Annotated in this window: 53 protein-coding genes (2 of these 53 cut by a window edge); 32 read left to right on the top strand and 21 right to left on the bottom strand. The window is 72.1% G+C overall.

The features are described from left to right. A protein-coding gene (locus tag ACWEGE_RS35295; RefSeq protein WP_449664809.1) for a GNAT family N-acetyltransferase crosses the window boundary here: on the bottom strand, nucleotides 1-401 show its 5' portion. It extends 298 nt beyond the left edge of the window; the window shows 401 of its 699 coding nt (coding positions 1-401); its start codon is at nucleotides 399-401; its stop codon lies off the left edge, out of view. Between the two features lie 248 nt (nucleotides 402-649). Between ACWEGE_RS35295 and ACWEGE_RS35290 the strand changes: the two genes are divergently transcribed. The 3 genes from ACWEGE_RS35290 to ACWEGE_RS35280 are packed head-to-tail and all read left to right on the top strand — an operon-like array spanning nucleotide 650 to nucleotide 2942. Next, a complete protein-coding gene (locus ACWEGE_RS35290) occupies nucleotides 650-1276 on the top strand; it encodes a glyoxalase (RefSeq protein WP_449664808.1) in 627 nt (208 codons plus the stop codon). A 45-nt stretch (nucleotides 1277-1321) separates the two neighbouring features. Next, nucleotides 1322-2113, top strand: coding sequence for an Fpg/Nei family DNA glycosylase (locus ACWEGE_RS35285; RefSeq protein WP_449664807.1), 792 nt, complete (start codon nucleotides 1322-1324; stop codon nucleotides 2111-2113). A gap of 34 nt (nucleotides 2114-2147) precedes the next feature. Continuing rightward, complete coding sequence (locus ACWEGE_RS35280) at nucleotides 2148-2942, top strand: PIG-L family deacetylase (RefSeq protein ID WP_449664806.1); 795 nt, start codon at nucleotides 2148-2150, stop codon at nucleotides 2940-2942. 580 nt (nucleotides 2943-3522) lie between these two features. Here ACWEGE_RS35280 and ACWEGE_RS35275 read toward each other — a convergent pair. Continuing rightward, the gene (locus ACWEGE_RS35275) at nucleotides 3523-3921 is read right to left on the bottom strand and encodes a RidA family protein (RefSeq protein ID WP_449664805.1); all 399 of its coding nucleotides are present in this window, start codon (nucleotides 3919-3921) and stop codon (nucleotides 3523-3525) included. A 46-nt stretch (nucleotides 3922-3967) separates the two neighbouring features. Here ACWEGE_RS35275 and mtnA point away from each other — a divergent pair, with 46 nt between their 5' ends. Beyond that, nucleotides 3968-4951 (top strand): S-methyl-5-thioribose-1-phosphate isomerase, encoded by a 984-nt coding sequence (gene mtnA, locus ACWEGE_RS35270; RefSeq protein WP_449664804.1) that lies wholly within the window; start codon nucleotides 3968-3970, stop codon nucleotides 4949-4951. On the opposite strand, the gene ACWEGE_RS35265 is transcribed toward mtnA, so the two are convergent. Then, nucleotides 4908-5132, bottom strand: a complete 225-nt coding sequence (locus ACWEGE_RS35265) for a ferredoxin (RefSeq protein ID WP_449664803.1) — start codon at nucleotides 5130-5132, stop codon at nucleotides 4908-4910. The two genes, mtnA and ACWEGE_RS35265, sit on opposite strands and share 44 nt — an antisense overlap. Further along, on the bottom strand, nucleotides 5126-6316 hold the full coding sequence (locus ACWEGE_RS35260) for a cytochrome P450 (RefSeq protein ID WP_449664802.1): 1191 nt from the start codon (nucleotides 6314-6316) through the stop codon (nucleotides 5126-5128). The genes ACWEGE_RS35265 and ACWEGE_RS35260 overlap by 7 nt, the downstream gene beginning before the upstream one ends. A 116-nt stretch (nucleotides 6317-6432) precedes the next feature. Here ACWEGE_RS35260 and ACWEGE_RS35255 point away from each other — a divergent pair, with 116 nt between their 5' ends. The 4 genes from ACWEGE_RS35255 to ACWEGE_RS35240 are packed head-to-tail and all read left to right on the top strand — an operon-like array spanning nucleotide 6433 to nucleotide 8952. Then, nucleotides 6433-6942 carry a PadR family transcriptional regulator gene (locus tag ACWEGE_RS35255; protein ID WP_449664801.1) on the top strand — a complete coding sequence of 170 codons (510 nt, stop codon included), beginning with the start codon at nucleotides 6433-6435 and terminating at the stop codon, nucleotides 6940-6942. After that, complete coding sequence (locus tag ACWEGE_RS35250) at nucleotides 6939-8144, top strand: cytochrome P450 (protein WP_449664800.1); 1206 nt, start codon at nucleotides 6939-6941, stop codon at nucleotides 8142-8144. The genes ACWEGE_RS35255 and ACWEGE_RS35250 overlap by 4 nt, the downstream gene beginning before the upstream one ends. 4 nt (nucleotides 8145-8148) lie before the next feature. Further along, entirely contained in the window at nucleotides 8149-8346 is a 198-nt protein-coding gene (locus ACWEGE_RS35245) for a ferredoxin (RefSeq protein ID WP_449664799.1), read from the top strand. A 42-nt stretch (nucleotides 8347-8388) separates the two neighbouring features. Continuing rightward, nucleotides 8389-8952: a TetR family transcriptional regulator gene (locus ACWEGE_RS35240; protein ID WP_449664798.1), complete on the top strand. Its 564-nt coding sequence runs from the start codon at nucleotides 8389-8391 to the stop codon at nucleotides 8950-8952. On the opposite strand, the gene ACWEGE_RS35235 is transcribed toward ACWEGE_RS35240, so the two are convergent. Continuing rightward, nucleotides 8953-11688 carry an FAD-binding and (Fe-S)-binding domain-containing protein gene (locus ACWEGE_RS35235; protein ID WP_449664797.1) on the bottom strand — a complete coding sequence of 912 codons (2736 nt, stop codon included), beginning with the start codon at nucleotides 11686-11688 and terminating at the stop codon, nucleotides 8953-8955. Nucleotides 11689-11745: 57 nt separating this feature from the next. Between ACWEGE_RS35235 and ACWEGE_RS35230 the strand changes: the two genes are divergently transcribed. From ACWEGE_RS35230 to ACWEGE_RS35215, 4 genes are all read left to right on the top strand, one after another. Then, on the top strand, nucleotides 11746-12555 hold the full coding sequence (locus ACWEGE_RS35230; protein ID WP_449664796.1) for a PHP domain-containing protein: 810 nt from the start codon (nucleotides 11746-11748) through the stop codon (nucleotides 12553-12555). Between the two features lie 108 nt (nucleotides 12556-12663). Next, complete coding sequence (locus tag ACWEGE_RS35225; RefSeq protein ID WP_449664795.1) at nucleotides 12664-12789, top strand: hypothetical protein; 126 nt, start codon at nucleotides 12664-12666, stop codon at nucleotides 12787-12789. Nucleotides 12790-12941: 152 nt separating this feature from the next. Beyond that, the gene (locus ACWEGE_RS35220) at nucleotides 12942-13199 is read left to right on the top strand and encodes a hypothetical protein (protein ID WP_449664794.1); all 258 of its coding nucleotides are present in this window, start codon (nucleotides 12942-12944) and stop codon (nucleotides 13197-13199) included. A 40-nt stretch (nucleotides 13200-13239) separates the two neighbouring features. Beyond that, nucleotides 13240-13839, top strand: a complete 600-nt coding sequence (locus ACWEGE_RS35215; protein WP_449664793.1) for a GNAT family N-acetyltransferase — start codon at nucleotides 13240-13242, stop codon at nucleotides 13837-13839. Here the strand turns inward: ACWEGE_RS35215 and ACWEGE_RS35210 are convergent. Both ACWEGE_RS35210 and ACWEGE_RS35205 read right to left on the bottom strand, forming a co-directional pair. Then, complete coding sequence (locus ACWEGE_RS35210; protein WP_449664792.1) at nucleotides 13830-16532, bottom strand: GH92 family glycosyl hydrolase; 2703 nt, start codon at nucleotides 16530-16532, stop codon at nucleotides 13830-13832. The two genes, ACWEGE_RS35215 and ACWEGE_RS35210, sit on opposite strands and share 10 nt — an antisense overlap. Nucleotides 16533-16746: 214 nt before the next feature. After that, complete coding sequence (locus tag ACWEGE_RS35205) at nucleotides 16747-17379, bottom strand: YigZ family protein (RefSeq protein WP_449664791.1); 633 nt, start codon at nucleotides 17377-17379, stop codon at nucleotides 16747-16749. Between the two features lie 547 nt (nucleotides 17380-17926). Here ACWEGE_RS35205 and gltB point away from each other — a divergent pair. Both gltB and ACWEGE_RS35195 read left to right on the top strand, forming a co-directional pair. Continuing rightward, the gene (gene gltB / locus ACWEGE_RS35200) at nucleotides 17927-22498 is read left to right on the top strand and encodes a glutamate synthase large subunit (RefSeq protein WP_449664790.1); all 4572 of its coding nucleotides are present in this window, start codon (nucleotides 17927-17929) and stop codon (nucleotides 22496-22498) included. Then, on the top strand, nucleotides 22491-23939 hold the full coding sequence (locus ACWEGE_RS35195) for a glutamate synthase subunit beta (RefSeq protein ID WP_449664789.1): 1449 nt from the start codon (nucleotides 22491-22493) through the stop codon (nucleotides 23937-23939). The genes gltB and ACWEGE_RS35195 overlap by 8 nt, the downstream gene beginning before the upstream one ends. A gap of 57 nt (nucleotides 23940-23996) precedes the next feature. On the opposite strand, the gene ACWEGE_RS35190 is transcribed toward ACWEGE_RS35195, so the two are convergent. Beyond that, nucleotides 23997-24869, bottom strand: coding sequence for an SDR family oxidoreductase (locus ACWEGE_RS35190; RefSeq protein ID WP_449664788.1), 873 nt, complete (start codon nucleotides 24867-24869; stop codon nucleotides 23997-23999). 82 nt (nucleotides 24870-24951) lie between these two features. Between ACWEGE_RS35190 and ACWEGE_RS35185 the strand changes: the two genes are divergently transcribed. After that, nucleotides 24952-25524 (top strand): TetR/AcrR family transcriptional regulator, encoded by a 573-nt coding sequence (locus ACWEGE_RS35185; RefSeq protein ID WP_449664787.1) that lies wholly within the window; start codon nucleotides 24952-24954, stop codon nucleotides 25522-25524. A gap of 199 nt (nucleotides 25525-25723) precedes the next feature. Next, entirely contained in the window at nucleotides 25724-27121 is a 1398-nt protein-coding gene (locus tag ACWEGE_RS35180; protein WP_449664786.1) for a Dyp-type peroxidase, read from the top strand. A 49-nt stretch (nucleotides 27122-27170) separates the two neighbouring features. Here the strand turns inward: ACWEGE_RS35180 and ACWEGE_RS35175 are convergent, their stop codons facing one another. Then, nucleotides 27171-28067: an ROK family protein gene (locus ACWEGE_RS35175; RefSeq protein ID WP_449664819.1), complete on the bottom strand. Its 897-nt coding sequence runs from the start codon at nucleotides 28065-28067 to the stop codon at nucleotides 27171-27173. A 192-nt stretch (nucleotides 28068-28259) separates the two neighbouring features. Between ACWEGE_RS35175 and ACWEGE_RS35170 the strand changes: the two genes are divergently transcribed. Both ACWEGE_RS35170 and ACWEGE_RS35165 read left to right on the top strand, forming a co-directional pair. Further along, complete coding sequence (locus tag ACWEGE_RS35170; protein WP_091316769.1) at nucleotides 28260-28469, top strand: CbtB domain-containing protein; 210 nt, start codon at nucleotides 28260-28262, stop codon at nucleotides 28467-28469. Between the two features lie 19 nt (nucleotides 28470-28488). Continuing rightward, entirely contained in the window at nucleotides 28489-29241 is a 753-nt protein-coding gene (locus ACWEGE_RS35165) for a CbtA family protein (RefSeq protein ID WP_449664785.1), read from the top strand. A gap of 156 nt (nucleotides 29242-29397) precedes the next feature. Here ACWEGE_RS35165 and ACWEGE_RS35160 read toward each other — a convergent pair whose 3' ends face one another. After that, complete coding sequence (locus tag ACWEGE_RS35160) at nucleotides 29398-30879, bottom strand: cobyric acid synthase (protein ID WP_449664784.1); 1482 nt, start codon at nucleotides 30877-30879, stop codon at nucleotides 29398-29400. Nucleotides 30880-31584: 705 nt separating this feature from the next. Continuing rightward, nucleotides 31585-32544 carry a cobalamin biosynthesis protein gene (locus tag ACWEGE_RS35155; protein ID WP_449664818.1) on the bottom strand — a complete coding sequence of 320 codons (960 nt, stop codon included), beginning with the start codon at nucleotides 32542-32544 and terminating at the stop codon, nucleotides 31585-31587. A 35-nt stretch (nucleotides 32545-32579) separates the two neighbouring features. On the opposite strand from ACWEGE_RS35155, the gene ACWEGE_RS35150 reads away from it, so the two are divergent. From ACWEGE_RS35150 to ACWEGE_RS35135, 4 genes are all read left to right on the top strand, one after another. Next, the gene (locus ACWEGE_RS35150) at nucleotides 32580-33221 is read left to right on the top strand and encodes a bifunctional adenosylcobinamide kinase/adenosylcobinamide-phosphate guanylyltransferase (RefSeq protein WP_449664783.1); all 642 of its coding nucleotides are present in this window, start codon (nucleotides 32580-32582) and stop codon (nucleotides 33219-33221) included. A 13-nt stretch (nucleotides 33222-33234) separates the two neighbouring features. After that, complete coding sequence (gene cobT / locus ACWEGE_RS35145) at nucleotides 33235-34248, top strand: nicotinate-nucleotide--dimethylbenzimidazole phosphoribosyltransferase (protein ID WP_449664782.1); 1014 nt, start codon at nucleotides 33235-33237, stop codon at nucleotides 34246-34248. A gap of 355 nt (nucleotides 34249-34603) precedes the next feature. Further along, nucleotides 34604-35320, top strand: coding sequence for an adenosylcobinamide-GDP ribazoletransferase (locus ACWEGE_RS35140; protein WP_449664817.1), 717 nt, complete (start codon nucleotides 34604-34606; stop codon nucleotides 35318-35320). 350 nt (nucleotides 35321-35670) lie between these two features. Then, nucleotides 35671-36423: a helix-turn-helix transcriptional regulator gene (locus tag ACWEGE_RS35135; protein ID WP_449664781.1), complete on the top strand. Its 753-nt coding sequence runs from the start codon at nucleotides 35671-35673 to the stop codon at nucleotides 36421-36423. On the opposite strand, the gene ACWEGE_RS35130 is transcribed toward ACWEGE_RS35135, so the two are convergent. The 5 genes from ACWEGE_RS35130 to ACWEGE_RS35110 form a co-directional block, all read right to left on the bottom strand. Further along, a complete protein-coding gene (locus ACWEGE_RS35130) occupies nucleotides 36407-36763 on the bottom strand; it encodes a VOC family protein (protein ID WP_449664780.1) in 357 nt (118 codons plus the stop codon). The genes ACWEGE_RS35135 and ACWEGE_RS35130 overlap by 17 nt on opposite strands. A gap of 82 nt (nucleotides 36764-36845) precedes the next feature. Next, the gene (cobC, locus tag ACWEGE_RS35125) at nucleotides 36846-37862 is read right to left on the bottom strand and encodes an Rv2231c family pyridoxal phosphate-dependent protein CobC (protein WP_449664779.1); all 1017 of its coding nucleotides are present in this window, start codon (nucleotides 37860-37862) and stop codon (nucleotides 36846-36848) included. Beyond that, nucleotides 37855-39186, bottom strand: a complete 1332-nt coding sequence (locus tag ACWEGE_RS35120) for a cobyrinate a,c-diamide synthase (protein WP_449664778.1) — start codon at nucleotides 39184-39186, stop codon at nucleotides 37855-37857. The genes cobC and ACWEGE_RS35120 overlap by 8 nt, the downstream gene beginning before the upstream one ends. Further along, the gene (gene cobO / locus ACWEGE_RS35115) at nucleotides 39180-39794 is read right to left on the bottom strand and encodes a cob(I)yrinic acid a,c-diamide adenosyltransferase (protein ID WP_449664777.1); all 615 of its coding nucleotides are present in this window, start codon (nucleotides 39792-39794) and stop codon (nucleotides 39180-39182) included. The genes ACWEGE_RS35120 and cobO overlap by 7 nt, the downstream gene beginning before the upstream one ends. Continuing rightward, on the bottom strand, nucleotides 39794-41740 hold the full coding sequence (locus tag ACWEGE_RS35110) for a putative cobaltochelatase (RefSeq protein ID WP_449664776.1): 1947 nt from the start codon (nucleotides 41738-41740) through the stop codon (nucleotides 39794-39796). The genes cobO and ACWEGE_RS35110 overlap by 1 nt, the downstream gene beginning before the upstream one ends. Nucleotides 41741-41808: 68 nt before the next feature. Between ACWEGE_RS35110 and cbiE the strand changes: the two genes are divergently transcribed. From cbiE to ACWEGE_RS35075, 7 genes are read left to right on the top strand one after another with little or no spacing between them, the layout of a single operon-like run. Beyond that, entirely contained in the window at nucleotides 41809-42984 is a 1176-nt protein-coding gene (gene cbiE / locus ACWEGE_RS35105; RefSeq protein WP_449664775.1) for a precorrin-6y C5,15-methyltransferase (decarboxylating) subunit CbiE, read from the top strand. After that, the gene (locus ACWEGE_RS35100; protein ID WP_449664774.1) at nucleotides 42981-43178 is read left to right on the top strand and encodes a hypothetical protein; all 198 of its coding nucleotides are present in this window, start codon (nucleotides 42981-42983) and stop codon (nucleotides 43176-43178) included. The genes cbiE and ACWEGE_RS35100 overlap by 4 nt, the downstream gene beginning before the upstream one ends. After that, a complete protein-coding gene (gene cobM, locus ACWEGE_RS35095; protein ID WP_449664773.1) occupies nucleotides 43175-43936 on the top strand; it encodes a precorrin-4 C(11)-methyltransferase in 762 nt (253 codons plus the stop codon). The genes ACWEGE_RS35100 and cobM overlap by 4 nt, the downstream gene beginning before the upstream one ends. Beyond that, nucleotides 43933-44949 carry a Gfo/Idh/MocA family protein gene (locus ACWEGE_RS35090; protein WP_449664772.1) on the top strand — a complete coding sequence of 339 codons (1017 nt, stop codon included), beginning with the start codon at nucleotides 43933-43935 and terminating at the stop codon, nucleotides 44947-44949. The genes cobM and ACWEGE_RS35090 overlap by 4 nt, the downstream gene beginning before the upstream one ends. Next, nucleotides 44946-45665: a cobalt-precorrin-6A reductase gene (locus tag ACWEGE_RS35085; protein ID WP_449664816.1), complete on the top strand. Its 720-nt coding sequence runs from the start codon at nucleotides 44946-44948 to the stop codon at nucleotides 45663-45665. Before ACWEGE_RS35090 ends, ACWEGE_RS35085 begins: the two co-directional genes overlap by 4 nt. After that, nucleotides 45662-46321, top strand: a complete 660-nt coding sequence (bluB, locus tag ACWEGE_RS35080; protein WP_449664771.1) for a 5,6-dimethylbenzimidazole synthase — start codon at nucleotides 45662-45664, stop codon at nucleotides 46319-46321. The genes ACWEGE_RS35085 and bluB overlap by 4 nt, the downstream gene beginning before the upstream one ends. Before the next feature lie 18 nt (nucleotides 46322-46339). After that, nucleotides 46340-49432, top strand: coding sequence for an arabinosyltransferase domain-containing protein (locus tag ACWEGE_RS35075; protein WP_449664770.1), 3093 nt, complete (start codon nucleotides 46340-46342; stop codon nucleotides 49430-49432). Between the two features lie 372 nt (nucleotides 49433-49804). Here the strand turns inward: ACWEGE_RS35075 and ACWEGE_RS35070 are convergent, their stop codons facing one another. Genes ACWEGE_RS35070 through ACWEGE_RS35055 form a run of 4 tightly spaced genes read right to left on the bottom strand, consistent with a single transcriptional unit; the run spans nucleotide 49805 to nucleotide 53301 of the window. Continuing rightward, a complete protein-coding gene (locus ACWEGE_RS35070) occupies nucleotides 49805-51292 on the bottom strand; it encodes a precorrin-2 C(20)-methyltransferase (RefSeq protein ID WP_449664769.1) in 1488 nt (495 codons plus the stop codon). Further along, the gene (locus tag ACWEGE_RS35065; protein ID WP_449664768.1) at nucleotides 51289-51912 is read right to left on the bottom strand and encodes a precorrin-8X methylmutase; all 624 of its coding nucleotides are present in this window, start codon (nucleotides 51910-51912) and stop codon (nucleotides 51289-51291) included. Before ACWEGE_RS35065 ends, ACWEGE_RS35070 begins: the two co-directional genes overlap by 4 nt. Next, a complete protein-coding gene (locus tag ACWEGE_RS35060) occupies nucleotides 51909-52982 on the bottom strand; it encodes a precorrin-3B synthase (RefSeq protein WP_449664767.1) in 1074 nt (357 codons plus the stop codon). Before ACWEGE_RS35060 ends, ACWEGE_RS35065 begins: the two co-directional genes overlap by 4 nt. A gap of 4 nt (nucleotides 52983-52986) precedes the next feature. After that, complete coding sequence (locus tag ACWEGE_RS35055) at nucleotides 52987-53301, bottom strand: DUF6191 domain-containing protein (RefSeq protein ID WP_449664766.1); 315 nt, start codon at nucleotides 53299-53301, stop codon at nucleotides 52987-52989. Nucleotides 53302-53410: 109 nt separating this feature from the next. Between ACWEGE_RS35055 and ACWEGE_RS35050 the strand changes: the two genes are divergently transcribed. Genes ACWEGE_RS35050 through ACWEGE_RS35040 form a run of 3 tightly spaced genes read left to right on the top strand, consistent with a single transcriptional unit; the run spans nucleotide 53411 to nucleotide 55415 of the window. Then, nucleotides 53411-54337, top strand: a complete 927-nt coding sequence (locus tag ACWEGE_RS35050; RefSeq protein ID WP_449664765.1) for an ABC transporter ATP-binding protein — start codon at nucleotides 53411-53413, stop codon at nucleotides 54335-54337. Beyond that, on the top strand, nucleotides 54334-55179 hold the full coding sequence (locus tag ACWEGE_RS35045) for an ABC transporter permease (protein ID WP_449664764.1): 846 nt from the start codon (nucleotides 54334-54336) through the stop codon (nucleotides 55177-55179). The genes ACWEGE_RS35050 and ACWEGE_RS35045 overlap by 4 nt, the downstream gene beginning before the upstream one ends. A 2-nt stretch (nucleotides 55180-55181) precedes the next feature. After that, a complete protein-coding gene (locus ACWEGE_RS35040; RefSeq protein ID WP_043784651.1) occupies nucleotides 55182-55415 on the top strand; it encodes a helix-turn-helix transcriptional regulator in 234 nt (77 codons plus the stop codon). Here the strand turns inward: ACWEGE_RS35040 and ACWEGE_RS35035 are convergent. Beyond that, on the bottom strand, nucleotides 55412-55595 hold the end of the coding sequence (locus ACWEGE_RS35035; protein ID WP_449664763.1) for a hypothetical protein. The gene runs 542 nt beyond the window's last position; only the last 184 of its 726 coding nucleotides appear in the window; its start codon lies beyond the right edge, outside the window — the gene reads right to left on this strand; the stop codon is at nucleotides 55412-55414. The genes ACWEGE_RS35040 and ACWEGE_RS35035 overlap by 4 nt on opposite strands.

Genomic DNA, 55595 nt, shown 5'->3' with positions numbered 1-55595 from the left:
GGGCGGGGCAGGATCTCCGCCGGCATCTCCTGCCAGCCCACCGCCGCCTCGACTTCGGCGCGGATGACGTCTTCAGCCGAGCGCAACGAGCGCGCGTCGGACGGCGGCCGGATCGTCACGCCCGCGGGAACGGCGGCCCCGCCCGGTGCGGTGGGGACCACGTACTCCCACTCGCGGCGCCGGGTCGTGAACCCGGCCGCTTCCCAGCGGGAACGGAGCTCCGCGTCGGCTTCGTCGACCACTGTGTACAGCGGTCTCGGCAGCGCGGGCAGCATGTCGGCCGCGAGGAGCGCGAAGCCCGCGTCGTCCCACGTGTCGATGCTGAGGAAGAGGCGTCCGTCCGGTCGCCGGGAGACTTCTCCGCGGCCGGGTACGTCCGGCCGCCGGTGCAGATCGTTCATGGTGTCGCCTTTCGGGAGCTGTCGATGGGCTCCCGGCGACACTGCGTCAGCCGCCCGCCCGTGACGACGAGGGGAGCACCCACTGCACTGCAACGTTCACGGGTCTCACCTCCTCGGGCCGGGTCACGGTCAGGGGCAAGCTATCAGCCCCGCGCGCGACCCGCCCACTCCTTTTCCGCCGGGCCGCCGCGCAGACCGGTCAGGAATCGAGAAGCGCCGGTCAGCGGCCCGGACCTAGCGTTACCGGCATGACGAACATCGAAACCATCACCCTCGAAGTTGCCGACACCGCCGCCGCCGAGCGCTTCTACGCCGCCGCCTTCGGCCTCACCTCCCAGCTGCGGTTCCGGGTCGCGGACACGCCGAGCGACGGCTTCCGCGGCTTCACCCTCTCCCTCACCGTCCCGCAGCCCGCCGACGTCGACTCGCTGATCGAAACCGCCCTCGAGGCCGGCGCCACGACGATCAAGCCCGCCACCAAGTCCATGTGGGGCTACGGCGGCACCGTCCGCGCGCCGGACGGGACGATCTGGAAGCTCGCCACCTCGGCCAAGAAGAACACCGGCCCGGCCACCCGCGAGATCGACGCCCTCGTGCTCCTGCTGGGTGCCGCCGACGTGACCGCCAGCAAGAAGTTCTACGTCGGCCAGGGCATGGCCGTCGGCAAGAGCTTCGGCAAGATGTACGTCGAGTTCGAAGCCGGGTCGAGCCCGGTCAAGCTGGCGCTGTACCGCCGCAAGGCGCTCGCGAAGGACGCCGGGGTCGCCCCGGAGGGCAGCGGTTCGCACCGGATCGCGGTGGGTGGCGCGGCTTCGCCGTTCACCGACCCGGACGGCTTCGCCTGGGAAACCACCGCCGGCGCGCGCCTTTCCTGATCGCACCGCACGGCGCCTCCGGCCGGGTTCCGGCAGACTTCCCTGGTGCCCGAACTCCCCGAAGTGGAACTCGCCCGCCAAGTCCTCGACGGTGCGCTCGGCCGGGAGATCCGCCTGGTCGACGACCACGACGACTGGGTCTGCCGCCCGCACGCGCCCGGGGACATCGCGACGGCGTTGACCGGCGGGCGGCTGGTGTCGGCGCACCGGCGGGGCAAGACGCTCTGGTGCGAAACGGAAGGCCGCGCCGGACGGCCCGGGCCGAACCTCGGCCTGCACCTCGGGATGGCCGGGCAGCTGCGGTTCGGCGGCCGGAGCGGGCCGCCCGGACGGGCTCGCGACCGCGCCGAGAAACCCGAGTGGTTCCGGTTCGGGATCACTTTCGCCGATGGCGAACAGCTGCGCCTGTTCGACACGCGGCGGCTCAGCCGGGTGCGGCTCGACCCGGACCTCGGCGCGCTCGGCCCGGACGCCGGGGAGATCTCGCGCGGCGAATTCGGCGAGCGCGTCGGCCGCGGGCGGGCACCGCTGAAGGCGCGGCTGCTCGACCAGTCGGTGGTGGCCGGGATCGGAAACCTGCTGGCGGACGAAACCCTGTGGCAGGCGGCGTTGTCCCCGGCCCGGCCGGTGAACGAGCTGGGCGCCGACGACCTCGCGGACCTGCACAAGGCACTGCGGAAGGCGCTGCGCGCGGCGATCCGCCACGGCGGCGTGCACACCGGCGAGATCATCCCCCACCGCCGGGCGGGCGGCCACTGCCCGCGGTGCGGCGCGGAGATGCGCCACGGAACGGTCGGCGGCCGGTCGACCTGGTGGTGTTCGAAGGAGCAGACGTAGGGTTTTGTCGGTGGTTGCCGGTACCGTCGCGGGCATGGCAACCCTGGTCACCTTCCACGCCCACCCGGACGACGAGTGCCTCCGCACCGCGGGCGTCATGCGCAAGGCCGTCGAAGACGGGCACCGGGTCGTGCTCGTCGTCGCCACCAAGGGCGAGGTCGGCGAGGTACCCGAAGGCTTCCTGGCCGAGGGCGAGAAACTGGCGGACAGGCGCGTCCAGGAGTCGTACGCGGCGGCGGAGATCCTCGGCGTCGAGCGCGTCGAATTCCTCGGCTACCGCGACTCGGGGATGATGGGCGAGCCGACGAACGACGACCCGGCGTGCTTCTGGCGCGCCGACGTCGAAAAGGCGGCCGAGCAGCTCGCGGCGATCCTGCGCGAGGAGTCGGCCTCCGTGCTGACGGTGTACGACGACAACGGCGACTACGGCCACCCGGACCACATCCAGGTCCACCGGGTCGGCCTCCGCGCGGCCGAGCTGGCCGGCACGCCCCGCGTGTTCCAGGCAACGTTCAACCGCGAGTTCATGCAGCGCGGTTTCGAAGCGGCGATCGAGCAGGGCCTGATCCCCCCGGAGGCGGCGCCGAAGCCCCCGGAGAACGTGGAGTTCGGCAAGCCGGAGGCCGAAATCACGGCGGCGGTCGACGTGGCGAAGTACGCACCGGTGAAGCGCGCGGCGATGCGGGCGCACCCGAGCCAGATCAGCGAGGACATGTTCATGCTGGCGATGCCGGACGAGGCGTTCACGTCCGCGTTCGGCACGGAGTGGTTCATCCGGTGGGGACAGGGGCCAGGCATCACCGAAACCGACCTAATGGCCGGCCTCTAACCCTCCCCACCCCGGGCCCCGGGGCCCCGGGGCCCGGGGGCCGGGCCGGGGGGCCAGGGGGCCAGGGGGCCAGGGGGCCAGGGGGCCAGGGGGCCAGGGGGCCAGGGGAAAGTTAGCCGGAGCCGGGGGAGGATCTGGGCGGGGCCGGGGTGCGAATGGCGGCTGGCGCCGTGTTGCCCCTCCAATCACGAATGATGCCCCGCCAATCACGTGAGATCGCTCCCCAATCACGCGAGATCGCTCTCCAATCACGCGAGATCGCTCTCCAATCACGCGAGATCGGCCTCCGATCACGCGAGCTCCGGCCGCGATCGCGCCAACCGACCCTCCAGGTACGCGAGTCGTCCATCCAGGTACGCGAGTTGGCCATCCGGGTGCGCGAGTTGGCCATCCGGGTGCCCGAGTTCGCCGTTCCGGTACACCGCAGTCGCGTGATCGGAGACGGGACTCGCGTGATTGAGCGCGGAACTCGCGTGATTGAGCACGGGACTCGCGTGATTGGCGGGGTATCTCGCGTGCTTGGCGGGGTATCTCGCGTGCTTGGCGGGGCATCATTCGTGACTGGCGGGGCATCTCGCGGTCAGGCGAGGGCGGCCGTCACGTCGAGTTCCAGCAGCTGGCCCGGGTACCCCAACTGGGCTACCCCCAGCAGGGTGCTCGCCGAACCGAACGCCGCCGCGATCGGTGAGGCCGTGAACCGGGTCCACACCGAGGACAGCACCTCGCGGTCCTCCGTCACCACGTAGATCACCGTGCGGACCACGTCCGATGGGGCCGCGCCCGCGAACTCCAGGGCCGTTGCCGTGTTGGCGACCACCTGGTCCACCTGGGCGAGGATGTCGTCGCTCACCAGCGCACCGTCCGGGGTCAGGGGGCACTGGCCCGCCAGGTACACCGTCCGCGCGGCCGTGGTCACCGTCACGTGGTGGTAGCCCGGTGGTGTGTGCAGGCCGGGTGGGTTCCGGCGTTCAATGGTCACCGTTCCATCTTCGACGGCCGGGCAAGCGGAAATCCGGGGAGGGCTCGTGCGCAGGACCATCGACTGGGCGGACGGCGCAATCGTCATCATCGACCAGACCGCGCTGCCCGATGAGCTCCGGCTGCTCGAACTGAGGACCGTCGGTGAGCTGGTCGACGCCGTCAAGCGGCTCGCCGTCCGGGGAGCTCCCGCGCTCGGGGCCGCCGGGGCGCTCGGGGTCGCCCTGTCCGCCCACCTGCACGGCGATGTCCGGGCCGACGCCGAGGTGATCGCCGGCGCGCGGCCCACCGCCGTCAACCTCGGCTGGGGCGTCGAGCGGGCGCTCGGAAAGCTCGGCCAAGGGAAAGACGCCGTCCTCGCCGAGGCACTCGCCCTGCTCGACGAGGACGAACAGCTCAACAAGACCGCCTCGCGGCACGCCGCCGAGGTCGTGCTCGACGCCTGTCCCCGACGTCCGCTCAGATTCCTCACCCACTGCAACGCCGGGCGCCTGGCCACCGTCGGCTGGGGCAGTGCGCTCGGCGTCGTCTGGCACCTGCACGAACGCGGGCTCGTCGAAGAGGTCCTCGTCGACGAGACGCGCCCGCTGCTCCAAGGCGCCCGGCTGACGGCGTGGGAACTCGCCCAGGAGAACGTCCCCTACCGCGTCCAGCCCGACGCCGCCGCCGCAGCCGCCATGGCCCGCGGGCTGGTCGACTGCGTGCTCGTCGGCGCCGACCGGATCGCCGCGAACGGGGACGTCGCCAACAAGATCGGCACCTACGGCCTCGCCATCGCCGCCCGGCACCACGGGATCCCGTTCGTGGTGGTCGCGCCCTCGTCCACTGTGGACACCAAGCTCGCGGACGGCACGGGCATCGTCATCGAGGAACGCGACGCCCGCGAGCTCACCGGACACACCCCGGAGGACGCGCGGGTCTTCAACCCCGCCTTCGACGTCACCCCGTTCGGCCTGATCACCGCCGTGGTGACCGAGAACGGCGTCTTCAGGGACGCGGCCCGATCTCCCGGCCCCCGTCGGTCACCGTGATCGCCATGGCCGGGCAGGAGTCCGCCGCGTCCAGCACCGTCTCGTCCGCCTCCACCGACGGGGTCAGCGGGTGGGCCACCGCGCCGTCGAGGGCGAACACCTCCGGCACCAGGGCCGCGCACATCCCCGATCCGATGCAGGTGTGTTCGTCGACCTTCACGTCCCAGCTCATCATCACCATCCGATCGGCATCGACCGCGGTCCGCGGACGAGCATCTGCGTCTTCCACACGATATCGCCGGCGAGGTGCAACCCCGGCATCTCGGTGACCAACGCGCGCAGCGCCTCCTGCAGCTCCAGTCGGGCCAGCGGCGCGCCCAGGCAGTGGTGGACGCCGTGGCCGAAGCCCAGGTGGTGGTTCTCCTCGCGGTCGAAGCTCAGTTTCTCGGCGTCGCCGAACTGGAGCGCGTCGCGGTTGGCCGCGCCGATCGCCACCAGCACCGGCTCCCCCGCCCGCACCAGCACGCCGCCGACCTCGACGTCTTCCGTCGCATACCGCGCGAACCCCGCGCCCGCGCCCAGCGGGACGAACCGCAGCAGTTCCTCGACCGCCGCCGGGATCAGGTCCGGGTCGGCGCACAGCCGCTCCCACTGCTCGTGCTGGTCCAGCAGCGCGTAGACGAAGTTCGGGATCTGGCTCGCCGTCGTCTCGTGCCCGGCGACGAGGATGCCGACGCACAGGTCGACCAGCTCCAGCTCGGTCAGCCGGTCACGCACGTCGCGGGCCTCGATCAACGCCGTCATCAGGTCGTCCTGCGGCCGCTCGCGGTGCTCGGCGATCAGGCCGCGCATGTAGTCGCGCAGCTCTTCGCGGTTGCGCTCGAACTCCTCCGGCGTCAGCCCGCTCGTGGACAGCGCCGCGTCGCTCCACACGCGGAACTTCGGCCGGTCGGCGACCGGGACGCCGAGCAGCTCGCAGATCACCGCGACCGGGATCGGCAACGCGTAGGCGTCGACCAGGTCGGCGGGCGCACCGGCCGCCTTCATGTCCGCGATCAGCTCCGCGGCCAGCGACGCGACGCGCGGCCGCAGCAGCTCGACCCGGCGCATGGTGAACGCCTTCGCGACCAGCGTGCGCAGCCGCGTGTGGTCGGGCGGGTCCATCTGCAGGATGCCGCCGTCGCGCACCGCCGGCGAACGGCGCGGGGCGTCCTTTTCCTTCTCCATCGCCCGTGAGAACCGGCGGTCGCCGAGCACCAGCCGGGCGTCGGCGTAGCGGGTGGCCAGCCAGGCCGGCTCGCCGTAGGTCATCTTCACCCGGACCATGCCGTCGGCGTCCCGCGCGGTGGCGTAGGCCTCGTTCAGGTCGAGCCCGGCCTCCTCGTTGAACGGGTACGCAAGCGGTTCGGTGTGGGTGGCAGTCATGCGGTAACCCCCGTGCTCCGGTTTGTAAGCAGCTGCTTACAACGCTACACAGTTTCTCCTCGCCTGTCACGATCCGCCATTGCCCCGTCACCAAACACTAGGTTACGGTGACCTAGGTGTGGATCGAGATCCTTCTGCTGTCGAAGCTGGCCGTCGAGCCGATGCACGGCTACGAACTGCGCAAGGCGGTGGAGGCGTCGACGGGTCACACCCTGTCGAACAACTCGCTCTACCCGACCCTGCGGCGCTTCGTCGACGCGGGCGCGGTGAGCCGCAGCGCCGAGGAGCAGGAGGCCAAACCGCCGCGGCACGTCTACACGATCACCGAAGTCGGGCGGGAGCTGCTGCACGACCTGCTCGCGGACTTCCCGGCCGACCTGGCGCTCAACGAGCCGGAGTTCCTCGCCCGCGTGGGGAACTTCGCCTGGCTGCGCCCGGAGGAAAGAACGCGGGTGCTCGACGTCCGCAAGAAGGCGCTGGCGGCCGAGCAGGCCCGGCTCGAGGCGCTCGCCGCTGGGCAGGCCGACCCGTGGAGCCGCGCCGCGCTGCGGCACGTGCTCGGGAAGTTCGACGCCGAACTCCGCTGGCTCGCCGACCTCACCACCGATCCGAGGGAAGACGCATGACCACCACCGAAGAGACGCCTCGCCTCCCCTTCACCCAGGCGGACGCGCTGGCGATCGCCCCGGAGTTCGCGCTGCTGCGGCAGCAGTCGCCGGTGAGCCGGGTGCTCACCCCCGCCGGCGACCCGGCGTGGCTCATCACCTCGTACGAGGAAGCCAAAGAGGTCTTCCGCGACCGCCGCTTCGGCCGGTCCCACCCGAAACCCGAAGAGGCGTCGCGGGTTTCCCACGCGGCACTGCAGGACGGCCCGAGCGGCGACTTCGACACCGAAGAGCGCGACCACAAGCGGATGCGCCGGATGCTGGCGCCCGCGTTCTCCGCGCCCCGCATGCGGGCCCTCGGCGACCGGATCGCCGAGCTGACCGACCGCTGCCTCGACGACATGGCCGCCGCACGGGAAGACGGGCCCGTCGACCTGGCCGAAGTGCTCGCTTTCCCCCTGCCGGTGCTGGTGATCTGCGAGCTGCTCGGCGTGCCGTACGCCGACCGCGAGCACTTCCGCGGGCTGTCCGAGCGGATCGCCCGGATGGACGGCGGCGAAGACGCCCAGGCCGCCATGGCGGAGTTCATGGCCTACATGGCGAAGCTGGCCGACGCCAAGCGCGCCGACCCGCAGCCCGACGTCATCTCCGACATGGTCGCCTACCAGGCCGAGGACCCGGCCTTCACCGACGAAGACCTCGCGCGGCTGAGCGCCGGGCTGCTGTTCGCCGGTCACGAGACGACGTCCACGCGGATCGCGGTTGGCACGCTGTTCCTGCTCAGCGACACCGCCCGCCGAGACCGCTTCGCCGCCGACCCCGAAGGCCAGGTCGACAGGACCGTCGAGGAGATCCTGCGGCTGACCGCGACCAGCGGCACCGGCCTGCTGCGGTACGCGCACGAAGACGTCGAGATCGCCGGGACCCGGATCCTGCGCGGCGACGCCGTGCTGATCTCCCGCGACGCGGCCAACCGGGACGCGTCGGTGTTCGCCGACCCGGACGGGTTCGACCCGGACCGGACGCCGAACGTGCACCTCGCCTTCGGCACCGGCGCCCACGTCTGCATCGGCGCCAACCTCGCCCGCACCGAGCTGCGCACGGTGTTCCCCAAGCTGTTCCGCCGCTTCCCCGGCCTGCGGCTCGCCGTCGGGATCGACGAGATCCCGGTCCGCAAGAACCGCGTCGCCGGCGGTGTCGAGCGCGTTCCGGTGGAGTGGTGAGCCGATGAAGGTCACCGTCGACACGGGCAGCTGCGTCTCGTCCGGCCAGTGCGTGCTGCTGGCACCGGAGACTTTCGACCAGAACGAGGACGACGGCACGGTCGTCCTCCTCGCCGAGGAGCCGCCGTCCGGCGAGGAGGCGGCGGTCCGGCAGGCGGAATTGACCTGCCCGGCCGCCGCGATCCGCCTCTCCGGCGCCTAGGGTCTGTCGCGCCGCGTCCGGTTTGCCGGTTAACCTGCTTCGATGAGCGAGCAGCCTGGCCGGCGGCGGGACGCGGCCGCGACGCGGCAGGCGCTGCTCGACGCCGGTGCGAAGCTGTTCGCCGAGCGCGGGTTCGACCGGACGACCGTGCGGGACATCGCCGACCTGGCCGGGGTCAACCAGGCGCTGCTCTTCCGCTACTTCGGCAGCAAGGAAGCGCTGTTCGAAGAGGTCATCGCCCGCAGCGGGCGCGAGCACCTGGAGGCCCACCCGCCGGAGCGGCTGTTCAGCGCGTCGCTGCGCAGCATGCTCGAGCCGGGCGGCGACCGGAACCGGACTCTGGAGACGTACCTGCGCTCGTCCGGCAGCGGCGACGTCGGGGCGGTGCTGCGCCAGGAGATCGGCGACGAGTACGCCAGGATCCTGGCCACGCTGACCGACGCCCCGGACGCCGAACTGCGCGCCGACCTCGCGCTGGCCTGGCTGATGGGGATCGGGGTGGTCCGCGAGCTCACCGGCAGGCAGCCGCTCGTCGACGCCGACCCCGATGACATCGTCCGCCTCGTCCTCACCGCCGTCCGCACGCTGCTGGAGCGCGCCGAGTGATCACCGCAGGGCCCGCCGCAGCAGCTCCGCCAGGTGCACCGGCGTCCGCCCCGACTCCTGGGCGATCTGCGTCCGGCAGCTGAAGCCGTCCGACACCACCACCGTGTCCGGGGCCGCCGCGCGGATGGCAGGCAGCATCCGGTCCTCCGCCACCGCCTTCGACACCTCGTAGTGGCCGCGCTCGAAGCCGAAGTTGCCCGCCAGGCCGCAGCACCCCGAATCGAGGGTGGTGTTCCGGACGCCCGCGGCCGTCAGCGCGGCCTCGTCGGCGCCGAAGCCGAGGACCGCGTGCTGGTGGCAGTGCACCTGCGTGATCGCGTCGACGTCGAGCGCCGCGAACGGGATCGGTGCCCGCTCGAGCAGCTCGGCGAACGTGAACGTCCGCGAAGCCAGCAGCGAAGCACGTGCGTCGCCCGGCATCAGCGCGGGCAGGTCCCCGCGGAACAGCGCCGTGCAGCTCGGCTCCAGGCCCGCAACCTCGTAGCCGTCCTCCAGGTACGGCGCCAGCACGGACAGCGTCCGGTCCAGGACTCGCCGGGCGACGCCGAGCTGGCCCGTCGACACCCACGTCAGTCCACAGCAGACACCGCGGTCCGGCAGGACGACGTCGTAGCCCGCCGCGGTGAGCACCTCGTGCGCGGCGTCGAGCACCGACGGCGTCAGGTAGTTGTTGAACGAATCCGGCCACAGCACCACGCGACGCTCCCCTGACGCCCGGCGCCGAAGATCGGCGCGCGAGGACGTGAAAGGAGCAGGCGCAAAAGCCGGCAGCGAGCGTTCGGGCGCGATGCCACCGAGCCGTTTCACCAGGCCCGCCAGCCGAGACCGTCCCACGAGATTGGCCAGGCGCGGAGCCGCAGCGCTGATCCGCAGCCACAGCGGCAGCCAGCCCATCGAGTAGTGCGACGCCGGGCGCAGCCGCCGCCGGTAGTGCTGGTGCAGGAACTCGGCCTTGTACGTGGCCATGTCGACGTCGACCGGGCAGTCGGAGAGACAGCCCTTGCAGGACAGGCACAAGTCCAGGGCGTCGCGCACCTCGGCCGAGCGCCAGCCGTCCTCGATCACTTCGCCGTTGATCATCTCGGCGAGCAGGTGCGCCCGGCCGCGCGTGGAGTGCCGTTCCTCGCGGGTGGCCCGGTAGCTCGGGCACATCACGCCGCCGCCGCCGGTGTTGCGGCACTTCCCCACGCCGACGCACCGCCGCATCGCCTGGCCGAAACTCCCGCGGTCCTCCGGGTAGCCGAGGAACACCCTGTCCTCGAAGGACTTGGACGTCGGCCGGACGCGCAGGTCCGCGTCGAGCGGCCGCGGCGCCACCAGGATGCCCGGGTTCATCCGCCCGGCCGGGTCGAAGATCGCCTTGAACCGCGCGAAGACCTCGAGCATCTCCGGGCTGTACATCCGGGACAGCAGCTCCGAACGCGCCTGGCCGTCGCCGTGCTCGCCGGACAGCGAGCCGCCGTGGGCCGCGACGAGGTCCGCCGCCTCCTCGAGGAACCGCCGGAAGTCCGCGACCCCGCCCGCGGACAGCAGGTCGAAGTCCAGCCGCAGGTGCAGGCAGCCTTCGCCGTAGTGGCCGTAGACGACGCTGCGGCGCCCGTGCGCGCGCATGAGTTCCTTGAACTCGCGCAGGTACGCCCCGAGCCGCTCGGGCGGGACGGCGGCGTCCTCCCAGCCCGGCCAGGCCTCCGAGCCGTCGGCGAGCCGCGTCGCGAGCCCGGCGCCTTCCTCGCGGATGCGCCACAGCCGGCGTTGCGCGGCCGGGTCGTCGAGGATCGCGAAACCCGTCAGATCGAGCGACGCGGCCAGCTCCCGCGCCCGCGAAGCCGGGTCGTCGCCGGCGAGCTCGACGAACAGCCACGCCCCGCCCGGTGGCAGCTCGCCGACCCGCCCCGGCAGCATCGCGACCAGCTCGGCGTCCACGCCTTCGACGGTCAGCGGCGACCACGGCAGGATCGACGGCACCGCGTCCGCCGCCGCGATGTCCGACGGAAAGCCCAGCACGGCCAGCACCTTGCGGTCCGGCGGCTCGGCGAGCGAAACCGTCGCCTCCAGGACGGTCACGCAGGTGCCTTCGGACCCGACGAGCGCCTTGGCGACGTCGAAGCCGTTCTCCGGCAGCAGGTGTTCCAGCCCGTAACCCGACACGCGACGCGGCCACGTCGAAAGTTCCTTGCGCAGCAGCGCCAGGTTCTCGCCCACCAGCGCGCGCAGCTGGTCGAAGATCCGGCCCTCGGCGGGCTCGTCCGGCCCCACGCGCAGCCGCGTGCCGTCGTAAAGCAGCACTTCCAGGGAGCGGACGACGTCGACCGTGCGCCCCCACGCCACCGAGTGCGAGCCGCACGCGTTGTTGCCGATCATCCCGCCGAGCGTGCACCGGCTGTGCGTCGACGGGTCCGGGCCGAACCGCAGCCCGTGCGGGGCCGCGACCGCCTGCAGGTCGTCGAGCACCGTGCCGGGCAGGACCCGCGCGAGCCGCGTGGACGGGTCCAGGGAGAGCACCCCGCCGAGGTGGCGCGAGGTGTCGATCACCAGCCCCGGCCCGCACGCGTTCCCGGCCACGCTCGTGCCGCCGCCACGGGCGATCACCGGCAGGTCACGATCGCGCGCGGCCGCGACCGCCGCGACGACGTCGTCGACCGTCCGCGGCAGCACCACGCCGCGGGGTACGTGGCGGTAGTTGGACGCGTCGGTCGTGTACAGCGCGAGCGTGGCGGCGTCGGTGAGGATCTCCACGTCCCCATTCAAGACGACCGGGCCACCCCGTGCCGAACCCGTGCGACGATCCGCGGCATGACGATCGACCTGCACGCGCACAGCACGGCCTCCGACGGGACGACGCCGCCCGCCGACCTGCCGGGGCTGGCCGCCGAGGCCGGACTGACGGTGCTCGCACTCACCGACCACGACACCTTCGCGGGTCTGGCCGCGGCTTCCGCGGCCGCCACCGAGGTCGAGCTCGTCCCGGGCGTCGAGATCTCGTGCCGGCTCGACGACGCCGAAGTGCACTTGCTGGGGCTGTTCGTCGCTCCCGGGCACGAGCCGCTGGCCGCCGAGCTGGAGCTGATCCGCACCGACCGGAACCGCCGCGGGGAGCGGATGGTCGAGCGCTGCCGCGAGCTGGGCGCCCCGATCACCCTCACACAGGTGCGCGCGATCGCCGCGGGTGCGCCGCTCGGCCGCCCGCACATCGCCGCGGCGTTGGCCGCCGTGGGCATCACCGACGCCTTCACCGCCGACTGGATCGCCGACGGCGGCCGCGCGGACGTGCCCAAGCACGTCCTGCCGGCGGTGGACGCGATCGCGCTGGTCCGGGCGGCCGGCGGGGTCGCGGTGCTGGCCCACCCGCGTTCGGCCAAACGCCGCGCGTCGGTCTCCGACGCGCAACTGGCGGCGCTCGGTGAAGCCGGGCTGGCCGGAATCGAAGCCGACCACCCCGAGCAGCCACCGGAGGTCCGCGAGCGGCTCCGGGCCGTGGCCGCGGACCTGGGGTTGCTCGTCACCGGGTCGAGCGACTTCCACGGCGACCGCAAGCCGGTCCGCCTCGGCGAGTGCACCACCTCACCCGATGTCTTCGCCGCCCTCCGCGCCCACCGGTCCTGAGGGGTGAGGCGGGGTCGGCACCCGCATTCCGCTCACGACGAGCCGAGCCGCCTCAACCGCGGCGCCCGGGCGCTCGTCACGGCGCAGCTGCGGCCGCTGAGCCGGGCCGTGATCGATTCCTTCCAGCGGTCGATCGCCGAACTCCCGGAAGTGACGGCAGGCAACGACGATTTCCTGATCGAATGGGTTCCGCACGTCGATCGTTTTCCGGCACCTGCGGAAGACCACGCTTGAACCGCTCCCCTAGGGGTACCCGGGGTTCAGCCCGGATCGGCGCGACACGCCACCCTTACGTGCACCCTTGAAATACCCGGGTTCGCACGCTCGGAGGCGGAAACTGTCGGTGGCGGGGCGTCTAATGAGCGCGACGGGAAGGAGGCGCCGCCATGACCACCGAATTGAACCACCGCGAGCGGGCCACGTTGAGAGCCGTGGCCGGGGGTCACGCCGAGATCAGCTGCAGCTGCGAGCCCGACCTCTTCATCGACGGCCTGAGCTGCTGCGACCAGTCCACCGTGCACCGGCTCGCACGGCTCGGGCTGATCGCGCCCGCGCACCCCGGCAAGTGCGGCGAGCGCGTTCCCGCGCTGCTCACCGACGCCGGTTCGCGGGCACTGGGCGAGGTTTTCGCCACCGCGGCGTAAACACGTTGCCACACTCTGGGGTCACTGCCAGCATCACCCGATGCACGTATTCCTCGAAACCGAGCGGCTGATCCTCCGCCGGTTCACCGAGAACGACGCCGACGCGCTCTTCGAGCTCTACGACGACCCGGCCGTGATGAAGTACCTCAATGGGGGACAGCCGGCGGACCGCGCCGAGATCGTCGAACTGGATCTCCCCGCGTTCCTCGGTTACTACGAGCGTTTCCCCGGTTACGGGTTCTGGGCGGCGATCGAAAAGAGCACCGGTGACTTCCTGGGGTGGTTCCATTTCCGCCCGCGCCCGGGCGACCCGCCGGACGAGCCCGAGCTCGGCTACCGGCTGCACCGGAAGGCGTGGGGCAAGGGCTACGGCACCGAGGGCTCCGCGGCACTGCTCGCGAAGGGGTTCACCGAACTGGGGGTCAGCCGGGTGAGTGCCTTCACCATGACGGTGAACAAGGCCTCACGCCGCGTCATGGAGAAACTGGGGATGCGGTTCATCCGGACCTACTTCGAGGAGTTCCCGGAGCACGAACGCGCGCCGGGCAGCGAACACGGCGAAGTCGAGTACGGCATCACCCGCGAGGAGTGGCTCGCGAGCGCCGCGTCCGGCGCCCACGAGCCTCCCGGTCAGCGGTAGACCTCGAACTCGTAGATCCGCGACGCACCGTTGCCGTCGTTGGCCGGCGTGGTGACGTTCAGCTTCACGTACCGGGCCGAGCGGGTGGTGATCGGGTGGTACGTGCGGCTCGCCCGCGACCCGGTCACCGAGGCGACCGTCGTCCACGTCGAGCCGTCGGTCGACGTCTGGATGGTGAAGGCGCCGGTGTTCCAGCCCGTGGTCTCGCCGCCGAGGCCGGCGTGCTTGACCACGAACGAGGACACGTTCTGCGCCGACCCGAGGTCGACCTGCAGGTACTTGGTCGCCGCGGCGGTGCAGAACTTGCTGTTGTTCGCCAGGCTGCCGTCGACGGCTTTGTCCGCGGACTCGGCCGAGTTGCAGCTCGCCGAGCCCGTGGCCGGCTTGCCCAGCGCCAGGTTCGTCCCCAGCTCAGGTGCGGCGGCGGGCGGCGTGAACCCGTCGTTGTACGACGGCGGCACGTCGGAGGGGTTCGTGCCCCACGCGCTCGGCGACGAGCCCATCGCGTAACTCAGCGTCGACGCGCCCGCGATGTCGCCGTAGCGGATCCACGACTTGGTGGTCGACGTGCCGTTGACGCTCACGCTCTGCACGTACTGGGCGCCCTGGCCCGCCCCGCTGCCGGTGATCTGGATCGTCCCGGACGGCCGGATGATCGACGCCGCCGGGAACAGCGGGCCGTGCAGGGCGAGGACGTCCGCACCCGGTGTCGCCGGGTACATCCCCAGCGCGGCGAAGACGTACCACGCCGAGGTGGCGCCGAGGTCGTCGTTGCCGGGCAGGCCGCCCGGGCCGGTGGTGAACGACTCGTTCATCACGCGCCGCACCGCCGAGCTGGTGCCCTCCGGGTGCGCCGCGTAGTTGTACGCCCACGGCACGCCGTGCTCGGGCTCATTGCCGATGTAGAAGTACGGCTGGGTGAGCCCGCCGTTGAGCTGGGTGAAGTGGTGGTCCAGCCGCTGGACGGCGGTCTGGCGGCCCCCCATCAGGTTGATCACGCCCTGGTAGTTGTAGGGCACCATCCAGGTGTACTGCGACGGGTTGCCCTCGGTGTAACCGCTGTTGCTTGACGGCACGACCGGCCACGCCCAGGTGCCGGTGCTGCCGCGCGGCTGGACGTAGCCCGAATCGGTGCCGAACACGTTCTGCCACCACTGGGCGCGCTGCATGTAGGTGCTGTACTTCGTGGTGTCGCCGAGCGCCTTCGCGAACTGCGCGACCGCGAAGTCGGACGCCGAGTACTCGAGCGAGTCGGACGGGTCCTCGTAGACGTAGTGCCGGCTGAGGTAGCCGCTTTCCCGGCCGCGGATGGCCTGGCCCTGCGTGGTGCCGCCGCTCGCGCTCTTGTCCATCAGCGTCAGCGCCGCCGCGGTGTCGAAGCCGCGGACCCCGAAAGCGTACATGCTGCCGACGATGATCGGCCCGGGGTCACCGGTCATCACGAAGTGCTCGTTGCTGTTGTGCGACCACTTGGGCAGCAAGCCGCCCTGCTGGCCGTCGAGCACCATCGACTTCGCGATGTCGCTCGCTTCGTTCGGCGCGACGAGCCCGATCAGCGCGGCCCACGAGCGGTAGATGTCCCAGCCGGAGTAGTTCTGGTAGACGGTGTGGGACGCGGTGTGCACCGCCTGGTCGAACCCGCGGTACTGGCCGTTCGTGTCGCTGGCGATGTTCGGGTTCTGGAAGACGTGGTACAGCGCCGTGTAGAACTTCTGCAGGTCGGCGGCGGCCCCGCCGGTCACCTGGACGCGGTTCAGGACGTTGTTCCAGCTCGTGTCGGCCGCGCCGCGGATCCCGGCGAAGTCGAAGCCGGGGTTTTCGGCCGCGAGGTTCGCCTGCGCGTTGGCCAGGCTGACGAAGGAGATGCCGACCTTCGCCTGGACGGTCGGGTTGCTCGAGGTGTCGAAGGTGACGTACCCGCCGGAGTTCGTGCCGCTGGTGCTCGACGACCCGGCGCTCACCGTGCCGCCGAGCCAGGTGCCGAATCCGCTGGGCGCGCGGTCGAACTGGATGACGTAGAAGATCTGGTAGGTCTTCGACGAGCCGCAGAACCCGCCGCCGGTCACCGAACCGGTGAGCTGGCTGCCGCTGATGCCGATCGACCCGCTGCGGCTGCCGGTGGCGCTGCGGCTGGTGTTGACCAGCAGCCGCGCGGACGTCGTGGCGGGGTAGGTCAGCTTCATGAAGCCGGACCGCTGCGTGGCGGACAGCTCGACGGTGGTGTTGTAGGTGTCGAGCTTGTTCTTGTAGTAGCCGGGCGCGGCGGACTCGTTCGCCTTGGCGTAGCGGCCCGCGTACCCGGTCCAGCCGGTGCCGGGCGAAGTGCCGATCGCCCCGGTGATCGGCAGCAGGCCGAGGTCTTCGTTGTTGGCGCAGCCGGCGCCGTTGAAGTGGGTGAGGCTGAACTCCTCGATGCTCGTGTCGCCGTAGCGGTAGCCGGACGGCGACGCGGTCGGGGTGTCGGGGCTGAACTGCACCATGCCGAACGGCACGACCGCACCGGGGTAGGTGCTGCCGCCGGCGCCGCCGGGCACCGGGTTCGGCGAGTTGCTGTTGTCGGTGCCGATGAAGGGATTCACGTACTGGGTGAGGGCGAGCGTCGCGGCGCCGGCGGCCGGGGCGGCGAGTCCCGCCCCCAGCAGAACCGCGGCGAGCGCGGCCGCGCACACCCGGCCGGCCAATGGTCTGGACATGACCCTTCCTCTCCTCGTCGCACGCACTTCCGCCGGGCGACATCGTTGTCGGGCGTGATGACAACGTTGTCAACCCGGCAACTGCCGCGCTGACAACGTCAAGGGATCGAAGTGGTACCGGAACTCGGTGGCACGACATGGTGCCACGGCGGGGTCCGCTCGCGGAAGCTCCGAAAGTTCCGTTGCGCGCCAACCGATCCCGGGACCGGACCACTCAGCCCCGGTGGACCACCCAGCGGTCGCCGAGCGCGGTCGTCTGCGCTTCGCCGTTGGTCAGGTCGGCGAGCCAGCCGGTGAACGCCTCTTCCCCACCGGGGGCCAGGCCGACTTCGAAGCGGGCCAGTTCGTCGAAACGAGTGGCGTGGAGCACGTAGGAAGATGCGCGCAGGTCGTTCTCCAGCCGGCCCGCGCGGTCGTAGCTCACCGACACCTCGACCAGACTGAGACGCCGGTGTTCTAGTACACCAACAACTTCCAGAGCGTCCGAAACGGACTGACCGTACGCCCGGATCAAACCACCCGCCCCCAGCAGGACTCCGCCGAAGTAGCGCGTCACCACCGCGACCGTGTCGGTCAGCTCGCGGCGGCGCAGCACTTCCAGCATCGGCGTGCCCGCGGTGCCCGCCGGCTCACCGTCGTCACTGGACCGCCGGGTTCGCCCATCCGGCCCCAAAACGAAGGCGTGGCAGTGGTGCCGCGCACCCGGATCCGCGCGGCGGCGGGCCGCGATGAACGCGCGCGCGGCCTCTTCCGACGCCACCGGAGCGAGCGCGCAGAGGAAGCGGGAACGCTTGATCTCGATCTCGTGGACGCCTTCGCGAGCCACGGAGAGATAACGATCAGTCATCGGAGGAGTCCGCCATGCCCCCAGCTTCCCACCCCGCCCGGGCACCACACCAGTCGCCCCAGGCCACTTCGGACGGACATTTCCGCAGGTCAGCGCGGTTGTTGCCCGCTGTGCGGGAGATCCAGCCCGGCATATGGGACTACCCCCGTGGACGTCAACGCAAGCGTGGCATTTCCCACCCGGGCGCAACGACGTATGTCGATAACAGCGAATTCACACTATCGTCATAAGACCCGGCGAACCCGGGAGTAACACCGCGCGCTCCGGACGGCCCCCACCACAGTGGCCGTTCTGTGCGCGCACGCAGCACCCGACATGTTCGGCTGCCCAGTGTTGTGCGGCCTCCCAGATGATCCGCGTCCGGTTTCCGGCGTCACCAAGCAAACGCAGCGGCGCCCGGCCGGTCCCTCGCGGCCATCTTGCACTCGACAACGCAACCGTTCTCGACTGACCATCGCGGTCCCGGACCACTTCGTTAACCGGTTCAGCAAGAACCACTCGATGGAGTGCGTACCGGTCGCGCCAACGCCTTGGGAGGCGGCCAGCCGTGACCCACCGTGCCAGTTCCCTGCCCCCGTCCGGGGAGCAGCTCAGCAACGCCGAGGCCGCGGGCCTCTACCGGAGCGACTACGAACACGACGCCTGCGGCGTCGCCTTCGTCGCCGACCTGACCGGGCGCCGAGATCATGCGATCGTCGCCAAGGCCCTGGTCGCGTTGCGCAACCTGGAACATCGCGGGGCTCGCGGCGCCGAACCGGACACCGGCGACGGCGCCGGCCTGCTGATCCAGGTCCCGGACGAGTTCTACCGCGAGGTGGTGGACTTCGAGCTCCCCGAGCCGGGCACCTACGCGGTCGGGACGGCTTTCCTGCCGCAGGACGAAAAGCGCCGCGGCCGGGCCATGACGACCATCGAGCGCATCGCCGCCGAGGAGGACATGCGCGTCCTCGGCTGGCGCGAGCTGCCGGTGCACACCGAGCACTGCGGGCCGACGGCGGCCGAGACCATGCCGCACTTCACGCAGCTGTTCCTCGCCGCGCGCCGCCCGAAGCCGGAGCACTCGGACCCGCTGCACATCGAGCGCAGCGCCTTCTGCGTCCGCAAGCGGGCCGAGCACGAGCTCGTCGAAGACGACGTGTACTTCCCGTCGCTGTCCTCGCGCACGATCGTCTACAAAGGAATGCTCACCGAGCCGCAGGTCGAGCGCTTCTTCGCCGACCTGACCGACGAACGCGTGACGAGCGCCATCGGCCTGGTGCACTCCCGCTTCTCCACCAACACGTTCCCGTCGTGGCCGCTGGCCCACCCGTACCGGTACGTGGCGCACAACGGCGAGATCAACACGTTGCGCGGCAACCGCAACTGGATGGACGCCCGCGAGGCGCTGCTGGAGACCGACCTGATCCCGGGCGACCTCAAGCGCGTCTACCCGGTGATCACCCGCGGCGCCAGCGACTCGGCGAGCTTCGACGAGGTCCTGGAGCTGCTCCACCTCGGCGGCCGCTCGCTGCCCCACGCCGTCCTGATGATGATCCCGGAGGCCTGGGAGAACCACCAGGAGATGGACCCCGCGCGGCGCGCGTTCTACGAGTTCCACTCCACGCTGATGGAGCCGTGGGACGGCCCGGCGCTGGTCGCCTTCACCGACGGCAGCCAGATCGGCGCGGTCCTGGACCGCAACGGCCTGCGCCCCGGCCGCTACTGGGTGACCGACGACGGCCTCGTCGTGCTCGCCTCCGAGGTCGGCGTGCTCGACATCGACCCGGCGACGATCGTCCGGAAGGGACGCCTCGAACCCGGCCGGATGTTCCTCGTGGACACCGTCGAAGGCCGGATCATCGAGGACGAAGAGGTCAAGACCGAACTGGCCACCGCCCACCCGTACGACGAGTGGGTCGACGCCGGTCTCGTGCACCTGGAGGACCTGCCGGAGCGCGACCGCGAGGTCCCGCTGCACGCCGCCCTCGTGCGCCGCCAGCAGGCGTTCGGCTACACCGAGGAGGAGCTCGAGGCCATCCTCGAGCCGATGGCCCGCACCGGCGCGGAGCCGATCGGCTCGATGGGCAACGACTCGCCGCTCGCTCCCCTCTCGAGCAGGCCGCGGCTGCTGTTCGACTACTTCACCCAGCTGTTCGCGCAGGTCACGAACCCGCCGCTGGACGCCATCCGCGAGGAGCTCGTCACCGCGCTCGGCACCCAGCTCGGCGCCGAGCCGAACCTGCTGGAGGGCAACGCGGCCAGCTGCCGCCGGATCGTGCTGCCGTTCCCGGTGCTCGACAACGACCAGCTCGCCAAGCTGGTGCACGTCAACGACGACGGCGACCTGCCGGAGTTCCAGGCCGTCACCGTGCTCGGCCGGTACAACGTCCACGGCGGCGGCGACGCGCTGGTCAAGCGCCTCGACGAGATCCGCGCCGAGGTGTCCGAGGCGATCGAGGACGGCGCCCGGCTGATCGTGCTGTCCGACCGCGGCGTCGACGAGCACCACGCGCCGATCCCGTCGCTGCTGCTGACCGGGGCGGTGCACCACCACCTCGTCCGCGAGAAGACGCGCACGCAGGTCGGCCTCATCGTCGAGGCCGGCGACGCGCGCGAGGTGCACCACATCGCGCTGCTCATCGGCTACGGCGTCGCCGCGGTGAACCCGTACCTGGCGATGGCGACCGTCGAGGAGATGGCCCACCGCGGCCTGATCCCCGGGGTGACGCCGAAGGAAGCGACGTACAACCTGATCAAGGCGCTCGGCAAGGGCGTCCGCAAGACGATGTCCAAGATGGGCGTTTCGACGGTCGCGTCCTACACCGGCGCGCAGATCTTCGAAGCGATCGGGCTCGGCGAAGAGGTCATCGAGAACTGCTTCACCGGCACGACGTCCCGGCTCGGCGGCGTCGGCTTCGACACCCTCGCCGACGAGGTCGCCAAGCGGCACAAGTACGCCTACCCCGCCGACGGATTCCATGCGCCGCACCGCGAACTCGAGACCGGCGCGGACTACCAGTGGCGCCGCGAAGGCGAGCCGCACCTGTTCAACCCGCAGACGGTGTTCAAGCTCCAGCACTCCACGCGGTCCGGCAAGTACGAGATCTTCAAGGAGTACACGAAGGCCGTCGACGACCAGGCCGAGAAGCTGCTGACGCTGCGCGGGCTGTTCGACTTCAAGTACGGCCAGCGGCCGCCGGTGCCGATCGAAGAGGTCGAGCCGGTTTCGTCGATCGTCAAGCGGTTCGCCACCGGCGCGATCTCCTACGGCTCGATCTCGATGGAGATGCACCAGACCCTGGCCATCGCGATGAACCGCCTCGGCGGCAAGTCGAACACCGGCGAGGGCGGCGAAGACGCCGAACGGCTCTACGACCCGGAGCGTCGGTCGGCGGTCAAGCAGGTCGCTTCGGGGCGGTTCGGCGTCACGAGCGAGTACCTCGTCAACGCCGACGACATCCAGATCAAGATGGCGCAGGGCGCGAAGCCGGGCGAAGGCGGTCAGCTGCCCGGTGCGAAGGTGTACCCGTGGATCGCGAAGACGCGGTTCTCCACGCCGGGCGTCGGGCTCATTTCGCCGCCGCCGCACCACGACATCTACTCGATCGAGGACCTGGCGCAGCTGATCCACGACCTCAAGAACGCCAACCCGAACGCGCGCATCCACGTGAAGCTCGTGTCCGAGGTCGGCGTCGGCACGGTCGCCGCCGGTGTCTCCAAGGCCCACGCCGACGTCGTGCTCATCTCGGGCCACGACGGCGGGACGGGTGCGTCGCCGCTGTCGTCGATCAAGCACGCCGGCGGCCCGTGGGAGCTCGGCCTGGCCGAGACGCAGCAGACGCTGCTGGTCAACCGGCTGCGCGACCGGATCGTGGTGCAGACCGACGGCCAGCTCAAGACCGGCCGCGACGTCATCGTCGCGGCGCTGCTCGGTGCCGAGGAGTTCGGCTTCGCGACCGCGCCGCTGGTGGTGTCGGGCTGCATCATGATGCGCGTCTGCCACCTCGACACGTGTCCCGTCGGGGTCGCGACGCAGAACCCGAAGCTGCGCGAGAAGTTCAGCGGCAAGGCAGAGTACGTCGTCAACTTCTTCGAGTTCATCGCCCAGGAGGTGCGCGAGTACCTGGCGGCGCTCGGCTTCCGGTCGATCGCCGAGGCCGTGGGCCACGCCGAGTTCCTCGACAAGCGCAAGGCGATCGAGCACTGGAAGGCGTCCGGGCTCGACCTGTCGCCGATCTTCCACGTGCCGGACACGGCCCCGGCCGGGCTGCGGCTGCAGCAGACGCAGCAGGACCACGGCCTGGAGAAGGCGCTCGACAACACGCTGATCCAGCTGGCCGAGGGCGCGTTGAACTCCGGCGACAAGGTGCGGCTGGAGCTGCCGGTGCGCAACGTGAACCGGACCGTCGGCACCATGCTCGGGTCCGAGCTGACCAAGCGGTGGGGCGGCGAAGGGCTGCCGGACGACACCATCGACGTCACCTTCACCGGCACCGCGGGCCAGTCGTTCGGCGCGTTCGTGCCCAAGGGCATCACGCTGCGGCTCTACGGCGACGGCAACGACTACGTCGGCAAGGGCCTCTCCGGCGGCCGGCTGATCGTGCGCCCGCCGAAGGAGGCGCGGATCGCCGCGGAGGACCACATCATCGCCGGCAACGTCATCGCCTACGGCGCGACCAGCGGCGAGATCTTCATCCGCGGCAAGGTCGGCGAGCGGTTCTGCGTGCGCAACTCGGGCGCGCTGGCCGTCGTCGAAGGCGTCGGCGACCACGGCGGCGAGTACATGACCGGCGGCCGGATGGTCGTGCTCGGCCCGATCGGGCGCAACTTCGCGGCCGGCATGTCCGGCGGCATCGCGTACGTGCTGGACCTGCCCGCGCACCGCGTCAACCCGGAGATGGTCGACCTCGACCCGCTCGACTCCGAGGACGCGGACTTCCTGCGCGAGACGCTGGAAAAGCACTACAACGAAACGGAATCCGCGGTCGCGCGGGAACTGCTGGCCGACTGGGACGCGGGCGTCGACCGCTTCGGGAAGGTCATGCCGAAGGACTACAAGCGCGTGCTCGCCGCCCAGGTCCAGGCGGAACGGGACGGGCGCGACGTGAACGAGGCGATCATGGAGGCCGCACATGGCTGACCCCAAGGGCTTTCTGACCACCACCCGCGAAGAGCCGAAGCGGCGTCCGGTCGACCTGCGGCTGATGGACTGGCGGGAGGTCTACGAAGACTTCGCCACCACGAAGCTGCAGAAGCAGGCCGGCCGGTGCATGGACTGCGGCATCCCGTTCTGCCACCAGGGCTGCCCGCTCGGGAACCTCATCCCGGAGTGGAACACGCTGACCTGGCGCGAGGACTGGCAGCAGGCCATCGAACGGCTGCACGCGACCAACAACTTCCCGGAGTTCACCGGGACGCTGTGCCCGGCGCCGTGCGAAACCGCGTGCGTGCTCGGGATCAACGACGATCCCGTGACGATCAAGCGGGTCGAGATCTCGATCATCGACCGGGCCTTCGACGAGGGCTGGGTGACACCGGTGCTGCCGGTCACGAAGACCGGCAAGAAGGTCGCGGTCGTCGGGTCCGGCCCGTCGGGTCTCGCCGCGGCGCAGCAGCTCACGCGCGCGGGCCACAGCGTGGTGGTCCTCGAGCGGGCCGACAAGATCGGCGGGCTGCTGCGCTACGGCATCCCCGAGTTCAAGATGGAGAAGTCCCGGCTCGACCGGCGGCTCGACCAGATGCGCGCCGAGGGGACGGAGTTCCGGACGTCGGTGAACGTCGGCGTGGACCTGCCGGTTTCCGAGCTCTTGGCCTACGACGCCGTGGTGCTGGCCGGTGGCGCGACCGACTGGCGCGACCTGCCGATCCCCGGCCGCGAGCTGGCCGGCATCCACCAGGCGATGGAGTTCCTGCCGCCGGCCAACCGGGTCGCTTCCGGCGAACTCGACGTCTCCCCGTTCGACGCGAAGGGCCTGGACGTCGTGGTCATCGGCGGCGGCGACACCGGCGCGGACTGCGTCGGCACGTCGCACCGCCAGGGCGCGCGCTCGGTGACGCAGCTGGAGATCATGCCGAAGCCGCCCGAGGCGCGCTCGGACGCTCACCCGTGGCCGACGTACCCGATGATCTACCGGGTGTCCTCGGCGCACGAAGAGGGCGGCGAGCGGCTCTACGCGGTCAACACGCAGGAGTTCCTGGGTGACTCCGACGGCCGCGTCCGGGCGTTGAAGCTGGTCGAGGTGCGCAACGAGGGCGGCAAGTTCGTCCCCGTTCCCGGTTCGGAGCGCGAGCTGCCCGCGCAGCTCGTCCTGCTGGCCATGGGTTTCCTCGGGCCGCAGAAGCAGGGCCTGCTCGAGGACCTGGGCGTCGAGCTGGACGCGCGGGGCAACGTGGCCCGCGACAAGGCGTTCAAGACGAGCCTGGACAACGTGTTCGTGGCCGGTGACATGGGCCGCGGCCAGTCCCTGATCGTCTGGGCGATCGCGGAAGGCCGCAGCGCCGCGGCCGGCGTCGACGCCTACCTCACCGGCCGCGACGTCCTGCCCCGTCCGATCGCGCCGACGGACCGGCCGATCGCGTAAGACCCGGCGCCGGCGGAGGTGTCAACGTCGCCACCTCCGCCGGCGCTGCTCCACTTCTCAGCCGTAGTAACCCTTTTCGAGGTCCTCCAGCAGGCTCGGGCCCGTGGGCCGCCAGCCGAGCGACTCCTGCGTCAGTGCGCTGGAGGCCGGCTGGTCGAGGGCCAGCAGGCCGCCGAGGAAGCCGAGCTCTTCGGCCGTCACGGACTTGACCGGCAACCCGGTGCGCCGGCCGATCACTTCGGCGACGTCGCGGATCCGCACGCCTTCGTCGCCGACCGCGTGCAGCACGGCTCCCGCCGGAGCCTGTTCGAGCGCCAGCCGGAACAGGTGGGCGGCGTCCAGGACGTGCACCGCGGGCCAGCGCTGCGTCCCATCGCCCACGTACGCCGCGACACCCTTTTCGCGCCCGAGCGCGACCAGGGTCGTGATGAGCCCGTGGGCGTCGCCCTCGCCGTGGACCGAGCGCGGCAGCCGGACGAGCGATGCTCGTACTCCCTGCTCGACCGTCTTCAGGACGGCCCTGGCGTTGTCTCCCCGGCCGGCGACCGGGCCCGGGAAGACGGAATCGTCCCGTTCGGTCGCCGGGCGCCCGGGCACCATCGGCGTCCCCGAGGCAGCCACGAACGGCTTGCCCGCCGAGACGGCGGTCATCGCCTCGACGGCGGCCGCGTCGGTCCGGATCGCGGCGTCGAACCGGCCGAAGTCGTGCCCGAAGGCGAGGTGGACGACGCCGTCGGCGCTCTCTGCGCCTTCCTTCAGGACGGCGAGGTCGGTGAGGTCGCCGCGGAGGACGTCGGCCCCCATGGCCGTGACGACGGCGGCGCCCGCGTCCGACCTGGCCAGCCCGGCGACCTCGTGACCCGCGTCGAGGAGTTCCGGCACGAGGGCCCGGCCGATCCAGCCGGACGCGCCGGTGACGAACACACGCATGAGCTTCTCCGTTCGTGATGACACCTGGTGTCATCACCATAGCACCGTGATGACACCAGGTGTCATCGCCTAGGCTGGGAGCATGAGCCGCTGGGAGCCGAACACGCGTGAGCGCCTGCTCGACGCCGCGCTCGACCTGTTCGGCGAGCGCGGGTACGACAGCGTGACGGTCGCCGAGATCGCGGAGCGGGCCGGGCTGACGAAGCGGACCTTCTTCCGCCACTTCAGCGACAAGCGCGAAGTGCTCTTCGCGGGCCAGGAACTCCTTAGCCGGCTCTTCTCCGAAGCGATCGCGTCCGCCCCGGCCTCGGCCACCCCGATCGAGGCGGTCGCGGCCGCCCTCACGGCCGCGACGACCGCCATGGGACCGCAGCGGCGGGACCGGGCCCGCCAGGTCCGGGCGGTGGTCGCCGGCCACACCGACCTGCGCGAGCGGGAACTGCTCAAGCTGGCGACCCTGCGGGCGGCGATGGCGGATGCGCTGCGTGCCCGCGGAGTCCCCGCCCCGACGGCGACGCTGGCCGCCGAGATCGGCGGGCTCGCCTTCTCCGCGGGCTTCGCCCGCTGGGTCGAACCGGGCAGCGACCGAGCCTTCCCCGACCTGGTCGGCGAGGCATTGGCCGAACTGATGGCGGCCACCACCACCCTCGGCTGACCCCTTTTCCAGCCGGTTTCTTTTCGGCCGGAAACTGTTCCACGCTCAACTTAATCTTTCGTGTGAATCCGGCAATCGGGTGGCAGCGACCGCCTTCGGTGTTGCACTTTGTATTCAGGGGACCCGGTCGGCCGAGGGGGGAGTCCGGTCGACCGGGTGCCCGCCGAGAGGCGGGCTTTTTTCACGGGAGGGGACCCGGATGAGTATCGATCTGTCCACCACGCTGTCCTGGACCACGGCGACCGGCGATGCCGCGACGATGCTCGGCGAACTGCAGCCGAACATCCTCAAGGCCCACGTCCGAGACCATTTGTCCGCTTTGTTCCTCGCGTTCGGCGATGCCGCCGAGGCGCGCGCCTTCCTGGTGTCGGTCACCGGGAAGATGAAGTCCGCCAAGGCACACCTCGACGAGGTGAGCGCGTTCAAGGCCGGCACCGGCGCGAGCACACCGTACGTCGGCGTCGGGCTCACCGCGGCCGGCTACCGCGCTCTCGGCGTCGAGAACTTCCCGCAGGACACGTCGTTCCTGCGCGGGATGGCGGCGCCGGAGACGCGGCGGCAGCTGAACGACCCGCCGCGTTCGACGTTCGATCCGGGCTACCGCGGGGAAATCCACGCCGTCGTGCTCGTCGGGGACGCCACCGACAAGGCGATGACCGCGCGCCGCAACGAAATCCTCGGCCTGCTGCCGGATTCGGCCACCGTGCTCGCGGAGGAAACCGGCCTCGGCCGGGTCAACGCGCGCGGCGAGGGCATCGAGCACTTCGGGTACGTCGACGGCCGCAGCCAGCCGCTGTTCCTGAGCGAAGACGTCGACGCGGAGAAGAACAACACCGACGGCATCAATGTGTGGAACCCGGCGGCGCCGCTCGAGCAGGTCCTGGTTCCCGACACGGCGGCGCCGGATCCCGGCGTGCATTTCGGGAGCTATTTCGTTTTCCGCAAATTGGAGCAGAACGTCCGGCGGTTCAAGCAGGCCGAAGCGGATCTGGCCGACACGCTCGGCCTCACCGGCGAAGACCGGGAACGCGCCGGGGCGATGATCATCGGCCGGTTCGAGGACGGCACCCCGCTGACCACCCAGCGTGAGGACGGCGCGGAAAGCCCGGTGTCGAACAACTTCACCTACGACAGCGACCGTGCCGCGCTGAAGTGCCCGTTCCAGGCGCACATCCGCAAGACGAACCCGCGCGGCTCCGGCGGCGCCGAAGACCCGGCCGGCGAGCGGAAGCACCTGATGGCGCGCCGCGGCGTCACGTACGGGGAGCGCCCGGACGACCCGAACGCCGACGTGCCGCCCGCGGCGCGGCCGAGCGGCGGGGTCGGGCTGCTGTTCATGGCCTTCAACTCGCGACTCGGCAACCAGTTCGAGTTCACGCAGTCGCTCTGGGCGGACAACCCGGGCTTCCCGATCGTCGACGGCGTCACGCCGGGGCTGGACCCGGTGATCGGCCAAGGCGTGCGCGGTGCGTCGGACTACACCGTGGACTGGGGCGGCTCCGCCCGGCGCACGGCCGACCCGGTGCCGCAGGCGGTGACGCTGCGCGGCGGCGAGTACTTCTTCATGCCGTCGCTGGCGTTCCTGCGGTCACTCTGAGCTGGGGGGACGAAGGCCACCACCGGGCTCCGGTGGTGGCCTTCGGACGTCAGGCGCCGAGCAGGTCGAACGCCAGCAGGCCGGCGCCCAGCCGCCCGGCTTCGTCGCCCAGCTCGGCGATCCGCAGCTCCGGCATCCGCTGGAACGTCAGGTGCGCGGCCAGCCACTCGCGCACCGGCTCCAGCACGTAGTCGGCCGCGGTGAACAAGCCGCCGCCCAGCACGATCACCTCCGGGCCGAGCAGGGTCAGCAACGTCCGGATCCCGTGGCCGAGCCCGTCGAGCGCGTCCTGGACGACGGCGACCGCGACCTCGTCACCGCGGCGCGCCAGCTCCACGACCTCGCGCGCACCGTCGGCCGGGCGCCCGGTGCGTTCGGTGTAGCGGCGGGCGATCGCGGCCGCCGACGAGATGGCCTCCAGGCAGCCGGTCGCACCGCAGCCGCACTTGCCGGCGTGGCCGACGTCGATGTGCCCGACCTCGCCCGCCTGGCCGTGCGCGCGGTGGATCCGGCCGTCGAGCAGCAGCGCGGCGGCGATGCCGGTGCCGACGGGGATGAAGGCGGCGTTCGTCGCGCCCCGGCCGGCCCCCACCCGGAACTCGGCGATGCCACCCGCGGTGACGTCGTGCCCGAAGGCGACCGGCAGGCCGAGCCGCTCTTCCAGGAGTTCGCCGAAGCGGACTTCGCGCCAGTCGAGGTTGGCCGAGAAGTGGCAGACGCGGGTTTCCTCGTCGACGATCCCCGGCACCACCACGCCGACCGCCGCCGGCTGCCCGGTGCCCGCCTGCTCGGCCAGCGCGGCCACGATGTCCACGGTCTGGGCGGCCAGCGCCGTCCCGTCCGCACTGCGCGCCGTCTCCGCGCGCAGTGCCGCCTTGGGCTGGAGCTGCTCGTCGAGCAGCGCCGCCTTGATCGTCGTCCCGCCCACGTCGAGGGCCGCCACCATTCGAGTCACCGCGGCATTGTCACATTGACGCGGCCGGAACGGCGGACCTACGCTCAACCGGCCAGACGAGGAGTTCCGGAACGCGGTGCAAGTCCGCGCGGTCGCGCCACTGTGACCCCCACCAGGGGGAAGCCAGACCCGGACCCTCGTGACCGACCCCGATGAGGCCGCGAAAGCCCGAGGAGGCCACGCATGACCCAGACGGCAGCTCCCGCCGTTCCGCTCCCGATCCGCATCCCGATCCGTGAGATCGTGCCGTGGGCGGTGTTCGTGGTGCTCCTCGCGCTGATCGCGCTGTACTTCGTGAGTGCCGAGCAGGGCGCGTTCGCGGTCTTCGCGAACAACTACGTCCACGAGTTCGTGCACGACGGACGGCACCTGCTCGCCTTCCCCTGCCACTGATCGGCGGGCACGCACTCCCATGATGAAGACCCTGCTGGTCCGCGGCATGCTCGCGGGCCTGATCGCCGGTGTGCTCGCGTTCGGGTTCGCCTACGCCTTCGGCGAGCCGTCGGTGAACGCGGCCATCGGCCTCGAGGAGTCCGGCGGCGGCCACGCGCACTCGCACGGCGCCGCCGACCCCGCTACCTCTGGTGCAGAGGAAGAGCTGGTCCCCCGCGACATCCAGAGCACGCTCGGCCTGCTGACCGGCGTGCTGGTCTACGGCGTCGCGATCGGCGGCCTGCTTTCGCTGGCGTTCGCGTTCGCCCAAGGACGGCTCGGCTCGCTGCGCCCCCGCGTGACGGCGCTGCTGCTCACGGCGGGCGCGTTCACGGTGGTGTTCCTGGTGCCGTTCCTGAAGTACCCGGCCAACCCGCCGGCGGTGGGCCGGGCGGGCACGATCGGTTCCCGGACCGAGCTGTACTTCGGTTTCGTCGCGGTCTCGCTGCTGGTGGGCATCTTCGCGACGGTGTTCGGCCGCAAGCTGGCGGACCGCTTCGGCGCCTGGACGGGCTTCCTGCTCGCCGCGGCGGGCTACGTCGTCGTGATCGGTGTCGTGGCGTGGCTGATGCCGGTGGTCGACGAGGTCCCGGAGACGTTCCCGGCCTCGACGCTGTGGAGCTTCCGGACGGCCTCGGTCGGCACCCAGGCCACTTTGTGGCTGGCGCTGGGGCTGGCGTTCGGGGCGTTCGCGGAGAAGGCGCTGAACCGGCGGACCGCGGTCGCCGCCTGACCGGAGGTTTTCGCGGTCGCGCCCGGTGCTGGGGTGGGCTTCGGCACCACGACGCTGGTCCTCGGTCAGCCGGACCAGCGGGGCGCGACCGCGGACCGGCGATACCACCCGGTGAGGTGCGTTCAGGCGGGCCAGGCCCGCCGTTGCCTGGCCGGGCTATGGTGCCCCCGGCGGCACGAACGGCAGGTCCGCCGGCGCCCCGCGCTCCAGCAGTGTCCGCAGCACCGCGGTGTCGAGGTGCTCGCCGACCGCGTCCGCGAGCTTGTCCAGCATCTCCTCGCGCAGGTCGCCGAACCCCGGCGCGTCCGGCGCCGGCACCCACCCCACGCCCGCTTGCGCGGCCGCTTCGGCGAGCCACGCCCGGCGGAAGGCGTCGTTCTCGAACGCGCCGTGCCACATCGTGCCCCAGACCGACCCGGCGCGCTGACCGTCCAGAAAGGACTCGGCCGGTGTCGCTGCGCCGACCGAGCCGTGGTGGATTTCGTAGGCGTCCACCGGATGGCCGCGCCACGTCCCCGCGGGCCGGGCGAGCACCTTCTCCGCGGCGAACGTCACGCGCCCGGGCAGCAGGCCGAGCCCCGTCACCTCGCCGGCACCGGACTCCACCTCGTCCACAATGGACTCCGTGAGCATCTGGTAGCCACCGCAGATGCCGAGCACGGGACGGCCCGCGGCGGCCCGGGACGCCACCGCCGTGTCCAGCCCGCGATCCCGCAGCCAGGCCAGGTCGGCCACGGTGGCCCGCGACCCGGGCAGCACCACGACGTCCGCCGCCGCGACGACGTCCGGGTCCGCGGTGAGCGTCACGGTCACCCCGGGTTCGGCGGCCAGCGCGTCGACATCGGTGGCGTTGGAGGCCCGCGGGAACCGGACGACGGCCACGCCGAGCCCACCACCGGGCACTTCCCGGCGCCAGCCGGCCACGGCGAGGGCGTCCTCCGAGTCGATCCACACCCGGTCCAGCCACGGCAGCACGCCGAGCACCGGCCGTCCGGTGACCTTCTCGAGGCTGTCGAGGCCCGGCCGCAGCAGCCCGACGTCGCCGCGGAACTTGTTGACCACCCAGCCCGCGACCAGGGCCTGGTCCTCGGCGGAGAGCAGCGCGAGGGTGCCGAACATGGCCGCGAGCACCCCACCGCGGTCGATGTCGCCGACGACCAGCACGGGCAGCCCGAACCGTCGCGCGAGCCCCATGTTGACGTAGTCACCGCCGCGCAGGTTGATCTCCGCGGGGCTCCCGGCGCCTTCACAGACGACGACGTCGTAGCGCGAACTGAGGTCTTCGAAGGCCCCGAAGGCGATCTCGGCCAGCCCGGCCCGCCCGGTGGCGTACTCCCCCGCTTCGAGCGTCCCGAACGGCTTCCCGAGCGCGACGACGTGGCTGCGCCGGTCACTGCCGGGCTTGAGCAGCACCGGATTCATCGCGGCCTCGGGTTCGACCCGGGCGGCCCGCGCCTGCACCCACTGAGCGCGGCCGATCTCGGCGCCGTCACCGCAGACCATGGAGTTGTTGGACATGTTCTGCGCTTTGAACGGCGCAACGCGAACACCTTGCCGCACAAGCCACCGACAGATCCCAGCGGTGACAAGACTCTTCCCGGCATCGGACGTCGTCCCGGCGACGAGCAGGCCGTTCATCGCCGGTTGTCCACAGCCGGGGCATGGATGGCGGAGTTGTCCACAGATTCTCGGGCAGGGCTTTTTTCGGGCTGGGGGTCGATAGGCTGGACGAGGAAGGCGTCAGAGGGAGGGTAGATGCCGTTGGTCATTCCAGTACCGCTGCTGATCGTGGGTGGCACCGAGTAACTGTGTCATGCGCGGGGACGGGTTGTCCCAGCCGAGGGCCTCGCGAGCCCGGGCGGCGACCGCGGGGCCGGCGGGCGATACGGCCGGTGCGCAGCTGGCCGGCAGGCGAGGCAGCCGGCGGGTGATGCGGCCGGCTGGCGGGCGATGCGGCCAGCAGGCGGCACGGCCGGTGCCCAGCCAGCCAGTAGGCGAGGCGGCCGGCCAGCTGGCGGGCGATGCGGCCGGCGCGGCGAGCGATGCGATTCGGCCGGCGCCCAGCTGGCCAACAGGGCCAACAGGCGAGGCGGCTCACAGCGGGCGCCGTGGCTCGTGCTCAGCCAGCCAGCCAGCAGGCGAGGCGACCCATGCGCAGCGAGCCCAGCGGCCGGTGCCCGGCGAGCCAGCGGGGCGCTGCGGCCGGTGCGCGGCCGGGCGGCGACCTCACGGGGCGCACCACCCCGGTTCGGACGTGGAGCGGGTTTCGAAGGTCACATGCCACTCAGAGGCGATCAGTATGGCGTTTCGGCCCAGTCCGGCCAGGCGCGGCCCCCGAACACCTCAAGCGTCGCGAACCACCCCAGGGATCCGCCGAATACCAGGAGCTGCGACCGCCGCGATCGCCACCGCAGCCGCGCCCACCAGGCGGGACAAGCGCACAGCCCGGCGGAGATCCACCGGCTCCGGGTCTCGGCCTTCGCCGAGGCGGGATCGGCTCTCCAGCTCGCCGCCGTAGCTGTTCGTCCCGCCGAGGCGGATGTCCAGCGCGCCCGCGAAGGCCGCTTCCACCTGGCCCGCGTTGGGGCTCGGGTGCCGTCCGCCATCGCGGCGCCACACCCGCCAGGACTCCCGCACTCGGCCGCCCGCGCACAACGCCGTGAGCACCGCGCCGATCCGCGACGGCACCAGGTTGGCGACGTCATCGGCGCGGGCCGCGGCCCAGCCGAAGTTGCGGTAGCGCGGCGAGCGGTAGCCGACCATTGCGTCGAGCGTGTTCAGCGCGCGGTAGCCGAGGAGGCCCGGCATCCCGGCGACGGCGCCCCAGAACAACGGCGCCACCACGGCGTCCGACGTGTTTTCGGCGATCGACTCGGTCGCCGCCCGGGTCAGCTCGGCCGAGCCGAGCGTCGTCGCGTCGCGCGCGCAGAGGTGCGAGAGCCGTTGACGTGCTTCGGGGACTTCGCCCGCTTCGAGCAGGCGGGCCATCTCCGTGCCTTCGGCGGCGAGGCCGCGTCCGCCGAGCACGACCCACGTGGACGCGGTCGTGAGGACGAAACGCGCGAAGGGACGTCGCCGCGTCGCCGTCTGAAGCGCGGCGCCGAGGCCTACCGCACTCAAGGTGCACAGTGCCGCGTACGCAGTTCCGCGCGCCTTCGAATCGGCCCACAGACGGTGTTCCAGGCGAGCCGCGGCAGTACCGAACAGGGCGACTGGATGGCCCGTTCGGGGGTCACCGAACAGAGCGTCGGTTACGTATCCGGTCACGAGTCCGGCCGCAGTTGTCCCTAGACGGAGTGGCACGTGGCGCACGGTAGCGCGTGCACCAGAATGCCGGTATGACTGTGCCCAATGTCGCCTCCGCGAAGAAACGTCCGTCGGCGGGGCTGACGCACCGGCTCGCCGGGTTCCTCGAAACCCTGGCTCGCGCCCTGCGCCGGTACGGGCGCGACGAAGGCAAGGTGCTGGTCCTCGGCGGCGTCCGCTCGGGGAAGTCACGGCACGCCGAGCGGCTCGTCGCCCACCACGCGCACCTCGTCTACGTCGCCCCCGGCCTGCCCGCCGGCGAAGACGACCCCGAGTGGGCCGCGCGGGTGGCCGCGCACCAGGCGCGGCGGCCGGCGAACTGGAAGACCGTCGAGACCACCGACCTGGCCGGCACCCTGCGCACGGCGACCGAGCCGCTGCTGATCGACTGCCTCGGCACCTGGCTGTCCCGCGTGCTGGACGACGTCGGCGCGTGGCGGCAGAAGCCGGGCTGGGAGCACCGCCTGGACGACCGGCTCGAGGACTTCCTGGCCGCGTGGGCCGCGGCGCGGGTGCCGGTGGTCGCGGTGAGCAACGAGGTCGGCAGCGGTGTGGTGCCCGCAACGTCGTCCGGACGGCTGTTCCGTGATGTGCTGGGCGCACTCAACAACCGGGTGTCCGCCGACGCCGACCGGGTCGTGCTGGTCGTCGCGGGCCGGGCGCTCGACCTGTAGCCAGGAGGCGCCCGTGTTCGACGTACCCGTGCCCGACCCCGCCGCCCGCGCCGCCGCGCTGGAGCGGCTCGACGGCCTGGTCAAGCCGCTCGGCGCGCTCGGCAGGCTGGAGGAGATCGCCGCCTGGCTCGCCGCGGCGCACGGCACCGTGCCGCCGCGCCCGCTCGACGACGTCCGCGTGGTCGTTTTCGCGGGCGACCACGGCGTGTCGGCACTGTCGGCGTACCCGCGCGAGGTGACCGCGGCGATGGTGCGCGTGTTCCTGGCCGGCAAGAGCGGCGTGAACGTGCTGGCCGCCCAGGTCGGCGCGCGCGTGCGGGTCGCGGACATCGCCGTCGACTGGGACGGCGCGGACGTGCCGCCATCGGTGACGGCGCACAAGATCCGCCGCGGTTCGGGCTCGATCGACGTCGAGGACGCGTTGCTGCCGGGTGAGGCGCAGGCGGCGTTCGAAGCGGGCCGGGCGATCGCCCTGGAGGAGCGCGAAGCGGACGTGCTGATCCCCGGCGACATGGGAATCGGCAACACGGCGATGTGCGCGGCACTGGTGGCGGCCTCCCTGGGCCTGCCGGCGGCCGAGGTGGTCGGCACGGGAACCGGAGTAGACGCGGCGGGCCTCGAACGCAAGACAGCAGCGGTCGCGGCGGCCTTGGCCCGGACGACGGGCCGAACGGAGGACCCGTTCGAGCGGCTGACGGCGTTGGGCAGCGCGTGCGTCGCGGCAACGGCGGGCTTCCTGGTCCAGGCGGCGGTGCTCGGAATCCCGGTCCTGCTGGACGGCGTGTTCTCCGGTGCGGCGGCCTTGGTGGCGCGGGACATCGCGCCGGGAGCGGAGCAGTGGTGGCTGGCCGGGCACCGCTCGACGGAACCGTCGCAGGCGTTCGCGTTGAAGGCGCTGGGCCTGGAGCCGATCCTGGACTTCGGCCTGCGGCTCGGCGAAGGCAGCGGGGCGGTCCAGGCGGTGCCGACGCTGCGAGCCGCCCGGGCAATTCTGGCCGACATGGGCTTGTTGGCCGACCTGGCATGAGCAGTGGCACCCTCGGCTCCTCCGCACGGGTCCGGCTGCGGTCGCGGCCGAGCTGCGTCGGCCGGTGTCCATGATCAGCCAGGGGCTGGACCGCAACCCCCAACGACACCGCCCGGCCGGCGCCGCGGATCGGTCCCGCCGAACGCCCGCACATCTACGCCGCACCGCCCACAACCGGCAGCAGGCTCGCCATGACCACTAGAAACCGCCCGCTCTTGGGGACCGCCCGGGGCCAGGGCCAGGGTATCGGCCTCGGGGGCGGCAAAACCGCCGTTCGGCGATCTGTGGACAACGTCGGCTTCGCCGGCTCGGCTGTGGACAGCCCGACGTGAGCCGTTGGGGCGACGCCGTGCGGATGGCCGTCGGGACGCTTACGACCGTGCCCGTGCCCGCTCCGCGGGTCATCGATCGGGCCGTGGCCGGGCGGGCCATGCTGCTTGCTCCGCTGGCCGCGATGCCCCTGGCCGCCGCGGCCGGGGGCATCGTGTGGGCCGGCTCCGGCCTCGGGCTGCCCGCACTGGCCACCGCGGCGCTTGCCCTCGGGGCCGTTGCCCTGGGCAGCCGGGGGTTGCACCTGGACGGGCTCGCCGACACCGCCGACGGACTCGGTGCCTCCTACGACCGCGCCAAGGCGCTCGACGTCATGCGCCGCGGGGACTCCGGGCCCACCGGGGTGGCCACGCTCGTTCTGGTCCTGCTCGTCCAGGTCGGGGCCCTGACCGCCGCCAACCCGATCACGGCGGCCGCGGGGGTGGTCGTCGGGCGGTGCACGCTCTCCATGGCCTGCGCGCGGGGCGTTCCGACGGCGCGCCCCGAGGGGCTCGGGGCCACCGTCGCCGGGTCGGTGCCCCGCGCTGCCGCCATCGCCGTGGGTCTGGCGGCGGCCGGGCTCGCCGTGTTCCTGCCCGGGTTGCCGTGGTGGCGCGGGCCGCTCGCGGTCGGGCTTGCCTATGCCGTCGCCGGGGCTCTGCTGTGGCGATGCACCAAGCGGCTCGGCGGCATCACCGGCGATGTTCTCGGTGCCGGTGTCGAGGCGGCCGTCGCGGTGGCTCTGGTCGCCTTGTCGACTTAGGCCCGTTGCCCGGCGGAACACCCTCCGCCCCACCCCCGCCCCGCCCCACCCCGGCCCGGCCCAGTCTGGTCTGGTCCGGCCGACCGGGCTGCTGCTCGGCGACCACGGGCTCGCCGAGGCCGCCGCGCAAGACGCCTCCGACAGGTGCCCACCCTCGCACCGACGCGACACAGCGGCTGCGGCACCGGACCCGCGCCCGCGTGCCGCCCGCGGACACCGATGCCCCCGCTCAACGCGGAACATCGGGAGGTGCTCGGCACGTCGCGCCACCCGCCCGGGGCGGCCCGACCAGGAAGACACCACGCCATCCGGCGCGATCTTCCGCGACCGCCTCGGCCACGACATCCGGAGTGACGGAGCTCAAGCCGCGCGGTGAGTCGCCGAAACTGTCATACCTCCTCCTTACAGTGATCCGCGTGAACCGAACCGATCGTCTCTACGCCATCGTCGAAGAACTGCGTGCCGTTGCGCCGCGGCCGCGTAGTGCTCGGTGGCTCGCCGGGCGGTTTGAGGTCAGCGTTCGCACCGTCGAACGGGATATCAGCGCCCTGCAGCAGTCCGGCACGCCGATCTACGCCGAACCCGGTCGTACCGGCGGGTACTGCCTTGACAAGGCGCACACCATGCCGCCCGTCAACCTGACGGCCGCCGAGGCCGTGGCCATGGCGCTCGCCCTTAGGCACCTCGATGGCACCCCCTTCCGAGCGGAAGGACGCTCGGCGCTGCGCAAGCTGGTCGCCGCGATGCGCCGGGAGGACGCGGATGCGGCGCAGGACCTCGCCGCCTGTGTCCACCTGCTCGGCGGGGGTCCCGTGCCGCCGATCCCGCCCGTGCTCAACATCCGCCGCGTCCTGCGGATCCGGTACACCGATCGCGGAGGCACCGTCACCCGGCGGGAGGTCGAGCCGCTCGGCTACGTCGGCAAACCCGAGCACTGGTACCTCGTGGCCTGGTGCCGGCTGCGCCAGGAGATCCGGGCGTTCCGCACCGACCGGATCGTCTCCTTCACCGTGACCGCCGAGGTGCCGCCGCTTCGCCGGCTGCGCCCCGAGGACCTCGACATCCCCTACGGCGACGTCCAGCAGCTCACTTTGGCGGGGTGAACACCGAGAAGTGGTTGCCCGCCGGGTCCCGCAGGTGGGCGAACGTCACGCCGACGGGGTTGACGCTCGGTGGCCGCAGCACCTGCCCGCCGGCCTTCTCGACCTGGCGGCAGGTGGTGTCGACGTCCTCGACCAGCACGGTGAAGATCGCGTAGTTCTCCTGGCCGGTGAAGAGGCCGCCGCGTGAGCCTCCGGTGTCGATGACGCGGTAGGCGGCATCGGTGCTCGCCGTGTCGTCCTGCGCGACCTTCCAGCCGAAGACGTCGCCGTAGAACCGTTCGGCGGCCGCCGGATCGTCGGTGCCGATCTCGAACCAGGCGACGTCGTTGAACCCGGGCATTGTCGTTCCTCTCGCTGCCACGCCGGGCGTTTCCCGGCTTTGCCCAGTTTCGGCGGCGGCAGCGACAACCCCCTGTCGGTGTTTACAGGATTTTCCGCAACTCGGTCAGGAACGCGGCCGTCGTCGCGCGGTCGCGGACCGCGAGCCGCAGGTGGTCCGGGCCGAGACCGGGGAAGGTGTCCCCTCGCCGCACCGCGTAACCCGCGTCACGCAGCCGTGCCCGCACGGAAGCGCCGCCGGGCACGCGCACCAGCACGAACGGCCCACGCGGGTCGCCCGGCACCGGCACTCCCGCCGCCGTCAGGCCGGCCACCAGGTACTCGCGGTCCGCCTCCGCCGCGATCGCCAGCTTTTCCGCTTCCTCCAGGGCAGCCGGACGGCAGCAGGCCACCGTCGCCACCCCGGCCAAAGTGGACACCGACCAGGGCACCTGCACCGCCCGCAGCCGTTCGATGACGTCCGCCGGGCCGAGCACGTACCCCGCCCGCAGCCCGGCCAGCCCCCACGTCTTCGTCAGGCTGCGCAGGACGACAACGCCGGGGACGCCGGAAGCCAGGCTCTCGGCCTCGCCCGGAATCGCGTCCAGGAACGCCTCGTCCACCACGAGCAACCGCCCGGGCCGGGCCAGGGAACGCAGCACCGAAGCCGGGTGCAGCACGGACGTCGGATTCGTCGGGTTGCCGACGAACACCAGGTCGGCGTCGGAAGGCACCAGGGCGGGATCCAGCACGAAACCGTCCGCTTCGGACAGGATCACCCGCGAAAGCGGGTGGCCCGCCGCCCGCAACGCCGCCTCCGGCTCGGTGAACTGCGGGTGCACGACCACCGCCCGACGCGGCCGGAAAGCCGACGCCACCAGCGTGAACGCCTCCGCCGCACCCGCGGTGACCAGGACTTCGGAGGTAGGACGCCCGTGCCGGGCACCGACCGCGGCCACGGCCTCACCGGTCGACGGATAAGCCGCGAGAGAGTCCAGCGCGGACGCGAGTTCGTCCCGCAGCCAGTCGGGTGGCCGGGTCAGCCGGACGTTCACCGCGAGGTCGACCAGCCCCGGCGCGACCTCGCGATCGCCGTGGTGGTGCAGATCGTAGTCAGGCATAAGCCCGGACCCGCGCAGCGAACCGCTGGGCCAGCTCGGGGTACCCGGCCCAGTGCACGTGCAGGTAGGACGCGTGCAGCGTCGGCGACGCGAAGCCGTCCAGCTGCCGGTCCCAGCCCCAGGCCGCCGAAGCGCCGTGCGACGGCGTCACTTCGGTGCGGTGGAACTCGTGCCCGGTGACGCGCTGGCCGGCCGTCGCGAGCAGGTTGTCCTCGACGGCGACCGCCCGCCGGTAGCCGAGCTTGCCGCGGGCGGTCATCTTGGCGTCCGCGGGCACCGCGCCGACCATCGGCACGCCGTCCAAGGACTGGCACAGGTACAGCAGACCCGCGCATTCCGCGCTCACCGGCATACCGGCCTCGATCGCCGAAGCGACCGCGGACCGCAACGCCGTGTTCGCCGACAGCTCGGCCGCGTGCACCTCGGGGAACCCACCGCCGAAGTACAGTCCGGCACACCCGTCGGGCAGCGCCCGGTCCCGCAACGGGTCGACGTCCACCACCGAAACCCCGCAGGCCGCCAGCAGCTCGACGTTCTCGGTGTACCGGAAGGTGAACGCCGGACCGCCAGCGGCGGCGATGGTCACCGGTGGACCGTCCACACCGGACGGTTCCCACGGCGGCGGAGAAAGCCGCGACGCCCCGGAAGCGATCCGGACGACCGCTTCGAGGTCGACGCCGTCCCGCACCCACGCGGCCAGCGCGGGCAGCACGTGCTGCGCCTCCGCGGCCCGTTCCGCCGCCGGGACGAGCCCGAGGTGCCGGCTCGGCGCGTGGATCTCTTCGTTGCGGTACAACGCACCCAGCAGCGGGACGCCGGTGGCTTCCAGCGCGGACGCGATCTCGTCGCGGTGCCGCTGCGAACCCAGTTTGTTGAGGATGACGCCGGCGAGCCGCACGCGGTTGTCGTAGTGGGCGAACCCGAGCACGGTCGCGGCGACGCTGCGGGAGGCGGCCGAGGCGTCGACGACCAGCACCACCGGCGCGTCCAGGACCCGGGCCACGTGCGCGGTCGACGCGTAGCCCTCGGTGCCCAGTGCCCCGTCGAACAGGCCCATCACGCCCTCGATCACGGCGATGTCGGCACCGTGGGAACCGTGCCGGAGCAGGGGAACCAGCTGTTCTTCGCCCTGCAGGAACGGGTCGAGGTTGCGGGCGGGACGTCCGGTGGCGAGCGCGTGGTAGCTCGGATCGATGAAGTCCGGCCCGACCTTGTGGCCGGACACCCGGTGCCCGGCCGCGCGCAACGCCGCCATCAGACCCGCGGCGATCGTGGTCTTGCCGTGCCCGGAACCGGGCGCGGCGACCACCACGCGCGCTACCACTCGATCCCCCGCTGGCCCTTCTGCCCGGCGTCCATCGGGTGCTTGACCTTGGTCATCTCGGCGACCAGGTCGGCGGCCTCGACGAGCTCCGGCGGGGCGTACCGGCCGGTGATGACGACGTGCTGGTGACCCGGCCGCGAGACCAGCGTGGACACCACGTCGTCCACTTCGAGCCAGCCCCACTTGAGCAGGTAGGAGAACTCGTCGAGGACGTAGAAGCCGTGCGTCTCGGCCGCGAGCCGCCGCTTGATCTCCGCCCAGCCCTCGCGGGCGTTCGCAGCGTGGTCCTCTTCGGTGCCGGACTTGCGCGCCCAGCTCCAGCCTTCGCCCATCTTGTGCCACTCGACCGGCCCGCCCTGGCCGGTGTCTTCGTGCAGCTTGCCCAGCGCGCGGAATGCGGCTTCCTCGCCGACGCGCCACTTCGCCGACTTGACGAACTGGAACACCCCGATCGACCAGCCCTGGTTCCAGGCGCGCAACGCCATCCCGAACGCGGCCGTCGACTTGCCCTTCATCTCGCCGGTGTGCACGGCGAGCAGCGGCCGGTTGCGGCGCTGGCGCGTGGTCAGGCCGTCCTGCGGCACTGCCGACGGTTTGCCCTGTGGCATCAGGCGGCCCTTCCGGTCCGGGCGCGGACGGCGCCCGCCAGCGATTCGGCGGCGACGTCGGCCAACGGCACGTGTTCCGCGCCGAGGTGGGCGGCGAGGTCGGCGGCCAGGCCGAGCCGCATCTTGCCGCTTTCGCAGTCCATCACGATCGTCGTGACACCGGTGAGCAGCCCGGCCGCGGCCTGGGCGCGCGCGACGGCGTCGGGACCGCTGGTGGCGCGGCCGTCGGTGACCACGACGAGCAGCGGGCGGCGCCGGGGGTCGCGGATCTCCTCGACGCGCAGCACGCGCGCGGCTTCCAGGAGTCCTTCGGCCAGCGGCGTCCGGCCGCCGGTCGGGAGGTCTTCGAGGCGGGACGCGGCCGTGTCGACGCTGATCGTCGGCGGCAGCGCGAGTTCGGCCGCGTTGCCGCGGAACGTGACGAGCCCGACCTTGTCCCGGCGCTGGTAGGCGTCGAGCAGCAGCGACAGGACCGCGGACTTGACCTCGCGCATCCGCGCCTTCGCGCCCATCGAGCCGGACGCGTCCACGCAGAAGAGGACGAGGTTGCCTTCACGGCCTTCGCGCAACGCGTAGCGGACGTCTTCGGGCCGCAGCTTCAGACCGGCGCCCGCTCGACCGCGGGACTTCTGGTGCGGCGCCGCGGCTTTCACGGTCGCGACCAGGTGGGGACGGCCTTCGCGGACGCTCGCGGGCTGGACGCCGATGGTCCGGCCGCTGTCGGTGATCGCGCGGGAACGGCGTCCGCGCACGCCTTCGCCCATGCCTTTCACGCGGAAGACGCGGGCCTTGAACGTGTCACCGGCCCCGACGGTCTTCTGCTGACCGCCACTGGGTTTCGGTTCGCTCTGGGGTGCGTTCTCGCTGCCCTGCGGCGGCTCGGGCGCTTCCGGCGGCGTCGATCCCGAGCCGGGGCCGTCGTCCTCGGGACCGGGGTCCGGCTGGGCGTCCTGGAGGGCCTGCTCCAGCTGTTCTTCGGAGATGCCGGGCGCGTCGAACGGGTTGCGGCGGCGCCGGTGCGGCAGCGCGAGCCGCGCGGCGACGCGGACGTCCTCGGTGGTCACCTCGTCGCGGCCGGACCAGGCCGCGTGCGCGACCGCCGTGCGCGCGGTGACGATGTCCGCGCGCATGCCGTCGACCTCGAAGGACGCGCAGACCTCGGCGATCTGGCGCAGGGCTTCGTCGGGGAGCTTGACGGCGGGCAGAAGGCGTTGCGCCGCTTCGATGTCCGCGGCGAGCTGGGCGTCTTCGGCCGCGTACTGCGCGGCGAAGGCGTCCGGATCGGCTTCGTAGGCCAGGCGACGGCGGACGACCTCGACGCGCTGCTCCGGGTCACGGCTGGAAGCGACCTCGACGGTCAGCCCGAACCGGTCCAGCAGCTGCGGCCGCAGCTCGCCCTCTTCGGGGTTCATGGTGCCGATCAGCACGAACCGCGCCGCGTGCGAGACCGAAACGCCTTCGCGTTCCACGGTCGCGCGACCCATCGCGGCGGCGTCCAGGAGCGTGTCGACGAGATGGTCGTGCAGCAGGTTGACCTCGTCGACGTAGAGGAGGCCGCGGTGGGCGGCGGCCAGCAGGCCGGGCTGGAAGTCCGTGACGCCTTCGGCGAGCGCGCGTTCCAGGTGCAGGGAGCCGATGACGCGGTCTTCGGCCGCGCCGACCGGCAGCTCGACCAGCTTCGCGGGCCGCCGGTGGCTCTTCGCGCCGTCGTGCGGGCCGTCGGGGCAGAGCGGGTCGGGCGCCGCGGGATCGCAGGAGAAGCGGCAGCCGTCCACGACGTCGACGCCCGGCAGCAGGCCCGCGAGCGCACGGACCATGGTCGACTTCGCGGTGCCCTTTTCGCCGCGCACCAGCACCCCGCCGACGGCGGGCGAGATCGAGGACAGGACCAGCGCCAGGCGCAGGTCCGGCAACCCGACGACGGCGGTGAACGGGTACGGCTTCAACAGCGCTCCTCCAGCTCGGCGACCGGCCGATCATCGCACAGCGCCTGCCTCGCTTAGGGTGGGAAATCGTGCGCGAAGAATCACGTCCACCGGCTGCCGGAGCGGACCGCCTCACCGTGGTCGGGATCGGGGCGGACGGCTGGTCAGGGCTGTCGGAACCGGCGCGGGCCGCGGTGCTCGCCGCCGACGTCGTGCTGGGTGCGCCCCGGCAGCTGGCGTACCTGCCCGAGGAGGTCCCGGCGCAGGCGTGGCCGACGCCGTTGCTGCCCGGACTGGACGCGGTCATCGCCGAGCACGAAGGCGCCCGGATCTGCGTCCTGGCCAGCGGAGATCCGTTTTTGTCGGGGGTGGGTGCCACACTGGTGGCCCATGGATACGAGGTCGAGGCGCTGCCCGCGCTCTCCTCGGTGACACTGGCCCGGGCACGGCTGGGCTGGTCCGCCGAGGAGACCGAGGTGGTCACCATCGTCGGCCGGTCGTCGGCCCGCGTCGCCCGGGTTCTGGCGCCGCGCCGGCGAGTGCTCGTCCTGGGCGCCGACGCGCCCGCTTTGCGCTCCCTGCTCACCGTGCGGGGTTATGGCGAGAGCGAACTGATCGCGTTGGAGAACCTGGGCGGGCCGGACGAGCGCATCTCCGACGGCTGGGACGGCGATCCCGGACCGCTGACGGTGTTCGCGCTGGAGTGCGCGGGTCCGGCGTTGCCGCTGATCGGCATCCCGGACGACGTGTACGCCCACGACGGGCAGCTGACCAAGCGAGACCTCCGAGTGTCGGCGCTGGCCCGCCTCGCGCCGAGTCCCGGCGAGCTGTTGTGGGACGTCGGTGCGGGTGCGGGCAGCGTCGGCATCGAATGGTCACGGCTGCACGGGCTCAACCGCGCGGTCGCGATCGAACGCTCTCCGGAGCGGGCCGAGCGGATCGGCCGGAACGCGTTGGACCTGGGAGTACCGGAACTGGAGGTGGTGGCGGGGGAAGCACCGGAAGCGCTGAGCGCGCTGCCCGCACCGGACGCGGTCTTCATCGGAGGCGGCGTGACGGCGCCGGGCGTACTGGACGCGTGCGTGGCCACGGGCGCACGAGTGGTGGCGCACGGGGTGACGCTGGAGGCCGAGCAGGTCCTGGCGCGAGCGTACGAAGAGCACGGAGGGGAGCTGCTGCGGATCGGAGTGGAGAGGGCGGCGCCGCTGGGCGGCTTCACGGGCTGGACGCCGGCCCGGGTCGTGACGCAGTGGAGCAGCCGGTGACCGGGCCTGCGTACTCGGGCCTCGCGGGACCGCCGCGGCACGGCGGCGGGCTCACCGTGCCCGAAGTGCCTGGCAGCGGGCTCACCGCGGCCGAAGTGCCCGGCTACGGCCTCACCGCGGCCGAAGTGCCTGGCAGCGGGCGCACCGCGACCGAGGTGCCCGGCAGCGGGCTTGCTCCCGGGAGCAGCCGGTGACCGTGCACTTCATCGGCGCCGGGCCCGGGGCCGCCGACCTCATCACCGTGCGGGGCCGGGACCTGCTGGCCCGCTGCGGTGTCTGCCTCTACCCCGGCAGCATGACGCCTCCGGACCTGCTCGCGTACTGCCCGTCCGGGGCCGAGCTCGTCGACACGGCGAACCTCAGCCTCGAGCAGATCGTCGCGAAGCTGGTCGACGCCCACCGCGCCGGGCAGGAGGTCGCGCGGCTGTGCTCGGGCGACCCGTCGCTCTACAGCGCGGTCGCCGAGCAGGTGCGGCGGCTCGACGCGGCCGGTGTTCCCTACGAGGTCGTGCCCGGCGTGCCCGCCTTCGCCGCTTCGGCCGCCGTGCTGAAGCGGGAGCTCACCGTGCCCGAAATCGGGCAGAGCCTGGTGATCACCCGGGTTCAGGCGCGCTCCACCAAGATGCCGCCCGGGGAGGCCCTCGCCGCCTTTGCCGCGACCGGGGCCACTCTTGCGCTGCACCTCGCCATCAACCACGTCGAGCGGGTGCGCGAGGAGCTGAAACCCCACTACGGCGAGGATTGCCCCGTCGCCGTAGTCGCGCTGGCGAGCCAGGCCGGGGAAACCGTCGTGCGCGGGGTGCTCGGGGAACTCCCGGCGCTGGTCCGCGAGGCCGGGATGACGCGCGCGGCCACCATCTTCGTCGGGCGGGTGCTCGCCGCCACGAACTTCCCCGACAGCTTCCTCTACTCGAGTGCCCGTGACCGGGCGAACCAACCGGAGTCGTTGTGACGGAACTGCGCTGGGGCCTGCTGGCCGCCGGGACGATCGCCGCCCACTTCGCCGCGGGCGTCGACGAAAGCAAACACGGCGTCCTCGGGGCCGTCGCGGCGCGGGACGCCGACCGCGCGCGGGACTTCGCCACGCGCTTCGACATCCCGAAGGCGTACGGCAGCTACGAAGAGCTCCTCGCCGACCCGGACATCGACGCCGTGTACGTCTCGACGCCGCACGCGTTGCACAAGCAGTGGGCCATCGCCGCCGCCGAAGCCGGGAAGCACGTGCTGTGCGAGAAGCCGCTGACGATCACCGCCGCCGAGGCCGAGGAGGTGATCGCCGCGGCCCGGGCGAACGACGTCTTCCTGATGGAGGCGTTCATGTACCGGCTGCACCCGCAGACGCGACGGCTGGCCGAGCTGATCTCGTCCGGCGCCATCGGCGAGGTCCGCGCGGTCGACACGACTTTCTCCTTCGACAGCAACCCGGAAGAGACCGCCCGGCTGAGCGACCCGGCGCTCGGCGGCGGCGGGATCCTGGACGTCGGCTGCTACTGCACGTCGCTGGCGCGGCTGGTCGCGCAGGCCGCGACCGGGCAGGACGTCGTCGAGCCGTCCGAGGTCAGCGGGATGGCGCACCTGTCCGCCACCGGCGTCGACGAATGGGCGACCGGCCTGCTGCGGCTGCCCGGGGACATCCTCGCGACGATCTCGTGCGGGATCCGGCTCACCCGCGAGGACGGCATCCGCGTCTTCGGCTCGGCCGGGCAGATCCACATCCCGGAGCCCGCGTGGATCCACCCGCTGCGCAAGCCCGGCGTCTCGCGGATCATCCTGACGCCGGCCGGCGGCGAGCCGGAGGTCATCGAGGTCGAGGCCACGCAGGGCGTCTTCGCGCGCGAGGCCGACCACGTCGCCACGCACGTCGAAGACCGGCAGGCGCCCGAGCTGACCTGGGCGGAGACGCTCGCCAACCTGCGCACGCTGGACCGTTGGCGCGAAGCCGTCGGCTACGGGCGTTCCTCGTGATCCTCATCCTCGGCGGGACCGGCGAAGCCCGGCAGCTCGCCGAAGCGCTCACCACGCACGATGTCCGCGTTGTCTCTTCGCTGGCGGGGCGCGTCGCACGGCCGAGGCTCCCCGTCGGCGAAGTACGCGTCGGCGGCTTCGGCGGCCCGGAGGGTCTCGCTCGGTACCTGCGCGAGAACCGGATCGAAGCCGTGGTGGACGCCACTCACCCCTTCGCCGAGCGCATCGGCGCGAACGCCGCGAAGGCGGCCGCGCTGGCGGAAACGCCCCTGCTCCGGCTCGCGCGGCCGGGCTGGCAGGCGGGGCCGGGGGACGTCTGGCACTGGGCCGACGACCTCGCCGATGCCGCACGGCAGCTCCCCCACCTGGGCGGACGCGTGTTCCTGACCAGCGGCCGCCAGGGCCTCCCGGCCTTCGCGCACCTCGACGACCTGTGGTTCCTGATCCGCTGCGTCGACCCGCCCGAACCGCCCCTGCCACGGCACCACGAGCTGCTCCTCGCCCGCGGGCCGTACGAGGTGGCCGCCGAGCGCGAGCTGCTCCGGCGGGTCGACGTCCTGGTCACCAAGGACTCCGGCGGCGGACAGACCAGCGCGAAGCTGACCGCGGCCCGTGAACTGGGGAAGCCCGTCCTGGTGGTCCGGCGACCGTCCCGGCCGGGCACCGAGACCGCCGAAACCGTCCCCGAAGCCGTCGATTGGGTCCTGCACCGATGATCGAAGAGTTCTACGAGGTCCTGCGCAAGCGGCGGGACGTCCGCGGCGAGTTCACCGGCGCGCCCATCTCCGAAGCCACGCTGACGCGGATCCTCGAGGCCGCGCACGCCGCGCCGAGCGTCGGGCTCACCCAGCCGTGGGACTTCGTGCTGGTCGAGGACCACGCGACGCGCGAGAAGTTCGCCAAGCACGTCCACGAGGAGCGGGAGGTCTTCGCCGGGCAGCTCGACGGAGACCGCGCGAGCACCTTCGCGAACATCAAGATCGAGGGCATCCTCGAGGCGAGCCTCGGCATCGTCGTCACCTACGACCCGGCGCGCGGCGCGCCCGACGTGCTCGGCCGGCACGCCATCGCCGACGCCGGCCTGTACTCGGTGTGCCTGGCGATCCAGAACCTCTGGCTCGCCGCGACCGCGGAAGGCCTCGGCGTCGGCTGGGTCAGCTTCTACCGCGAGCCGTTCCTGAGCGAGCTGCTCGGCGTCCCGGACGGCGTCCGGCCGGTCGCGTGGCTCTGCGTGGGGCCGGTCAGCAGGCTGGAGACCGTGCCCGACCTGGAGCGCCACGGCTGGCGCAGCCGCCGCGCCCTCGCCGCGGCGGTACACCACGGGAGGTTCACCCCGCGTGACCCGGGGGCTGCGTCAGCGCCCGACCTCTGACCCGTTAGCGTTGCGCCGATGCGTCTGATTGCCGTAGCGCTGGGGCTGCTCTCGGCCTTGTGCGCGCTGGCTTTCCCCTTCCTGCCGGTGGTGCAGGACACGGCGGAGGTCGTCTGGCCGACCGGCAGCGACACCCGCTCCGTCAACGCGCCCTTGACCGGGTACTGGGCCCAGGACCTGCGCGCCGAGCTGCCCTGCGCGGCCATCCGCTCGGTCGACGCGCGCACGAACGGACCCGGCCTGCTGTTCGCCACCGTGCCGGACGGGCGCACCGACCCGAAGGCGGGCAACGGCGTCGGCCTGCAGCTGCGCGTCGACAACGGCGTGCTGCTCGCCTCGAGCCAGGGCCAGCAGATCGCCCAGCAGCCGCTGCCGGCCGAGAAGTGCGACGTCGAGCTGGACGTCGACGCGACGCAGATGACCCTGGCCGTGGCCGGGACGCCGATCTTCCACGCGGGCGGCGACGTCCGGCCCCGCGTCGTCGGCATCTACTCCTCGATCAACTCGAGCAAGGACCCGATCGCCGGCCTGCGCGTCTCGGTCGTGCCCGACACGCGCTACCAGACGTCGCCGACGGCGCTGAAGATCGTCGTCGGCGTGCTCGCCGTGCTGTCGCTGATCGGCTGCCTGATCGCCGTCTGGCGCCGCGATTCCGGCTTCGCGAGACGCGCGCCGCGCTGGGCGCCGGTCGGCTGGTGGCGGCTGACGCTGCGGGACGCCACGGTGATCGCCGCGCTCGGCGCGTGGGTCTTCATCGGCCCGGTGACCTCGGACGACGGCTACATCCTCACGATGGCCCGGGTCACCGAGGCGACCGGCTACCTGACGAACTACCACCGCTGGTTCGGCGTCGCCGAGGCGCCGTTCGGCTGGTTCTACCACGTCTTCGAGCTGATGACGCACGTCAGCACGGTGCCGCCGTGGATCCGGCTGCCGTCGTTCCTGCTCGGCGTGCTCAGCTGGCTGCTGATCAGCCGCGAGGTGATGCCGCGGCTCGGCAGCCAGATCCGCACCAGCCGCCCGGCCAGCTGGGCCGCCGCGACGGTGTTCCTGATCTGGTGGATGCCCTACAACAACGGCGTCCGCCCGGAACCGGTGGCCGCGCTCGGCTCGCTGCTGGCGATCTGCGCGGTCGAGCGCACGCTGGTCACGCGGCGGCTGCTGCCGCTGTGCCTGGGCCTGACCGCGGCCGGGTTCACCCTGGCCGCGACGCCGACCGGGCTGATCGCGGTGGCGCCGTTCCTGGTCGCCGCGCGGCCGCTGTTCAAGCTGGTGCGCCAGCGCGCCATCGAGAGCGGCTGGCTGCCGGTGCTCGCGCCGGTCGCCGCCGCCGGGCTGCTCGTGCTGGTCGTGGTGTTCGCCGACCAGACGTTCGCGACCGTCCAGGAGGCGACCCGGATCCGCACCCAGGTGGGCCCGAACCTGTCGTGGTTCCAGGAGCTCGCGCGCTACCAGCTGCTGTTCGCCGACCTGCCGGACGGCTCGGCGCCGCGCCGGTTCCCGGTGCTGCTGGTCGTCCTCTGCACCGCGACCTGCCTGGTGGTGCTGCTGCGCCGCAGCCGGATCCCCGGTGCCGCGCTGGGCCCGGCGCGCCGCCTGATCGGCACCACGGCGCTGTTCTTCCTGCTCCTGGCCCTGACGCCGACGAAGTGGACGCACCACTTCGGCGCGTTCGCCGCGGTCGGCGCGTCGATGGCGGCGCTGGCCGCGCTCGCGACCAGCTCGACGGTGCTGCGGTCCCAGCGCAACCGCGCGGCCTTCCTCGCCGCGCTGCTGGTGGTCGCCGCGCTCGCCGCGACCGGGCCGAACACGTACTGGTTCGTCTCCCGCCTCGGCGTCCAGTGGACGAACGTGGCGCCGTCGATCGGCGGCCTCCCGCTGTCGACGATCCTGCTCGCCGCGGCCGCCATCGCCGGGATCTACGCGTTCGTCGAAAACGTCCGCGCCCACCGGCCGGGCCTGCCGGACCAGCCCCAGGAAGGCCGGCTGCGCGCGCTGCGGCTCGGGTCGCTGTCGCTGGTGGTGGTCTGCGGCCTGGTCGCGGCGGGCGAGTTCGTCACGATGGCGTGGGCGATCCACAACCAGTCCGGCAGCTACAGCCTGGGCGCGGCGAACGTCGGGCACCTGTTCGGCAAGAGCTGCAACCTCTCCGACCACGTGATGGTCGAGCGCGACGCGGCGACGAGCATCCTGCACCCCCAGGCCGAGCAGCGGACCGTCGCGGTGAAGCCCAAGGAAACCGACTCGCCGCTGCCGAACCCGGACTCCGACAACGGCCGCGTCCAGACCGGCTTCCACACCCGCCCGGTCGACGACAAGGACCCACTGGCCGAGCCGCCGCACGGGTTCACCCCGGACAAGGTGCCGATGTGGTCGAGCTACCTCGACCCGGAGACGCGCGCCGGCCGGCTGCGCAGCGACTGGTACGCGCTGACGGAGAAGCCCGCGGACGGCCAGATCGTGGTGGCGACGGCCGGCGCGGCCCGCCGCCCGACGTCGGTCAGCCTCGACTACGGCGTCGACACCCCGGACGGCGTGAAGGTGCTGCGCAGCCAGTTCATGCTCCCGCCGGGCTCCGGCACGGGGGGCTGGAACGACACGCGCATCAACCTGCGCGACCTGCCGCCGGAGACGAACGCGGTCCGCATCAACATCGTCGACAACGACCTGACCGAGGACGGCTGGATCGCCGCCTCGGCCCCGCGCGTCCCGACGTTCACGACGCTGACCGACCGCATCGGCTCGAAGCCGGTGTACGTGGACTGGCCGGCGTCGTTCGTGTACCCGTGCGTCCAGCCGGTGACGTCGCACGACGGCATCTCGCAGGTCCCGGACTACCGCATCACCGCGGGCGGCTTGGCGGACGAGGCCCAGTGGGCGTCCTCGACGAACGGCGGCCCGATCGGCTGGCTGGAGGAGCTGGCCGAGGAGCCGGAGGTGCCGAGCTACCTGATCGGCCAGCCGAGCCAGTCGTGGGGCCAGCTGCTGCAGATCGAGCCGTTCACCGAGGGCATCGCGCCGACGATCGTGCACGGCGAGAAGACGGTGCCGGGCTGGTGGTCGCCGGGTCCGGGGCCGCGGCAGCCGAACGGCAAGGACCCCACGCGCTGAATCCGGCTTGAGCACCGTGCCAGGATGACGCCATGGTGCTCAAGCTCCGGAGCCTGGAACTGCAGTCCGGCGAAGAGGTGGGAATCGGGCCGCAAGGTCGATCGCACCGCCGCCAGGGCCCCCGTCGAGGCGCAGTTCGCCCGGAGCAAGGCGGCCACTTTGGGCAGCGGCGAGATCGCCAAGGTCAAGGAGGGGTCTGCGGGAGCTGGGGATCTTCGTCGTCCCTTGTGGCGAGCTGGAACGTTTCCACCCTGACGTCTCAGGCGACAACAAAGCCGAGTGGCTGCGGACCGTCCTCGAAACCGGGCGGTACGAGAACTCGGCGGCCGCGCGGGACTTCGTGCTCGCGGCCGCCGAGTTCATTTCGCGCCATCAATAACTCCGGGGCGTCCAGACGATGCCGTTTTCGGATCGGGTGCGGGACGAGCCCACGATCAGCAGGCACCGCATGTCCACCGTCGCCGGGTCCAGGTCGCCCAGCGTGGTGATCCGGACGTCCTCCTCCGGCCCGCCGACGTCCCGCGCCACCACCACCGGGGTTTCGGGGGCGCGGTGGCGGAGCAGCACCGAACGGGCGTCGGCGAGCTGGGTCGTCCGCGATCGCGACGCCGGGTTGTACAGCGCCAGCACCAGGTCCGCCGCGCCCGCCGCGTCCAGGCGCTTTTCGATGATCTCCCACGGCTTCAGGCGATCCGAGAGCGACAAGACGCAGTAGTCGTGCCCCAGCGGCGCTCCCACCCGGGACGCCGCCGCCTGGGCTGCCGTCACGCCCGGGACGATCCGGACGCGCACGCCGGCGCCGTGGCCCGCCGACACCTGCTCCAGCACCGCCGACGCCATCGCGAACACCCCCGGGTCGCCCGAGGAGACCACCGCGACCCGAGCTCCGGAAGCAGCCAAGGAAAGCGCCTCGCGCGCCCGGTCCGCCTCCACCCGGTTGCCCGACGCGTGCCGCTGCTGGCCCGCCTTCTGCGGCACCCGCGCGACATACGGCCCGTACCCGACGACGTGTTCGGCGGCGTCGAGTTCCGCGGCCGCTTCGGGGGTCAGCCACTCCGGGCCGGCCGGGCCCAGCCCCACGACGACGACTTCGCCCGCGGAGGAAGGAGCAGGCGGCGGCGAAGCAGGAGACTGGCGTGACGCATAAGCCGGCGAAGGCAGCAGCGCCAGCGAGAAGTACGGCACCGAAGCAGGATCCACCGAAGCCAGGGGCTCGATCCGCTGCTGTCCCCACGTCGCACGCTCGACGAAGACGGCGTCGTCCAGCTTGCCCGCCTCGGCGAACGCCTCCCGCACTGACGAAAACGTCCGGCCCAGCTTCAGGACCGCCGCCGCGTCGGTGTCCGCCAGGCGCCGCGCCAGCTCCGGAGCCGGAAGGGTGCCCGGAAGCACCGTCAGCACCTCGTCGCGCTGGACCAGCGGGCGGCCGACGACCGACGACGCCGCGCTCACCGACGTCACGCCCGGGACGACCACCGCCTCGAAGCGGCCGGCCAGCCGTTCGTGCATGTACATGTACGAACCGTAGAAGAACGGGTCGCCTTCGCAGAGCAGGACGACGTCGCGGCCCGCGTCCAGGTGCTCGGCCAGCCGCTTCGCGCTCAGCTCGTAGAAGTCGGCGATCGCGCCTTCGTACCCGCCGGGGTGGTCGGTCGTCTCGGTCGTCACCGGGTAGACGAGCTTCTCCTCGATCTGCCCCTCGCGCAGGTACGGCTCCGCGACCGACCGCGCGATGCTCCGGCCGTGCCGCGCGCAGTGGTAGGCGATGACCGACGCTTCCGAGATCAGGCGCGCGGCTTTGACCGTCATCAGTTCCGGGTCGCCGGGGCCGAGCCCGACGCCGTACAGCGTGCCGGTCATTCTTCGGCGCTCGCGAGTGCGTTGATCGCCGCGACGGCCATCGCGCTGCCGCCCCGGCGGCCGTGCACCACCAGGTAGGGCGCGGGTGCCCGCTTGGCCAGCTCCACTTTGGACTCGACCGCGCCGACGAAGCCGACCGGGACGCCGATGATCGCCGCGGGTGCGCCGACGCCTTCGTCGAGGATCTCCAGCAGGCGGAACAGCGCGGTCGGCGCGTTGCCGATCGCCACGACCGAACCGGGCAGCTTGTCGCGCCACAGTTCCAGCGCCGCCGCCGAGCGCGTGGTGCCCATGCGCTCGGCCAGCGAAGGAACACTGGGGTCCGACAGCGTGCAGAGCACCTCGTTGTCCGACGGCAGGCGGCGGCGGGTGACGCCGCTGGCGATCATCTGCGCGTCGCACAGGATCGGCGCACCGGCTTCCAGCGCCGCGCGGCCGGACTCGACGACGTCGAGCGTGTAGCGCAGGTCGTCGACCAGATCGACCATGCCGCAGGCGTGGATCATCCGGACCGCCAGGCCCGCCACGTCGTCGGGCAGGATCGCCAGGTCCGCCTCCTCGCGGATCGTGGCGAACGAGTGCCGGTAGATCTCGGCACCGTCCCGCAGGTAGTCGATCACAGCTTCCCTTCCATCTCGTCGAGCGGCACCCAGCGGCCGTCGATGCGGTAGCCCCCCGCTTCGGCGACAACGTCCACATGGGACTGCGACGGCTTTCCGCACCGCCGTTCGCAGCCCGAGAAGTGCGCGCGCAGGCCCGGCCGGAAGACGGCGTCGGCCCGGACGTCGGCGCGCGACTTCGCGCAGCCCGGACGGCCGATGCACGCGGTGGTGCCCAGGGCCTCGCCGCCGAAGCCCAGCCGCTCGAAGACGTCGGCGGGCACGTCCGGCAGCACCACGGACTTCCACGGCGTGACCACCGCCGTCCCGAACTCCGCCAGCGCCCGCGCCTGCGCCGCGGACAGCTGCCCGAAGCGCGGCACGACGCCGGCCGCGAAGCCGCCGTCCCGCTCGATCAGCCCGGCCGGGACTTCGGCCTCGGCGTGCGGCACCGGCGTGCCGCGCCAGGCGGGGTCGTCGAGCTCGGCGACGCGCCAGGCGGACCCGCGCACGCGGCCGAACTCCAGGGCGACCTCGACGAGCACCGCCACGGCGCCGGCGCGCGCCACCCGCCGTCCGGTGTCACCGCCCGCGAGCAGCAGCGTTCCCTCGGAAGGCCCGGTTGCGCGCCAGCAGACGTCGGCGCCTTCGCCGGCGACGTCCCCGCGGCCGTCGTCGAAGGCGAAGAGGAACCGCCCGGGCAGGGACGCCAGTTCCGGCGTCGAACACAGCACGCGATCCAGCTCGGCCGCCAAGCCACGGACGTCGGCGAGGCCGCCGGTCACTCCGCTCAACGGCGACGCGAGGACGTTCCGGACCCGCTCGTGCGAGGGCGACGGCAGCAGGCCGGCGTCGGTCAGCCGGGCCGCGAGGCCGGGCCGGGTGACGCCGCGCAGCTGGACGTTGCCGCGCGAGGTGAGGTGGAGGTCGCCGTCGCCGCACGCTTCGGCCGCGTCGGCCAGCGCGTGCAGCTGCACTGCGGAAATCGTGCCGCCGGGCAGCCGGACCCGGGCCAACGGCCCGTCGGCGGCGTCGTGGGGTGCGAAAACACCGGGGCACGCGTCGGCTTGCACACGTGCTGGGGTCGGCATGAGGTCACTGTAGCTGGCGGTTTTCCGGCTCCCGCGGCTCCGGACGCGGCCGGATCCGGGCCGTCCCGGCCTCCAGGTCCACGTCACGCCAGGGTGGCGCGCCTTCGGCGTCCTGCTCGACGAGCATCGACATGGTTTCCCGGTGTTCCAGCTCACGCCGCTTGGTCCCGTAGAGGAACGCGGTGGCCTCCTCGATGTAGGTGGCGGACAGCCGCGCCTTGAAGCGCGAGCCGTCCTTGCGCGGCCGCAGCTCGATCGCGGCCATGACCAGCAGGATCACCACGCCGCCCGGAAGGGCGAGCCCCAGCCAAGTACCCATGCCCGGCGAACCGGGTGACCGCGGGTCAAGTTCCCGGAGCCGTAGAAGTCTGATCGAATGTAGTAGGTGTGCTACATTTGATCGCATCAGTCAGATGGGGGTGACCACGATGAGAGATCCAGCCGATCCCGTGGTCCGCGTGCGCGGGCTGCGGATGCGGTACGGGACGAACGACGTGCTCCACGGCGTCGACTTCGAGGCGTACCGGGGGGAGGTCGTCTGCCTGCTCGGGCCGAACGGCGCGGGCAAGACGACGACGATCGAGATCCTCGAGGGCTTCCGCATGCGGTCGGCCGGCGAAGTGAGCGTGCTGGACACCGACCCGGCGCGCGGCGGCGAGGCCTGGCGGGCACGGCTGGGGGTCGTGCTCCAGTCCTGGCGTGACCACGGGAAATGGCGTGTCCGCGAGCTGCTCGCCCACCTCGGCCGGTACTACGCGCCGTACTCGACGGCGTCGCGCCCGCGGCCGTGGGACACCGACGAGCTGGTCGCGACCGTCGGGCTCACCGAACACGCGGGCAAGAAGCTCAAGCAGCTCTCCGGCGGCCAGCGGCGGCGGCTCGACGTCGCCATCGGCATCGTCGGCCGCCCAGAGCTGCTGTTCCTCGACGAGCCGACCGCGGGCTTCGACCCCGAGGCCCGGCGCGAGTTCCACGACCTGGTGCACCGCCTGTCCGACGAGCTCGACACCACCATCCTGCTCACCACGCACGACCTCGACGAGGCCGAGAAGCTGGCCGACCGGATCCTCATCCTCAACGGCGGCCGGATCGTCGCCGACGGTTCGGCCGACGAGCTGAGCCGGCAGATCTCCGGCGAGGCCGAGGTCCGCTGGAGCGTCGGCGGGCAGCGGTTCGTGCACTCGACGACCGAAGCGACGAAGTACGTGTTCGACCTGTTCAAGCAGTACGGCGAGGCCGTCGCGGACCTCGAGGTCCGGCGGGCTTCGCTGGAGGACACCTACATGACGCTGGTCCACCGCGCCGAGACCGGCGGCGAGACGGAGCTCGGGCTCCAGGAAGCGGGTGCGCGATGAACCCCGTCGCCTTGCGTGCCGGGCTGGCCCGCGGCTGGATCGAGTTCAAGCAGACGTGGACCAACGCCGACGACGTGATCGGCCAGGTCGTCTTCATCCTGCTCTTCCTCGGTACGTTGTTCTTCATGCGCAACGCCACCCTGCCCGGCACGTCGTTCTCGCTCGGCGCGGCGACCGTGCCCGGCGTACTCGGCGCGGGCATCGTGTTCAACGGCCTGACCGCCGCGGCGGGCTACCTGGCCGTCGACCGCGAGGACGGCACGCTGCTGCGGGCGAAAGCGACACCGAACGGGATGACCGGCTACCTGGCCGGGAAGACGACGGCGCTGACGCTCGCCCAGTTCACCTCCATCGCCGCGGTGCTGGTCCCGTGCCTGTTCGCGTTCCCCGTGCTCGCGCCGGACGGCGTCTGGTCGTACCTGCACCTGCTCGGCGTGCTGCTGCTCGGCATGGTCGCGACGATGCCGATCGGCGCGGCGCTGGGGTCGCTGACCAACAGCGCGCGGTCCATCGGGCTGATCACGCTGCCGGTCATGGGCATGGGCGCGATCTCGGGGATCTTCTACCCGATCACGGCGCTGCCGGGCTGGCTCCAGGGCATCGGCCAGGTGTTCCCGATGTACTGGCTGGGGCTCGGGATGCGCTCGGCCCTGCTGCCCGACGGCGCGGTCGTCGTCGAGATCGGCCAGTCGTGGCGGCCGCTGCCGACCCTGGCGGTGCTCCTCGCGTGGGCGGTGCTCGGCTTCGCGGTCGCCCCGGTCCTGCTCCGCCGCATGGCGCGGCGCGAGGCGGGCTCGTCGCTGGCCGAACGACGGCAGAAGGCCATGCAGCGTGTGGGGTAGCGATGAGTGAGGTCGTCTACAACCGGATCGCGATGCTGCGCGCGGAGCGGTCGATCTCGCGGCGGCAGCTGGCCGAGGCCCTCGGGGTGCACTACCAGACGATCGGCTACCTGGAACGCGGCGAGTACAGCCCTTCGCTGTACCTGGCCCTGCGGATCGCGGAGTTCTTCGAGGTCTCCGTCGAAGTGCTGTTCTCGACCAAGCCGTTCCCGCGGCTGGGCGAGCGGTCCGCCTAGGGTTTCCGCAGGTCGGCCTCGGCGAGCGCGGCGACGACAGCGTCGCGGCGGGTCTCGCGGGTGGTCCGGTTGAGCTCGACGTGCAGGAAGGGTGTCCCCGCGGCGGCCTGGCTCTGGACGTTCGTCGTCCCGGCCAGGCCGCGGCAAGGCTCGGCCCAGGCCCGGCAGACGCGGAACCCG

It is taken from the genome of Amycolatopsis sp. NPDC004747 (assembly GCF_053601335.1).
Note: the sequence above shows the minus strand (reverse complement) of the source record. Positions and strands in the feature narration are given on the sequence as shown.

Excerpts from the sequence above, each read along its gene's own strand:
- ACWEGE_RS35055 (WP_449664766.1), bottom strand. The coding sequence starts at position 53,301 with ATGGGTACTTGGCTGGGGCTCGCCCTTCCGGGCGGCGTGGTGATCCTG.
- ACWEGE_RS35250 (WP_449664800.1), top strand. The coding sequence starts at position 6,939 with ATGACCACCACCGAAGAGACGCCTCGCCTCCCCTTCACCCAGGCGGAC.
- ACWEGE_RS35170 (WP_091316769.1), top strand. The coding sequence starts at position 28,260 with ATGACCCAGACGGCAGCTCCCGCCGTTCCGCTCCCGATCCGCATCCCG.
- ACWEGE_RS35040 (WP_043784651.1), top strand. The coding sequence starts at position 55,182 with ATGAGTGAGGTCGTCTACAACCGGATCGCGATGCTGCGCGCGGAGCGG.
- ACWEGE_RS35060 (WP_449664767.1), bottom strand. The coding sequence starts at position 52,982 with ATGCCGACCCCAGCACGTGTGCAAGCCGACGCGTGCCCCGGTGTTTTC.
- ACWEGE_RS35265 (WP_449664803.1), bottom strand. The coding sequence starts at position 5,132 with ATGGTGATGATGAGCTGGGACGTGAAGGTCGACGAACACACCTGCATC.
- ACWEGE_RS35210 (WP_449664792.1), bottom strand. The coding sequence starts at position 16,532 with ATGTCCAGACCATTGGCCGGCCGGGTGTGCGCGGCCGCGCTCGCCGCG.
- ACWEGE_RS35160 (WP_449664784.1), bottom strand. The coding sequence starts at position 30,879 with ATGAACGGCCTGCTCGTCGCCGGGACGACGTCCGATGCCGGGAAGAGT.
- ACWEGE_RS35130 (WP_449664780.1), bottom strand. The coding sequence starts at position 36,763 with ATGCCCGGGTTCAACGACGTCGCCTGGTTCGAGATCGGCACCGACGAT.
- ACWEGE_RS35045 (WP_449664764.1), top strand. The coding sequence starts at position 54,334 with ATGAACCCCGTCGCCTTGCGTGCCGGGCTGGCCCGCGGCTGGATCGAG.
- ACWEGE_RS35075 (WP_449664770.1), top strand. The coding sequence starts at position 46,340 with ATGCGTCTGATTGCCGTAGCGCTGGGGCTGCTCTCGGCCTTGTGCGCG.
- ACWEGE_RS35215 (WP_449664793.1), top strand. The coding sequence starts at position 13,240 with ATGCACGTATTCCTCGAAACCGAGCGGCTGATCCTCCGCCGGTTCACC.
- ACWEGE_RS35290 (WP_449664808.1), top strand. The coding sequence starts at position 650 with ATGACGAACATCGAAACCATCACCCTCGAAGTTGCCGACACCGCCGCC.
- ACWEGE_RS35175 (WP_449664819.1), bottom strand. The coding sequence starts at position 28,067 with ATGGTGGCGGCCCTCGACGTGGGCGGGACGACGATCAAGGCGGCGCTG.
- ACWEGE_RS35140 (WP_449664817.1), top strand. The coding sequence starts at position 34,604 with ATGGCCGTCGGGACGCTTACGACCGTGCCCGTGCCCGCTCCGCGGGTC.
- ACWEGE_RS35165 (WP_449664785.1), top strand. The coding sequence starts at position 28,489 with ATGATGAAGACCCTGCTGGTCCGCGGCATGCTCGCGGGCCTGATCGCC.
- ACWEGE_RS35150 (WP_449664783.1), top strand. The coding sequence starts at position 32,580 with ATGACTGTGCCCAATGTCGCCTCCGCGAAGAAACGTCCGTCGGCGGGG.
- ACWEGE_RS35205 (WP_449664791.1), bottom strand. The coding sequence starts at position 17,379 with ATGACTGATCGTTATCTCTCCGTGGCTCGCGAAGGCGTCCACGAGATC.
- ACWEGE_RS35195 (WP_449664789.1), top strand. The coding sequence starts at position 22,491 with ATGGCTGACCCCAAGGGCTTTCTGACCACCACCCGCGAAGAGCCGAAG.
- ACWEGE_RS35180 (WP_449664786.1), top strand. The coding sequence starts at position 25,724 with ATGAGTATCGATCTGTCCACCACGCTGTCCTGGACCACGGCGACCGGC.
- ACWEGE_RS35070 (WP_449664769.1), bottom strand. The coding sequence starts at position 51,292 with ATGACCGGCACGCTGTACGGCGTCGGGCTCGGCCCCGGCGACCCGGAA.
- ACWEGE_RS35230 (WP_449664796.1), top strand. The coding sequence starts at position 11,746 with ATGACGATCGACCTGCACGCGCACAGCACGGCCTCCGACGGGACGACG.
- ACWEGE_RS35280 (WP_449664806.1), top strand. The coding sequence starts at position 2,148 with ATGGCAACCCTGGTCACCTTCCACGCCCACCCGGACGACGAGTGCCTC.
- ACWEGE_RS35240 (WP_449664798.1), top strand. The coding sequence starts at position 8,389 with ATGAGCGAGCAGCCTGGCCGGCGGCGGGACGCGGCCGCGACGCGGCAG.
- cobC (WP_449664779.1), bottom strand. The coding sequence starts at position 37,862 with ATGCCTGACTACGATCTGCACCACCACGGCGATCGCGAGGTCGCGCCG.
- ACWEGE_RS35185 (WP_449664787.1), top strand. The coding sequence starts at position 24,952 with ATGAGCCGCTGGGAGCCGAACACGCGTGAGCGCCTGCTCGACGCCGCG.
- ACWEGE_RS35245 (WP_449664799.1), top strand. The coding sequence starts at position 8,149 with ATGAAGGTCACCGTCGACACGGGCAGCTGCGTCTCGTCCGGCCAGTGC.
- ACWEGE_RS35220 (WP_449664794.1), top strand. The coding sequence starts at position 12,942 with ATGACCACCGAATTGAACCACCGCGAGCGGGCCACGTTGAGAGCCGTG.
- ACWEGE_RS35190 (WP_449664788.1), bottom strand. The coding sequence starts at position 24,869 with ATGCGTGTGTTCGTCACCGGCGCGTCCGGCTGGATCGGCCGGGCCCTC.
- bluB (WP_449664771.1), top strand. The coding sequence starts at position 45,662 with ATGATCGAAGAGTTCTACGAGGTCCTGCGCAAGCGGCGGGACGTCCGC.
- ACWEGE_RS35260 (WP_449664802.1), bottom strand. The coding sequence starts at position 6,316 with ATGACTGCCACCCACACCGAACCGCTTGCGTACCCGTTCAACGAGGAG.
- ACWEGE_RS35050 (WP_449664765.1), top strand. The coding sequence starts at position 53,411 with ATGAGAGATCCAGCCGATCCCGTGGTCCGCGTGCGCGGGCTGCGGATG.
- cobO (WP_449664777.1), bottom strand. The coding sequence starts at position 39,794 with ATGCCACAGGGCAAACCGTCGGCAGTGCCGCAGGACGGCCTGACCACG.